Consider the following 48,200-nt stretch of genomic DNA (forward strand, 5'->3'; position numbering starts at 1 on the left):
GGGCCTTCGTGATGCCCGGGAGCGCGACGGCCGGGACCCTGCTCCTCGGTCCTCGGTCCTCGGTCCTCGGTCTCGGTGCGCGGTGCGCGGTGTTCGCTGCTCGGCGGTCGCGCCGCCGTCTCCGGGCCTGCGACTCAGGCCCGGAGACGGCGCCGGCCTCGCGCGCGTCCGCCGCGGCCGCGACGCGACGCAGATCCTCGAGCACCCGGTCCGGCTCGGCGCCGAGCGGCAGCGTGTCCGGGTCGAGGGCTCCGTCCACCCCCCCCCGGGGACGTCGGCGCGGAGCCCTGCGAAGAGCGAGTCCAGCTGCGACTGCTCCGGGCCGCGCTCGGCGACCACCTCGAGGGTCAGCCCGGTCGCGTCGGCCGTGGTGTGCGCCGCGAGCAGCACCCGGGCGAGCTGCTCGCGGGAGATCGCCCCGTCGGCCGGGGAGCCGCCGCGCCGACCATCGCCCTGGCGGGCGACCAGCCGGTGCTCGTCCTGCGCCTCGTCGTCGAACCAGCCCGGGCGCACGATCGTGCACGGCAGACCGCTGACGCGCAGCAGGCGCTCCGCGCGATGCTTCCACGTGGCCAGGCCCGTGACGCGGTCGTGCTGCGTACCGTGCACCGTCACTCCGAGCGCCGACATGCGGATTAACCGCACCGGGTGCCCGGAGGCGAGGAGGCACTCGACGAGCACGCGGACGATCCCGTAGTCCACGGCCTCCGCCTCGCCCGGCGCGCCGTGCGAGCCGTGGGCGAGGATCACTCCGTCGGCTCCCTCGAGGGCGCGCGCCATGTCCACGGGCATCGTCGCCTCGCCGGCGAGGAGCTCCGTCGCCGCGGGGAGCAGCCGGGCGGCCCGCTCCGTGCTGCGCACGAGGGCCCGCGGGTGCAGTCCTGCCTCGACCGCGCACCTCACCACGTGGCGACCGAGCCCTCCGGTCGCCCCGATCACCAGGATCGTGCCGCTGGCCATCGCACCCCTTCCCCCGACGGATCCGCGCCGCGCAGCATCCGCGCGCGGAGATCGGAACATATCCAGCGCGGTGCGAGAGAGGGAGGAACCGCCAGTGCCTGGACGCGCCGCACCCCCGTCCCGACGGCGCGGGAGCGGGGGTGCGGCGAGGCCGGGCTCAGCGGCTGTCGGGGGACCGGACGTCAGCGGCAGTCGACCTCAGCGGTAGTTCACGAACTGGAGGGCGACCTCGAGGTCCTTGCCCTTCAGCAGCGCGATCACGGACTGCAGGTCGTCGCGGCTCTTGGAGGAGACGCGCAGCTCGTCGCCCTCGATCCGTGCCTTGATGCTCTTGGGGCCCTCGTCCCGGATGATCTTCGAGATCTTCTTCGCGTCCTCGGTGGAGATGCCCTCCTTGAGCGAGGCCGCCAGGCGCACCTCTTTGCCGGACTGCTTGGGCTCGCCCACGTCGAGCGCCTTGAGCGAGATGCCGCGGCGGATCAGCTTGGACTGCAGCACGTCCAGCACCGCGAGCACGCGCTCCTCGGCGTTGGCGGTCATCACGATCTCGTCGCCGCCGAGGGTGATCGAGGCGCCGGTGTTCCGGAAGTCGTAGCGCTGGCCGACCTCCTTCACGGCCTGGTTCACAGCGTTGTCGACCTCCTGGCGGTCGAGCTTGCTGACGATGTCGAACGATGAATCGGCCATCGTGTCCTCCTCCGGGCGGCCCGCGCGGGCCGCCACCACGTCGAACGGGCGGGTCTGTCCAGTGATCGTCCCATGCCGGGTCCTGGGGCGCTCCCCGGTCTCCGAGGGGCCGCTGCAGAGGGGCTGCGACCAGCGGCGGGACCGCTGTGACGCCTCTCATGCTCCGAGAGCCCCTTCTGGGTTCGCGCCGCGGCCGGGACCCCGCTATGCTGTTCCGAGTCCGCTTCCGGCGGCCGCGGGACGAGAGTCTGGCGGGTGGCGGGAGAGGGTCGCGGCAGATTACCCGAGCGGCCAAAGGGAGCTGACTGTAAATCAGCTGGCATTGCCTACGGGGGTTCGAATCCCTCATCTGCCACGCGGAGGATCCCTGTGATCCGAAGCACGGGGACCGCCCCTCGAATTGCCTCCGGGTAATGAGGCGGGTAAGGTTTACCGGGTTGCCCTGATAGCTCAGTCGGCAGAGCGTCTCCATGGTAAGGAGAAGGTCAAGGGTTCGATTCCCTTTCAGGGCTCTGATGGATGCGGCGGCCCGGTCTCATTCGAGATCGGGCCGTTTCATCGGTCACGCCGGGGTAGCTCAGACGGTTAGAGCGCACGACTCATAATCGTGAGGTCGCGGGTTCGATCCCCGCCCTCGGTACCACACCGGTCCCCACCGGAGTGCAGATTCCACATCCCCCGAGCACGGGGACCCACGAGGCGCACCGCCGGGTGCGTCACCCGGACGAAAGAGGCGAACCGTGGCGAGCAAGAGCTCTGACGTGCGTCCCAAGATCACCATGGCGTGTGTCGACTGCAAGGCGCGCAACTACATCACCAAGAAGAACCGTCGCAACACCCCGGATCGGCTGGAGCTCTCGAAGTTCTGCCCGACCTGCGGCAAGCAGACGGCGCACCGCGAGACCCGCTGAGCGGTCCCGCCGCAGCATCCACGAAGGCCACCCGGCACTGCCGGGTGGCCTTCGTCATGTCCGGCCCCCGTGCCTCGCGCGGGCCGCACCGCAGGGGCGCGGGGGCGGTGAGATGATCGGGGGGACCGCATTCGTCGGCCCCCGCGCCGACCCGACCTCGGGAGACACAGTGACCACCAGCCCCGATCCCGCCTTCGCCGGCCGCACCTACCCGGCGGGCCCCGTGCACACCGTCTCGGCCGCGAAGATCATCGAGTTCGCCCGTGCCACCGGCGCCCCCTCCCCGCTGCACACCGATCCCGAGGCCGCCCGCGCCGCCGGGCACGCCGACGTCGTGGCGCCGCCCACGTTCCTCGTCTCCCTCGCCCAGGCCACCGAGGCGCAGTACGTCGAGGACCCCGCCGCCGGCATCGACTTCTCCCGCGTGGTCCACGGCGAGGAGTCCTTCACCCTGCACCGTCCCGTCGTCGCCGGCGACCGCCTCGTGCCGACCCTCACCGTCGAGTCGGTCCGCGCCGCCGGAGGGCACGCCATGGTCACCACCCGCGTCGACCTCGCCGACGAGGACGGCGCCGAGGTCGCCGCCGTGCGCAGCATGCTCGTCGTGCGCGGGGACTGAGCCCGCAGCCTCGCCCCGCGGCGCCCCGGCGCCGTCTCCCTCGCCCCTCGCGGCCCCGCCGCAGATGCCACACCAGGAGCACCGATGACCACCAGCCCCACCCCCGACGCCCGCCCGCTCGACCTCGCCGCCCTGTCCGTCGGCGACGAGCTCTCCCGCACCGTCCACACCCTCGACCGCGACGCGCTGGTCCGCTACGCCGGAGCCTCCGGAGACTTCAACCCGATCCACTACAACGACGCCGTCGCCGAGCAGGCCGGGCTGCCCGGCGTCATCGCCCACGGCATGCTCACCATGGGCGCGGCCATCACCGGCCTGCTCGAGGCCGTCGGCGACCCGACCCTGGTCACCGCCTACTCCACCCGCTTCACCGGCATGGTGCCCGTGCCCGCCACCGGCGAGGTCGCGCTCGAGGTCGTCGCGACCGTCGGCGCGATCGACGAGTCCGCGGGCACCGCACGCGTCGACCTCGCCGCCGTCGTCGACGGGGAGAAGGTGCTGGGGCGGGCCCGCGCGACCCTCGCGCTGCCGCGCCGCACGCAGGACGCCGAGGCCGACGCGGCAGGAGCGGCATGAGGCTCGCCGACCTGACCACCCTCCGAATCGGCGGGGAGATCCGGAACCTCGTCGAGGCCCGCACGGCCGACGAGGTGATCGCCGCGGTCTCCGCCGCGGACGAGGCGGGGGAACCGCTGCTCGTCCTCGGCGGCGGCTCGAACCTCGTCGCCTCCGACGAGCCCTTCGAGGGCACCGTCGTGCTGCTCCGCGACCCCGAGGATCCGCCGCTGCTGGACGCGACCTGCGAGGTCGGCGCCTCCGGCGAGCCCGACGGGATCCCCGTGGACCCGGCCGAGCTCACTCCGCTGGATCCCACCTGCGGCGGGGCGATCGTCGAGTACTTCGCGGGCGTGAACTGGGACCGGGCCGTGCGCTACGCGATCGCCCGCGAGATGGTCGGCATCGAGGCGCTCTCCGGCATCCCCGGCACCGTCGGCGCGACCCCGATCCAGAACGTCGGCGCCTACGGCCAGGAGGTCGCCTCGACGATCTCCCGCGTGCGCACCTGGGACCGCGAGAAGGGGGCGGTGCGCACCTTCTTCGCCGCCGACTGCGGCTTCGCCTATCGCGACAGCGTCTTCAAGCGCACCCGGTACAGCGGACCGGTCCCCTCGGCGACCGGCCGCTACGTGGTGCTGTCGGTGACCTTCCAGCACATCATCGGCTCCCTCTCCGCCCCGATCCGCTACGCGCAGCTCGCCGCGGAGCTCGGCGTCGAGGTGGGGGACCGGGTGCCGATGAGCCAGGTGCGCGAGGCGGTGCTGCGCGTGCGCGGCAGCAAGGGCATGGTCCTGGACGCCGCCGATCACGACACCTGGAGCGCCGGCTCCTTCTTCACCAACCCGATCCTCCCCGTCGAGGACGCCGCGGCTCTGCCCGAGCAGGCGCCGCGCTACGACGCGGGCGAGGGCAGGGTCAAGACCAGCGCCGCCTGGCTCATCAGCCACTCCGGGATCGAGCGCGGCCATGCGGTGGGGGAGCGGGCCTCGGTCTCCACCAAGCACTCCCTCGCGCTGACCAACCGGGGCGGCGCCTCCAGCGAGGACCTCGTCGCCCTCGCCCACGACGTCCAGTCGCGGGTCGAGGAGCGCTACGGGATCCACCTGGAGCCCGAGCCGGTGCGCCTCGGCCTCGACCTCTGAGCTGGGGGAGGACGGCTCGGCGTCCGTCCCGCTCGGGACGGGCGCCGATCCCTGGATGCGGGCGTCCCCGCCGCAGCTCCCGGCCTAGGATGGCGTGACGGCTGCTCGCCGCCCCCTCACACCGCCACAGGAGGCCACGTGAACGTCCTCGACAAGTCTGTCGCCGACATCGATCCCGAGATCGCCCAGGTGCTCGACCGCGAGCTGGCCCGACAGCAGGGCACGCTCGAGATGATCGCCTCGGAGAACTTCGTCCCCCGCTCGGTCCTGCAGGTGCAGGGCTCGGTCCTGACCAACAAGTACGCCGAGGGCTACCCCGGCAAGCGCTACTACGGAGGCTGCGAGGAGGTCGACGTCGCGGAGCAGATCGCGATCGACCGCGCGAAGGCCCTGTTCGGCGCCGAGCACGCGAACGTCCAGCCGCACTCGGGCGCGACCGCGAACGCCGCGGTGATGCACGCCCTCGCCCGCCCGGGCGACAAGCTCATGGGCCTCTCCCTCGCCCACGGCGGCCACCTCACCCACGGCATGAAGATCAACTTCTCCGGCCGTCTCTACGACATCGTCGCGTACGAGACCGAGCCGGGCACGGGCCTGATCGACATGGACAAGGTGCGTGAGCTCGCGATCGCCGAGCAGCCCAAGGTCATCGTTGCCGGCTGGTCCGCCTACACCCGCCAGCTCGACTTCCCCCGCTTCCGCGAGATCGCCGACGAGGTCGGCGCCGCGCTGTGGGTCGACATGGCGCACTTCGCGGGCCTCGTCGCCGCGGGCCTGCACCCCAGCCCCGTCCCCTACGCGGACGTCGTCTCCACCACCATCCACAAGACCATCGGCGGCCCCCGCTCCGGCATGATCCTGTGCAAGGAGAAGTGGGCGAAGAAGATCGACTCGGCCGTGTTCCCCGGCCAGCAGGGCGGCCCGCTCATGCACGTCGTCGCCGCGAAGGCCGTGGCGCTGAAGATCGCCGCGTCGGAGGACTTCAAGGACCGCCAGGCCCGCACCCTCGAGGGCGCGCAGATCCTCGCCGACCGCCTCCAGCAGGAGGACACGAAGGCCGCCGGCGTCAAGGTCATCTCCGGCGGCACCGACGTGCACCTGGTGCTCGTGGACCTCGTCGACTCCGAACTGGACGGCCAGCAGGCGGAGGACCGCCTGCACGAGGCCGGCATCACAGTGAACCGCAACGCGGTCCCCAACGACCCGCGCCCGCCGCGGGTCACCTCGGGCCTGCGCATCGGCACCCCGGCGCTCGCCACCCGCGGCTTCGGCGCGGCGGAGTTCACCGAGGTCGCCGACGTGATCGCGCTGGCGCTGACCGGCGGGGCCGATGTCGAGTCGCTCAGGGCCCGCACCGCGAAGCTCGCCGAGTCCAAGCCGCTCTACCCCGAGCTGCAGCAGTACTGATCTGCGCGGGCGGGGTCCGGAGGCCGCGATGTCCGGACCCCGCCCGTCCCGCATCGGCCCGCCGGCGCCCGGGGCGGGACCGCGCTCGACCGGGGCACCGGTCCCTCGGCCGGACCTCCCGGGCCCACCCCGCCGACCACCTCACCGAGACCCCTCATCGAAGGAGAGCGTCATGACCGCCCAGATCCTCGACGGCAAGGCCACCGCGAAGGCGATCAAGCAGGAGCTCGCCGAGCGCGTCACCCGCCTGGTCGACGCCGGTCACCCGCGTCCCGGGCTCGCGACCGTGCTGGTCGGCGACGACCCGGGCAGCGCCGCCTATGTGCGCGGCAAGCACCGCGACAGCGAGCAGATCGGCCTGAACTCGATCCAGAAGCACCTCCCGGCCGACGCCACCCAGGAGGAGGTCGAGGCGGTCGTCGACGAGCTCAACGCCGACCCCGCCTGCACCGGCTACATCGTCCAGCTGCCGCTGCCGAAGCACATCGACACCGACGCGATCCTCGAGCGGATCGACCCCGCCAAGGACGCCGACGGCCTCCACCCCACGAACCTCGGCCGCCTGGTCCTGAACGCCTACTCGCCGATCCATACCCCGCTGCCCTGCACGCCCCGGGCCGTGATCGAGCTGCTCATGCGGCACGACCTCGACCTCAAGGGCAAGGACGTGGTCGTGATCGGCCGCGGCGTCACCGTCGGCCGCTCGATCGGCGCGCTGATGACCCGCCGCGCCATCAACGCGACCGTCACCCTCACCCACACCGGCACGACGGACCTCCCCGCGCACCTGCGCCGCGCCGACGTGATCGTCGCCGCCGCGGGCGTCGCCCACCTGGTCCGGCCCGAGGACGTCAAGCCCGGCGCGATCGTGCTCGACGTCGGCGTCTCCCGCCAGGAGGACCCCGAGGGCGGGAAGGCGAAGCTCGTGGGCGACGTGGATCCGGCCGTCGCCGAGGTCGCCTCGTGGATCAGCCCCAACCCCGGAGGCGTCGGCCCCATGACCCGCGCGCTGCTGGTCAACAACGTCGTCGAGGCGGCCGAGCACGCCGCCGGCATCGAGGCCTGAGACCTCGGAGTCCTGACACCCCGGCGGGGCGGGCAGAGCCGCCCGCCCCGCGGCACGCGTCGCGGCCGTCGGGCCCCGCTGACATACTGGTGGGCATGACTTTCACCCTCGCCACCGTCAACGTCAACGGCCTGCGGGCCGCGGCCCGCAAGGGCATGGCCGACTGGCTCGCGACCACCGCGGCCGACGTCATCACCCTGCAGGAGGTGCGGGCGCCCGAGGAGCTTCTCGCCGATCTGGTGGGGGAGGGCTGGACCATCGTCGGCGAGGCCTCCGAGCTGAGGGGCCGCAACGGCGTCGCGATCGCCGCCCGCACCTCGCTGGAGAGCATCGACCTCGAGGGCGTCCGCCGCGGCCTGCCGGGCCTGACCGAGCCCACCCACACCGGCCGCTGGCTCGAGGCCGACTTCGAGGACCCGCTGGCCGACGGGGCCGGCCTCACCGTCATCTCCTGCTACATGCACTCCGGCAACACCGAGAAGCCGCAGACCATGATCGACAAGTACGCCTTCCTCGACGTGGCCATGGAGCGCCTGGACGCGCTGCGCGCCGACGGCCGCCACGTGGCCCTCACCGGCGACCTCAACATCGCCCACGCCAACAACGACATCAAGAACTGGAAGGGCAACCTGAAGTCCGCCGGCTTCCTGCCCGAGGAGCGCGCCTATCTCGACCGCCTGCTGGTCGAGGGCGACTGGGTGGACGTCCAGCGCCGTCTCGCCGGCGACGTGCCCGGCCCCTACACCTGGTGGTCCCAGCGCGGCAAGGCCTTCGACAACGACTCCGGCTGGCGCATCGACTACCAGCTGACCACCCCGGCGCTCGGCGAGAAGGCGACCGCCGCGCAGGTGGATCGCGCTCCCAGCTACGACACCCGCTGGTCCGACCACGCACCGCTGGTGGTCACCTACTCCTGAGCCGGCACGGGTGCCGTCGGCGCGGCCTCTCCCGGCCGACGGCGCCCGGGCCGCCCCGCGTTCGAGACCGTGCGCAGGTGCGGGCGGCACCGCTGACCGCGGGCCGGACCTGTCGCCGATCGCCCTTCTCCTCGTCGGGGCACGGTCCTACGCTGTGCCCATGGAGACCCGCACCCTGTCCCTGCCCGACGCCGAGATCGTCCACGACGTGCACGGCCCGCTGCCCCCGGCCGACGGGGGAGAGGTGCTGCTGGTCATCGGCCAGCCCATGACCGCCGACGGCTTCTCCGACCTGATCGCCGAGCTCCCGGACCGCACCGTCGTCGCGTACGACCCGCGCGGACTCGGCCGGAGCACCCGCAGCGACGGCAGCGCCCTGAACGACCCGTCCCTGCAGGCGGAGGACCTGCACGTCCTGATCACCGATCTCGGCGCGCCGGTGCAGATGTTCGCCAGCAGCGGCGGCGCCGTCGCCGCGCTCGCCCTGCTCGCGGCGCATCCCGAGGACGTCAGCCGGGTCGTCGCCCATGAGCCGCCCGTCATGGGCGTGCTGCCCGACGCGGAGCTCGCCGAGCGCGCGAACGACGCCGTCGGCTGCGCCTATCAGGAGCGCGGCTGGGGCGCGGGCCTCGCCGCCTTCCTCGCCATGAGCATGTGGCAGGGCGAGTTCACCGAGGAGTTCCTCGCCCAGCCCCTGCCTGATCCCGCCCAGTTCGGCCTGCCGGATCAGGACGACGGCACCCGGGAGGACCCGCTGCTGTCCGGGACGAGCGCCCCCGTGACCTCCTACCAGCCGGACCTCGAGGCGCTGCGCGCCGCGGGGGACCGTCTGGTCCTCGCCGTGGGGGAGCAGACGGGGGAGGCGATCACCGCCCGCACCACGCGCACCCTCGCCGAGGCGCTCGGCACCGAGCCGCTCGTCTTCCCGGGTGACCACGGCGGCTTCGCCGTCGGCGACCCGTCCCATCCGGGCGACCCCGCCGCCTTCGCGACGCGCCTGCGCGAGGTGCTCGCCGCCCGCGGCTGACCGCCCCGATGACGACAGGGGCTCCTCCGCCGCGGCGGAGGAGCCCCTGTCGTCGTGCTGAGCGCGGGATCAGACGCGGCCGCGGATCACGGCCTGCTTCACCTCGGCGATCGCCTTGGTCACCTGTATGCCGCGCGGGCACGCCTCGGTGCAGTTGAAGGTGGTGCGGCAGCGCCACACGCCCTCCTTGGAGTTCAGGATCTCCAGACGCTGCTCGCCCGCGTCGTCACGCGAGTCGAAGATGAAGCGGTGCGCGTTCACGATCGCGGCCGGGCCGAAGTACTGCCCGTCGGTCCAGAACACGGGGCAGGACGAGGTGCACGCGGCGCAGAGGATGCACTTGGTGGTGTCGTCGAAGCGCTCGCGCTGCTCCGCGGACTGCAGCCGCTCGCGGCTGGGCTCCTGACCGCCCGCGACCAGGAACGGCATGACCTCCTTGTAGGAGTCGAAGAACGGCTCCATGTCCACGATGAGATCCTTCTCCACCGGCAGGCCCTTGATCGGCTCGACCGTGATGGGCTTGGAGATGTCGAGGTCCTTGAGCAGGGTCTTGCAGGCCAGACGGTTGCGGCCGTTGATCCGCATCGCGTCCGAGCCGCAGATGCCGTGGGCGCAGGAGCGGCGGAAGGTCAGCGAGCCGTCCACGTGCCACTTGATCTCGTGCAGGGCGTCGAGCACGCGGTCGGTGCCGTGCATCGTGACGGTGAAGTCCTCCCAGTGGACTCCCTTGTCGTCCTCGGGGGTGAAGCGTGCGATGCGCAGCGTGACCTCGAACGAGGGGATCTCCCCGGCATCGGCCTGGGGCTTCTCGGCGACGGCAGTCATCAGAACGTGCGCTCCTTCGGCTCGTAGCGGGTGATCACGACGGGCTTGGTGCCCAGACGGATCGGGGTGCCCTCGACGCCCTCCTCACCCGGCAGGGTGCGGTAGGCCATGGTGTGCTCGAGGTAGTTGACGTCGTCGCGCTTCTCGTAGTCCTCGCGGAAGTGGCCGCCGCGGGACTCCTTGCGGTGCAGCGCGCCGAGCGCCACGATCTCGGCCAGGTCGAGCAGGAAGCCGAGCTCCACGGCCTCCATCAGGTCGAGGTTGTAGCGGCGGCCCTTGTCCTGGATCGCGACCGTCTCGTAGCGCTTCTTGAGGTCCTTGATGCCGGCAAGCGCCGTGCGGCAGGTCTCCTCGGTGCGGAACACCTGGACGTTGGCGTCCATGAGCTCCTGCAGATCGGTGCGGATGTTCGCGATGCGGTCCTCGGTCGCGGGCCGGTCTCGCAGGCGCTCGAGCAGCTCGACGGTCGGGGTCTCCACTCCCTCGGGCAGCTCGGGCAGGTCGACCTCCGCGGCGTGCTCCGCGGCGGCGGTGCCGGCGCGGCGCCCGAAGACGTTGATGTCCAGCAGCGAGTTGGTGCCCAGGCGGTTGCCGCCGTGCACGGACACGCAGGCGGTCTCGCCGGCCGCGTACAGGCCGGGGATCACGTCGGTCGCGTTGGCGAGGACCTCGCCGCGGATGTTCGTGGGGATGCCGCCCATGCCGTAGTGCGCGGTCGGGAAGACCGGCACCGGCTCGGTGTACGGCTCCACGCCCAAGTAGGTGCGCGCGAACTCGGTGATGTCCGGGAGCTTCGCGTCGATGTGCGCGGGCTCGAGGTGGGTGAGGTCGAGGTAGACGTAGTCCTTGTTCGGGCCGGCGCCGCGGCCCTCGCGCACCTCGTTGGCCATCGCGCGGGCGACCACGTCACGGGGGGCGAGGTCCTTCAGCGTCGGGGCGTAGCGCTCCATGAAGCGCTCCATCTCGCTGTTGCGCAGGATGCCGCCCTCGCCGCGCGCCGCCTCCGACAGCAGGATGCCGAGACCCGCCAGGCCCGTCGGGTGGAACTGGAAGAACTCCATGTCCTCCAGCGGGATGCCGCGGCGGAACGCCATCGCGGGGCCGTCGCCGGTGAGGGTGTGGGCGTTCGAGGTGGTCTTGAAGATCTTGCCGAAGCCGCCGGAGGCGAACACGACCGACTTCGCGCGGAAGACGTGGATCTCGCCGGTGGCGAGCTCGTAGGTGACCACGCCGGAGGCGCGCACGCCCTCGTCGGAGCGCGGGTCGCCGGTCATCAGCACGTCGAGCACGTAGTACTCGTTGAAGAACTCCACCTGCTGCTTCACGCAGTTCTGGTAGAGGGTCTGCAGGATCATATGGCCGGTGCGGTCCGCGGCGTAGCAGGCGCGGCGCACGGGCGCCTCGCCGTGCTCACGGGTGTGCCCGCCGAAGCGGCGCTGGTCGATGCGGCCCTCCGGGGTGCGGTTGAAGGGCAGGCCCATCTTCTCCAGGTCGAGCACCGCGTCGATGGCCTCCTTGGCCATGACCTCGGCGGCGTCCTGGTCCACCAGGTAGTCGCCGCCCTTGACGGTGTCGTAGGTGTGCCACTCCCAGTTGTCCTCCTCGACGTTGGCGAGGGCCGCGCACATGCCGCCCTGCGCCGCGCCGGTGTGGGAGCGCGTGGGATAGAGCTTGGTGACGACCGCGGTGCGGGCGCGCTTGGAGGACTCCAGCGCCGCGCGCATCCCGGCGCCGCCGGCGCCGACGATCACCACGTCGTAGTTATGGGTCTGCATGTCGGGTGACTGCTCCGTTCCGGGAAGACCGTGAAGTGCGTGAGGAAGGGGAGGGGCGGCCGGGGGTCCGGCCGCCCCGGGGGCGTCAGCCCTCGCAGAAGGAGGGCAGCAGGCTCGGGTCGGCGCCGACGGGGCAGGGATCGAAGGTGAAGATCACCAGGGTGCCCAGCACGATCGTGACGACGACCGCGAAGTACAGCAGGGCCTTGAGGACCATGCGGGTGCGGTCGCCACGGGCGTAGTCGTTGATGATCGTGCGCACGCCGTTGCCGCCGTGGATGAGGCCCAGCCACAGCATCAGCAGGTCCCAGACCTGCCAGAAGGGGGAGGACCACTTGCCGCCGACGAAGGCGAAGTCGATGCCCTTGACGCCGTCGCCGAGCCACAGGTTCACGAAGAGGTGGCCGAAGACGAGGATGACCAGCAGCGCGCCGGAGCCGCGCATGAACATCCACGAGAGCATCTCGGCGTTCAGGCCGCGCTGCCCGGTGCGGCGGTAGCGGGTGGAGGGATCCGGGATCGAGGTGGTGGAGGTCGACATGGGGATCACGCTCCGAACATGTGCATGAGGTGGCGGGGGAGGAAGCCGGCCATCAGGACGGCCCACACGATCATGACGCCCCAGAAGAGCTTGCGCTGGTGCACGGTCCCTTTGGACCAGAAGTCCACGAGGATGATGCGCAGGCCGTTGAGCGCGTGGAAGAGCACGGCGCCGACCAGGCCGACCTCGCCGAGGCCGAAGACGACGGTCTTGTAGTGGCCGATGACCTCGTTGTACGCCTCGGGCGAGACGCGCACGAGCGCGGTGTCCAGGACGTGCACGAGCAGGAACAGGAAGATCGCCATTCCTGAGATGCGGTGGGCGACCCAGGACCACATGCCCTCGCGTCCGCGATAGAGCGTCCCGTATTGGGCGGAAGCCACGGAGTTCCTCCAGAAGCGTCGGTATGTCGCCGGGAGCTCGACGGTGCTCCGCGGCGCGCGGCGCGGGACCCCGGGGACCGAGGTCCCCGCGGCCGTTGCAGCGCTCGGCGCCCTCGGGCGGCCGTTTCGCGACACGGCGACATCATCATCGCCCCCGACAGGGGCAGGTTCAGCGTAGCACCAGGCAGGAGGCGGGCGGGCCCGCCCCGGCCGTGTCGGCGGACGGTACCCAGGGGCCCGTAGAAGGCTGGATACGCTGGCTTCATGCCTGATGCCCCCTTCGTCCCCGTGGTGCCCGCCGGAGGCTCCGGCACCAGACTGTGGCCGCTCTCACGTCGCGCCCGACCCAAGTTCCTGCTGGACCTCACCGGGCAGGGCCGCTCCCTGCTCCAGCTCACCCTCGACCGCCTCGCGCCCCTCGCGGACCGGCCCCCGATCGTCGTCACGGGCCGCGCCCACGTCGCAGCGGTGCGCGAGCAGCTCGACGAGGACGTGCGCATCCTCGCGGAGCCCTCGGCCCGCAACTCCATGCCCGCGATCGCGCTCGCGGGCGCGCACGTGGAGCGCGAGTCGCCGGACGCCGTGATCGGCTCCTTCGCCGCCGACCACCTCATCGAGGACGAGGCCGCCTTCGCCCGCGCCGTCACCGCCGCCCGGGACGCCGCCGAGCTCGGCCTCCTCGTCACCCTCGGCATCGCCCCCACCTCGCCGTCGACCGGCTTCGGCTACATCGAGTCCGCGGACGACGGGGGAGCCGACCCCGCGCTCTCCGCACGCCTGCGCGCCGTCGGTGCCGAGCCCGTCGTGCGCTTCGTCGAGAAGCCCGACCGCGAGCGGGCCGAGGCCTTCGTCGACGCGGGCCTGCGCTGGAACGCCGGCATGTTCGTGGTGCGCGCCTCGGTGCTGCTCGACGAGCTCGCCGTCCAGATCCCCGCCCTCGCCGCCGGGGCGCGCGAGATCGCGGCCGCGCACGGCGGGGCCGAGGAGCAGGAGGTGCTCGAGCGCGTCTGGCCCACGATGACCGCGATCGCGATCGACCACGCCCTCGCCGAGCCGCTCGCCGCGCAGGGGAGGGTCGCGGTGGTCCCGGCGGAGTTCGACTGGGACGACGTCGGCGACTTCGCGGCGCTCGCCCGCCAGCTCCGCGAGCGCGAGGGCGAGGTGCGCCGCGGCGAGGACGGCACCGAGGTCCATGTGGTGGGAAGCGCGAGCGTCGATGCGCTCTCCTCCCGTGCCACGGTGTACGGTTCCACGGATCGCCACATCGCCCTGGTCGGGCTCGAGGGCGTCAGCATCGTCGACACCGAGGACGCGCTGCTGGTGCTCGCCGACGAGAAGGCGCAGGCCCTCCAGCAGCTCGTCGGCCGGCTCGACGAGCAGGGGCTGGGCCGGCTGCGCTGACCCGCACCGCCGGACCCGCATCGCCGCAGGAGGCGAACGGCGGTCAGGGCGGTCGATGACAGGACAGGAGCGGACGCGTGGAGCAGTCGCAGCAGACGCTGGTCGGGACCTCGCAGCAGCGGGCGATGCTCGGACCGGAGGGCCTGATCGCCCGCACCGTCGCCGAGCACGGCGACGCCCTGCGCGAGGTGCGCCGCCACCTCCACCGTCACCCCGAGCTCTCCCACCAGGAGCACGCCACCACCGACTTCATCGCCGAGCAGCTCACCGCCCTCGGGCTCGCGCCGAAGCGCATGGCCGCCACCGGCCTGATCTGCGACATCCCCGGCGCAGACCCGTCGCTCCCGCTGATGGGGCTGCGGGCGGACATGGACGCGCTCGGGATCCCCGAGCTCAGCACCGTCCCCTACCGCTCCGTCGTCGAGGGCGTCTCCCACGCCTGCGGCCACGACGTGCACATGAGCGCCGTGCTCGGCGCGGCGACCGCGCTGGTGCGGGTGGCCGAGGAGGGCGCGCTGCGCCGCGGCGTGCGCCTGGTGTTCCAGCCCGCCGAGGAGATGCATCCCTGCGGCGCGCTCGAGCTGATCGGGCAGGACGTCCTGGACGGCGTCGACTCGATCCTCGCCCTGCACTGCGACCCGGGCGTGGACGTGGGCCACGTGGGCCTGAAGTCCGGCCCGATCACCTCGGCCACCGATCCGGTGCGGATCCAGGTGCGCGGCGCGGGCGGCCACACCTCCCGCCCCCATCTCACCCAGGATCTCGTCTACGCGCTCGGCTCGATCGCGACGCAGCTGCCGGCCGCGCTGACCCGGCGCATGGACCCGCGCTCCGGCGTGAACCTCACCTGGGGCTCGATCCACGCCGGCTCCGCGTTCAACGCGATCCCCAGCGCCGGCACGCTCGAGGGGACCCTGCGCTGCCTGGACCACGAGGCCTGGGACCGGGCCGAGGAGCTGCTCGAGGACGTCCTGGCCGATCTCGTGCGCCCCTGGGGCGTCGAGGCGCGCGTCTCCCACGACCGCGGGGTGCCGCCGGTCTCGAACAGCCCCGCGAGCGTCGAGGTGCTCGCCGCCGCGGTGCGCGGGGTGCTGGGACGGGAGAACCTCGACCCCACCGCCCAGTCCCTCGGCGGCGAGGACTTCGCCTGGTACCTCGAGAAGGTGCCCGGGGCGCTCGCCCGCCTCGGCACCCGCACCCCCGGCGGGCGCACCTACGACCTCCACATGGGCGACCTCATGATCGACGAGCGCGCGATCGGGATCGGGGCGAGCGTGCTCGCCGCCGCGTGCGTGCAGCGGGACCTGCAGACCGCCTGACCCCGGAGGCCGCCGGAGTTCACCCCGGCGCCACCTCCGCGTCGATTTCATAACGGTTCGGGGCTGAACGCTCAACCCGTGCTCACCATGCGTCCGGCAGGGCTATCGTCCAATCGCACCGCGACAGCGACGTCGCCCGGACCCTCGGGGCGCTCCCGGCCCCTCGCACTCCCACCGGAGGAACCACCCATGAAGAGCATCACGCGTGCCCTCGCCCTCGCCGGCGCCGGGGCTCTCACCCTCGCCGCCTGCGGCAGCGCCCCGGAGGAGACGTCCGGCGGCGGCAGCGACGCCGGCGGCGGCGCCGCGAGCGACTACAAGGCCTGCATGGTCTCCGACGCGGGCGGTTGGGACGACAAGTCCTTCAACGAGTCCAGCTACAACGGCCTGCTGAACGCCGAGAAGAACCTCGGCATCCAGAAGCAGACCGCCGAGTCGACCACCGTCTCGGACTTCGAGCCCAACATCAACAACATGGTCACCGAGGGCTGCGACCTGATCATCACGGTCGGCTACCTGCTCGCCCCCGCGACCGGCAAGGCCGCTCAGGCCAATCCCGACACGGACTTCGCGATCGTCGACTCGACCGCGCAGGACGCCGATGGGAACCCGATCGAGCTCGAGAACGTCAAGCCCCTCGAGTTCGACACCGCCCAGGCCGCCTTCCTCGCCGGCTACCTCGCCGCAGGCACGACCGAGACCGGCAAGGTCGCCACCTACGGCGGGGTCAACATCCCCACCGTCACCATCTTCATGGACGGCTTCGTGGACGGCGTCGCCCACTACAACGAGACCCACGGCACCGAGGTCGAGGCCCTCGGCTGGAACAAGGAGAGCCAGGAGGGCTCCTTCACGGGCGACTTCGAGGACCAGACCAAGGGCAAGGCCGTCTCCGACGAGTTCTACAGCGCGGGCGCCGACATCGTCATGCCGGTCGCCGGCCCCGTGGGCGCCGGCACCCTCGCCTCCGCCAAGGAGGGCGAGGACCGCAAGGTGATCTGGGTCGACGCCGACGGCTACGAGACCAACGCCTCCGACCCCGAGGCGCAGGCCACGATCCTCACCTCCGTCATGAAGGAGATGACCACCGGCGTCGAGGACGTGATCGGCGCCGCCGCGGAGGGCGAGTACGACGCGACCCCGTACGTCGGCACCCTCGAGAACGGCGGCGTCGGGCTGGCGCCCTTCCACGACTTCGAGGACGAGGTCCCCGCCGAGCTGAGCGGCGAGATCGAGACCCTCACGCAGGAGATCATCGACGGCACGGTCGTCGTCGAGTCCGAGGCCTCGCCCGCGGGCGCCTGAGCCCCGTCATGAGCGCGGTCCCCGCCCCGAGGGCGGGGACCGCGTCCCATGTCCCACACCGCACGGCCGAGCAGCTCGGCCGGCACCGACGGAAGCGAGTGCTGTGAAGCTCGAACTGCGCGGCATCACGAAGACCTTCGGGTCCTTCGTGGCCAACGATGCGATCGACCTGGTCGTCGAACCGGGGGAGATCCACTCCCTGCTGGGGGAGAACGGCGCGGGCAAGTCCACCCTGATGAACGTGCTGTACGGGCTGTACCGCCCTGACGGGGGCCAGATCCTCCTGGATGATCGCCCCGTCAGCTTCTCCGACCCGGGCGACGCGATGGCGGCCGGCATCGGCATGGTCCACCAGCACTTCATGCTCGTGCCCGTCTTCACGGTCGCCGAGAACATGGTGCTGGGCAACGAGCCCACCCGCGGCGGTCTCCTGGACCTCGCCGCCGCCCGCAAGCTGGTGCGCGAGATCTCCGCACGCTTCGGCTTCGACCTCGACCCCGACGCGCTGGTCGAGGACCTCCCCGTCGGCGCCCAGCAGCGCGTCGAGATCATCAAGGCCCTCAGCCGTCGCGCCGAGGTGCTCGTGCTGGACGAACCCACCGCCGTGCTCACCCCGTACGAGACCGACGAGCTGATGGCGATCATGCGCCAGCTGCGCGACGAGGGGACCTCGATCGTCTTCATCACCCACAAGCTCCGCGAGGTCAAGGCCGTCTCCGACCGGATCACCGTGATCCGCCGCGGCAAGGTGGTCGGCGAGGCCGATCCATCGGCCGACCAGGCCGAGCTCGCCTCCCTGATGGTCGGCCGCCAGGTCTCCCTCGCCCAGGAGAAGGCGCCCGCCGCGCCCGGCGAGATCGCCCTCGAGGTGGAGGACCTCCGCGTCACCGACCAGGCCGGCACCCGCACCCTCGACGGCGTCTCCTTCGAGGTGCGCCACGGGGAGGTGCTCGGCATCGCCGGGGTTCAGGGCAACGGCCAGACCGAGCTCACCGAGGCGCTGCTGGGCCTGCAGGACACTGTCGCCGGCTCCGCCCGCCTCGAGGGGAGCGAGCTGGTGGGCCGCTCCACCAAGCAGATCCTCGACGCCGGCGTCGGCTTCGTCCCCGAGGACCGCACCCACGACGCGTTGGTCGCGGACTTCTCCGTCGCCGAGAACCTCGTGCTGGACCAGCACGACCGCGCCCCCTTCGGCACGGCGGTGTCGATGTCGCTGAAGGCCATCGCCGAGAACGCGAAGAAGCTGATCCCGGAGTTCGACATCCGCACCGGATCGGCGGCATCGGCCGCGTCCACGCTGTCCGGCGGCAACCAGCAGAAGATCGTCATGGCCCGTGCGCTGAACCGCGAGCTGGCGCTCCTGATCGCCTCCCAGCCCACCCGCGGCGTGGACGTCGGCTCGATCGAGTTCCTCCACCGCCGCATCCTCGACGAGCGCGACAAGGGCACCCCCGTCGTGATCGTCTCGACCGAGCTCGACGAGGTCACCCAGCTCGCCGACCGCATCGCCGTGATGTACCGCGGCCGCATCCTCGGCATCGTCCCCGGCGACGAGGACCGCGACGTGCTGGGCCTGATGATGGCCGGCTACACCGCCGAGGCCGCCCGTGAGGCCGTCGCCGCCGGCGCCCGCACCACCGACAGCCAGCTCGCCGACGAAGGAGACATCGCGTGATGAGCACCCTCTCCGAGACCGGCGCCGCCGGCTCCGCGCCCGGCGTCGGCGCGGGCGCCGCCGACGCCCCGCCGCCCGAGGAGCGCGCCGAGACGGCGCTGGCCCGCACCCTCCAGTCGATCGCGCGCAGCGACCTGCTGGTGGTCGTGATGAGCTTCGTGTTCGCCTTCCTCATCGGCTCGGTGCTGATCGTCATCGCCGACGAGGAGGTCCGCACCACCCTCGGCTACTTCTTCGCCCGCCCCTCCGACGCGCTCACCGCGATCTGGCAGTCCGTCACCCACGCCTACGGCGCGATGTTCCGCGGCGCCGTCTTCGACGGGCCGGGCTTCTCCCGCGTCGCGGAAGACGTGCGCGAGGCCGGCGGCTCCGGCACCTACGTGCTCTTCCCCGCGCTCGCCGCCGGGCTGCGCCCCCTGACCGAGACCCTCACCGTCGCGACCCCGCTGATCATCGCCGCGGCCGGCATGGCCGTCAGCTTCCGCGCGGGCCTGTTCAACATCGGCGGCACCGGCCAGCTGATCGTCGGCGCGATGGCCGCCGGCTACGTCGGCTTCGCGGTCCAGCTCCCCGTCGTGCTGCACCTGCTGGTCGCGCTGCTCGCGGGCGTGCTCGCCGGCGGCGTGTGGGGCGGGATCGCCGGCTTCCTCAAGGCCCGCTTCGGCGCCAACGAGGTCATCAGCACGATCATGCTGAACTGGATCGCGACCTACCTGCTGTTCTTCGCGCTGAAGACCACCGCGTTCACCGGCGCGAACCAGTCCCAGCCCACCTCCCCGTCGGTGGGGGAGAACGCGACCCTGCCGCTGCTGCTCGGCGGCGGGTTCCGCCTCCACGCCGGCCTCTTCCTCGCCGCGGGCGCCGCCGTGCTGCTGTGGTGGCTGATGAGCCGCTCCACCCTCGGCTTCCACTTCCGGGCCGTCGGCTCGAACCCGCGCGCCGCCCGCGTCGCCGGCATCTCCCCGGCCCGCACCGCCTTCCTGGTCCTCGCCGTCGCGGGCGCCCTGGTGGGCCTCGCCGGGGCCGTGCACGTGCTGGGCACCGAGCGCCGCCTCACCGAGGGCGTCGCCGGCAACATCGGCTTCGACGCGATCACGGTCGCGCTGCTGGGCCGCTCCGGCCCCGTCGGCATCGTGCTGGCAGGCCTGCTCTTCGCGGCCCTGTCCACGGGCGGGCGCTTCATGGAGACCAACCAGGGCGTGCCGCTGGACCTCGTGCAGGTCATCCAGGTGCTCGTGGTGCTCTTCATCGCCGCGCCGCCGCTGGTGCGCACCCTGATCGGCCTGCGCCGCATCGACCACCCCGGCGCCGGGGCGCGCCGCGCCCGCCGCACCCGCGCCGTCGAGGTCCCCGCGACGGTCGGCGCCGCGGCCGGTGCCTCGACCACCTCCGCCACCCCGGGCACGACGGCCGACGGGCCCGCCGCGGGCAGGTCCGACGGCAGCTCCTCCGGCGGCGCCCACCGCGCCGACGTGCCCGTCGACGGGGGAGCGCCGCCCGGCGACGCGCCGCCCGCCGGATCCTCCGGGACCGGCACGCACGCCCGACAGGATTCGTCCGACGGGACCGCCCCCGCGCCCGAGCGCGGCGAGGACACCACCGATGCGCAGGAGGACCACCGATGAGCACCGCCCCCGTGGTCGTCGCCGACGACTCCGTCGTCGAGAAGCGTCTGGACGACTCCCGCCCCGCCGGCTGGTGGCACCTGCCCGCCACCACCACCGTGCTCGGTCTGATCGCGCTGGTGTTCTTCGGGCTGCGCGGCCTGCCCGGCGCCGAGTCGGTGTTCGCGCTCGCCCGCGAGACCGACCTGAACCCCCTCGGCATCGTCCCCGAGCGCGTCACCCTGCCCTCGCAGGGCGGGGCGATCGCCCTGTCGGTCCTCGCGCTCGCCGCCTCGGCCGGGCTCTGGGTCCTCCATGCGCGCCGGGCCCGCCCTTCCCGCGGCGTGCGCATCGCCCTCATCGCCGTGTTCGCCGCCGCTTGGGTCCTCGCCTTCATGACCTGGGTGATCTCCCAGCGCTCCCTCGACGTGACCACGCTGCTGCAGGGCACGATCGTGCTGGCCGTGCCGCTCGCCTTCGGGGCGCTGTCGGGAGTGCTCTCCGAGCGCGCGGGCGTCATCAATATCGCGATCGAGGGTCAGCTGCTGTTCGGCGCCTTCGGCGCGACGCTGGTGGGCTCCCTCACCGGGAACGTGTGGCTGGGCCTGCTCGCTGCCCCGCTGGTCGCCCTGATCATGGGCGCGCTGCTGGCGCTCTTCGCCGTCGGCTACCAGGTCCAGCAGATCATCGTCGGCGTCGTCCTGAACGTGCTCGCCATCGGCGTGACCTCGTTCTTCTTCGGCACCGTGATGCGGGACAACCCCGGGCTGTTCAACGCGCCGCTGCGCCTGCCCACCCTGGGGATCCCGGTCCTGGCCGACATCCCCGTGATCGGGAGGGTCCTGTTCGAGCAGAACATCCTCGTCTATCTCATGTGGATCATCGTCGCGGGGCTGACCATCGCGCTCTTCCGCACCCGCTGGGGGCTGCGCGTGCGCGCCGTCGGCGAGCACCCCAAGGCCGCGGACACCGTCGGCATCGCCGTGAACCTCACCCGCTGGAAGAACGTGCTGCTCGGCGCCGCCGTGGCGGGCCTGGGCGGTGCGACCCTCACCATCGGCACCGGCGTCGCCTTCGGCGAGGAGATGAGCGCGGGCAAGGGCTACATCGCGCTGGCCGCGATGATCCTGGGCCGCTACCACCCCGTCGGCGCGCTGCTGGCGGCGCTGACCTTCGCCTTCGCGGACTCGCTCCAGCTGCGCCTGGGCACTATGTCCGCCGCCGAGGGCGGGGTCTCCATCCCCGGCGACTTCCTGCTCATGCTCCCGTACGTGGTCGCGCTGTTCGCGGTCGCGGGCGTGGTGGGCAGGGTGCGGGTCCCCGCGGCCGACGGGCAGCCCTACGTCAAGCAGTGACCTCCCGCCGCCCCGCCGGGCGGCACCGCGCCGCCGCGTCCCGTCGTCCCCGGGTCGCGGCGTCGCGCATCGCGACCCGTCGTCCCGGGGAGCGGCGCCGCATGTCGCGATCCGCCCTCCCGGGGCGGCGCGTTCCTCCCCTCCCGAGCCCCCGCAGTGAGAGCATCGAGCACATGACCGCGAACGACCCTGCGTCCCCGGCGCCGACCGCCCCTGCCGAGTTCGAGACCCTCCTGGCCGAGGCCCGTGCGATCGCCGAGCGCGCCTTTACCCCGTACTCCCGCTTCCGGGTGGGCGCCGCCGCGCTCGCCGAGGACGGCCGCCTGCTGCGCGGCTGCAACGTGGAGAACGCCGGCTACGGCGTGACGCTGTGCGCAGAGTGCGGGCTGATCAGCGACCTCATCGCCGGCGGCGGCGGGAAGCTGCACCGCTTCGTGTGCGTCGGCGGCGACGAGTCCCTCGCCCGCGACGAGCGCGCGGTGGTCATGCCCTGCGGGCGCTGCCGCCAGCTGCTGTCCGAGCACGCCGGCACCGACCTCGTGATCCTCACCCCCGAGGGACCGCGCACGATGGCCGAGGTGCTGCCGCAGGCCTTCGGCCCCTCCGACCTCGCCCTCTGACCCCGCCCTGTGCACCCGGCCGCGCCGATCCCGGCCGCTCGCCCCGCCCGCTGATCTCCGCCGCCCTCCACCACCCCAGGAGCACGCCATGACCGACCAGACCTCCCGCCCCGCCGTCGAGCCCTTCGACGCCGTCGACGTCATCCGCACCAAGCGCGACAGGCAGCGGCTCAGCCCCGAGCAGATCGACTGGGTCATCGACGCGTACACCCGCGGCGTCGTCGCCGAGGAGCAGATGGCCGCCCTTGCCATGGCCGTGTTCCTCAACGGCATGGAGCGTGAGGAGATCGCCCGCTGGACCGCCGCCATGATCGCCAGCGGCGAGCGGATGGACTTCTCCTCCCTCGCCAAGGCCACCACCGACAAGCACTCCACCGGCGGCGTCGGCGACAAGATCACCCTGCCGCTCGCCCCGCTGGTCGCCTCTTTCGGCGTCGCCGTGCCGCAGCTGTCCGGGCGCGGGCTCGGACACACCGGCGGCACCCTGGACAAGCTCGAGGCGATCCCCGGCTGGCGCGCCTCGCTCAGCAACGACGAGATGATGCGTCAGCTCGCGGACGTCGGCGCCGTGATCTGCGCGGCCGGCTCCGGCCTCGCCCCGGCGGACAAGAAGCTCTACGCCCTGCGCGACATCACCTCCACCGTCGAGGCGATCCCGCTGATCGCCTCCTCGATCATGTCCAAGAAGATCGCCGAGGGCACTGCCGCGCTCACCCTGGACGTGAAGACTGGTGCCGGCGCCTTCATGAAGGACGAGGCCGATGCCCGCGAGCTCGCCCGCACCATGGTCGACCTCGGCACCGATGCGGGGGTGCGCACCGTCGCCCTGCTCACCGACATGTCCGCGCCGCTGGGCCGCACCGCCGGCAACGGCCTCGAGGTGCGCGAGTCGCTCGAGGTGCTCGCCGGCGGTGGACCGGCCGACGTGGTCGAGCTGACCGTCGCGCTGGCCCGCGAGATGCTCGAGGCCGCCGGGGTGCGCGATGCCGACGTCGACGCCGCGCTGACGGACGGCCGCGCCATGGACACCTGGCGCGCGATGATCATGGCCCAGGGCGGCGACGCGGACGCGCCGCTGCCGGTCGCGGCGCACGTCGAGGAGCTGCGCGCCACCGAGGACGGCGTGGTCACGGGCCTGGACGCGATGGGCGTGGGCGTGGCGGCGTGGCGACTGGGCGCGGGCCGCTCCCGCCCGGGCGAGGCGGTGCAGGCCGCCGCCGGCCTCGAGATCGAGAAGCACCTGGGCGAGGAGGTCCGGGCCGGGGACGTGCTCGCCCGCCTCCACACCGACACCCCGGAGCGGATGGGCCGCGCCCTCGAGTCGCTCGAGGGCTCCTGGACCCTCGCCGCGCCCGGCACCGACGTCCCCGAGCACCGGATCGTGCTGGACCGGATCGCCTGACCCGGGCCCGGCCCGGCCGGGTGAGCCTCGTGCGGCCAGGCCCGGTCACCGTGCGCCTCGTGCGGCCAGGCCCGGTCACCGTGCGCCGACACGCCGTGGGGCGTGCGTTGAGAACACCGTTCTCCGGCAGGAACCCCTGAGATCAGTGTTCTCGGCGTGCCTGTGCGGCGTGTCGGGGAGTGGCGGGGTGCTCGGCGTGCCTGTGGGGCGTGTCAGGGGAGCGGCGAACCGTTCCGGGCGTGCAGCGCCGGGAGGATGTGCTCGGTCATGAGCGGGGCGAGGCGCACGCTCGCCGTCCGTCCCGTCAGGGGGAACCAGCGGTGGTCGGCGAGCTCGGCCCGCACCGTCAGCGGCTCGGGGAGCTCGTGGCGGCAGACGAAGACCGTCGAACGGACCCGGGTGCCCGGCTCGTTCGCGGCGACCGCCTCGAAGTCGCCGAGCAGGTCGAGACCGGCCGGGTCCAGCCGCACGCCAAGCTCCTCCTCCACCTCGCGCACCGCCGCCTCGAGCGCGGACTCGCCCGGCTCGAGCTTGCCGCCCACCTGCATGTAGGAGCCGGTGCCGCGCTTGCGCACCGCGAGCAGCTCCTCCCCGTCCGGGCCCTCGCGCAGGAAGGCGACCGCGGTGATCTCGAGGACCGTCCCGGCGCCGTCCGCGGTCGGTCGCTGGTGCCGCTCGGCCGCGGCGAAGGAGGTGAGACGCCGCATCAGTCGCGTGCCCTCGCGCAGGCCCACCGGGCGCATCCCCGCCTCCTTCCAGCGCTCGAGGTCCCCGTGCTGGTCACGGGCCAGCCCCCAGCCGCGCCGCAGCAGGGTCAGCGGCGGCTTGCGGCCCTCGCGCAGGTCCCGGACCAGGCGCAGCGTGAACACCACCGGGGTGGGGCGCTGCAGCACGATCGCGTCGGCCAGCAGCCCCATCTCCCGCAGCGGCGCGATCAGCTGCGCGGCGAAGATCCCCTCGGCGATCAGCAGCTCCGCCTCCTCGGCATGCAGGGTCGCGGTGCCGGTGCGGCGGGAGAGGGGGATCGAGTAGACGGGCACCTCGGCGACCCCGTCGTGGGCGAGGGCGACGAGCGCCTCGAGCGCGGCGCCCGCGTTCCAGGAGGCCGGATCGTCCCAGTCCACGATCCCGAAGCGGCGGGGGAGGGAGGGATCGTCGTGGTCGCGGTAGAACTCGTCCAGCGGCACCGTGGGCAGTCCCGCACGGCGCGACATCACGCCCTTCCCGCTGCCCGAGGGCCCGGCGACGATGACGATGCGGCGCGGCGGACGGGGGAGCGCGGAAGGGCCGGTCATGGACGACGATCCTACTGCGCCGCGACCTTCCCGCCGCGTCGACGGGCACGGCCGCGCCGTGGGAGGATTCCGTGCATGTCCTCCATCGAGAACGCACAGCTCGCCCAGCTCATCGACCACACCCTGCTCAAGCCCGAGGCGGTCCGCGCCGACGTCGACGCCCTCGCCCGCGAGGCCGAGGGCCTCGGCACCTACTCGATCTGCGTCTCGCCCTCGATGCTCCCCGTCGAGACGAGCGTCAAGGTCGCGACCGTCTGCGGCTTCCCCTCCGGGCAGCACAGCGCCGAGGTGAAGGCCTTCGAGGCGCGCGAGTCCGTCGCCAAGGGCGCCGACGAGATCGACATGGTGATCAACGTGGGCCTCGCCCGCGCCGGGGAGTACGAGCAGGTCGAGCACGAGATCCGTGCCGTCCGCGATGTCGCGAAGGCCCCGGTGCTGCTCAAGGTCATCATCGAGTCCGCCGCCCTGGACGACGAGCAGATCGTCGCCGTGTGCCAGGCCGCAGAGCGCGCCGGCGCCGACTTCGTGAAGACCTCCACCGGCTTCCACCCCGCGGGCGGCGCCTCCGAGCACGCCGTCGCGCTCATGCGCGAGATCGTCGGCGACCGCCTGGGCGTGAAGGCCTCGGGCGGGATCCGCACCCGCGAGGCGGCCGAGGCTATGGTCGCCGCGGGCGCGAGCCGGCTGGGCCTGTCCTCCTCCAAGGCCATCCTCGAGGGCGGCACCGGCTCCGGCTACTGAGCAGTCGTCGTCCCCGCGCGGGGACACCTCACCCCTCATCGCACGAGGCCCGACAGGGAGGGCCCCCTGCCGGGCCTCGTGCCGTCCGACGACGGGACGCGCCGCTCAGGCGCCGGGGAGAGCAGTGATCAGGCGCCGGTGAGCGCGGTGCGCATCTCCTCGGTGATCTGCTCGAGGTGCGCCGAGGCCGCACGGCGCACCTCGCCCAGCGCCGCCTCGTCGGCCCCGGCGGGGACCTCCTCGCGCACCTCGATGTAGCACTTGAGCTTGGGCTCCGTGCCGGAGGGGCGGACGATCACGCGCGCGTCGTCGGCGGTGGCGAGCAGCACTCCGTCGGTCGCGGGGAGGCCGGTGGTCTCTGCCGAGCCCTCGGCGAGGTCCTGCACGTCGCTCACCTCGCTGCCCGCGAGCGCGGCGGGCGGCTCGGCGCGCAGCCGCGCCATCATCACGTCCCGCTCGGCGAGCTCCGTGACCCGCAGCGAGAGCTGCGAGGTCGCGAAGAGTCCGTGCTCGCGGGCGAGCTCGTCCAGTCGTCCGACCAGGGTGGTTCCCTCGGCGCGCGCGAGCGCCGCCATCTCGGCGACCATCAGCGCGGCGGAGAGGCCGTCCTTGTCGCGCACCACCTCGGGCAGCACGCAGTAGCCGATCGCCTCCTCGTAGCCGAAGACGATCCCGGGCGCACGGGCGATCCACTTGAAGCCCGTCAGCGTCGTCGCGGCCTCGAGCCCCGCCGCCTGCGCGATCCGTCCCAGCCAGCGGCTGGAGACGACCGAGTTCGCGACCGTCCCCGCATAGCCGTGGCGGCGGATCAGGTGGTCGCCCAGCAGCACGCCGAGCTCGTCGCCCGTGAGCATCCGCCAGTCGCCCAGGTGCGGGTCGAGCACCGCGGCGGCGCAGCGATCCGCATCGGGGTCGTTCGCGATGACCACGTCGGCCTCGAGGGTGCGGGCGAGCTCGAGGGCGAGGTCGATCGCGCCGGGCTCCTCCGGGTTAGGGAAGGTGACGGTGGGGAAGTCGGGGTCCGGATCGGCCTGCTTCGCGACCGGGTGCACCTCGGCGAAGCCGGTGCGGTGCAGGGCCGCGAGCGCCGTCTCGGTGCCCACCCCGTGCATCGCGGTGTGCACGATCCGCACCTGGCGCGGCCCCTCCGGGTCCGGCAGCGCGCAGATCGCGGCGAGATAGTCCTCGCGCAGCTGCTCGCCGAGCACCTCCCAGCCCGCGGCGCGGGGGATCTCCCGCACGGGGCCGACGGCGGCGATGCGGGCGGCGATCTGCGCGTCCGAGGGCGGCACGATCTGCACGCCCTGCCCGTCGGGCGCGGAGGCGCGGCCGCCGAGGTAGACCTTGTAGCCGTTGTCCGCGGGCGGGTTGTGGGAGGCGGTGACCACGATCCCCGCGTCGGCGCCGAGGTGCCGGACGGCGAAGGCGATCAGCGGGGTCGGGCCGTGCCGCTCCAGCAGATGCACGCGGCAGCCGGCCGCCGTCATGATCGCGGCGGAGGCGCGGGCGAAGTCCTCGGAGCGGTGGCGGGCGTCGAAGCCGATCACGACCAGCGGCTGCTCGAGGCCGAGGTCGCCGGTGAGATGGTCGGCCAGGCCGCGCGCGGCGCGGGAGACCACGGCGAGGTTCATCCGGCGCGGTCCCGGGGCCATGCGGCCGCGCAGCCCGGCCGTGCCGAACTCCAGATCGCCGGAGAAGGCGTCGCGGATCTCCTCGGCGGCCGCGGCGTCGCCGGCATCCGCCTGCTCCAGGAGGTTCTCGAGCGCCGCCCGGGTGACGGGATCGGGGTCGTCGGCGATCCAGGCGGCGACCCGGGCACGCAGCTCGGCGTCCGGGCCGGGGGCGTCGCCGGCCGGACCGGCGGCGCCTGCCTCGCCGGCGATCGTCCCGTCGTCGGCGGGACCGGGAGCGGCAGCGGGCTCGGGGCTCATGCCGCGCCCCCGTCGGCTCCGGCCGGGGCGCCCTCGCCGTCGGCCGATGCCGTGGTGATCCGCCGCACCGTCTCGGCGAGCAGGCGCGAGATGCGCGGACCGGCCTCCCGGCCCGCCTCGAGCACCTCCTCGTGGCTGAGCGCCTCCCCGGAGATGCCCGCGGCGAGGTTCGTCACCAGCGAGATGCCCAGCACGTCCAGGCCGGCCTCGCGGGCGGCGATCGCCTCGAGCGCGGTGGACATCCCGACCAGGTGCGCGCCGATGGTCCTCGCCATCTGCACCTCGGCCGGGGTCTCGTAGGTGGGGCCGGAGAACTGCATGTACACGCCCTCGTCGAGGGAGGGGTCGACCTCCTTCGCGATCGCGCGCAGCGCCGGGGTGTACAGATCGGTGAGGTCCACGAAGTTCGCGCCCACCAGCGGGGTCGCGCCGGTGAAGTTGATCTGGTCGCTGATCAGCACCGGCGTGCCCGGACGCCAGGACGGGTCGATGCCGCCGCAGCCGTTGGTCAGCACCATCGTGCGCGCGCCCGTCGCGGCGGCGGTGCGCACGCCGTGCACGACCGCGTCCACGCCCGCGCCCTCGTAGAAGTGGGTGCGGGCCCCGAGCACGAGGGCCCGCGCGCCGGTGCCCTCCACGCGGATCGAGCGCAGCGTGCCGACGTGCCCGGCGACGGCCGGCGGGCGGAAGCCGGGGATGGAGGTCGCGTCGGCCTGCCAGACGGTCTGGCCGAGGAGGTCCGCGGCCCCGGCCCAGCCCGAGCCGAGCACCAGCGCGAGGTCGTGGGCGGGGACGGAGCTGGCCTCGGCGATCGCGGCGGCGGCGTCGTGGGCGAGCTGGTACGGATCGGTGCTCGATGCAGTCATGGACCGAAGGTAGCGCAGGGTGGGGGCGGTGCGAAGCCCGCTCGGGCGGCCTCCCGGAAACCGCCCCCGACGTCACAGGTCCTTGGGATGATGGCGGCGTGGACGATCCCAGCACCGCCATCCCCGCCGACCCCCGCCGTGTGCCCCGCTGCGGCGACGACGTGCAGGTGGTGATCATCGGCGGAGGGCCCGGCGGCTACGAGGCCGCGCTCACGGCGGCCCGCCAGGGCGCCCGCACCACCCTGGTCGCGGACCGCGGCGTGGGCGGTGCGGCGGTGCTCACCGACGTGGTGCCGTCCAAGACCCTCATCGCGACCGCCGAGGTGCTCGACCTCGTCGCCGGCTCCCGGGAGCTCGGGATCCGGGACGCCGACGACGGCGCCGCCCCCACCGCCGAGACCCTCGACGTCGACCTCGACGCGGTCAACACGCGCGTGCGCCGACTCGCCGACGCCCAGTCCGCCGACATCCGCCAGAGCCTAGCCGCGGCCGGGGTCGAGGTGCTCGACGGGCGCGGCCGCCTCGACGGCCCCGACCGGGTCGAGGTGAGCGGCACGGACGGGGAGACCCGTGTGCTCGAGGCCGACGTGATCCTCCTGGCCGTCGGCGCCCGCCCCCGGGAGCTCGAGACCGCGCCCTTCGACGGCGCGCGGATCCTGAACTGGACCCAGCTGTACTCGCTGCAGGAGCTGCCCGAGCACCTGATCGTGGTCGGCTCGGGCGTGACCGGCGCCGAGTTCGCCAGCGCCTACCGTGCCCTCGGCAGCGAGGTCACCCTCGTCTCCTCGCGCGAGAAGGTGCTGCCGGGCACCGACGCCGACGCCGCCGACGTGCTCGAGGACGCCTTCGCGCGCCGCGGCGTCACCGTCCGCTCCCGCTCCCGGGCCGCCGGGGCGCGGCGCACGGCCGACGGGGTCGTCGTCACCCTCACCTCGGGCGAGGAGATCGAGGGCAGCCACGCGCTGATGGCCCTGGGCGGGGTCCCCTGGACCTCGGATCTGGGACTGTTCACCGCGGGGGTACGGGTGCGCGAGAGCGGCCACATCGAGACCGACCGGGTCTCGCGCACCTCCGTGCGGGGCATCTACGCCGCGGGGGACTGCACCGGCGTGTACCCGCTCGCCTCGGTCGCGGCGATGCAGGGACGGATCGCGATGCACCACGCCCTCGGGGAGGCGGTCTCCCCGCTGATCGCCGCGCAGGTCTCCTCCGCGATCTTCACCAGCCCTGAGATCGCGGTGGTCGGGGTGAGCGAGCAGGAGGTCGCCTCCGGCCAGGTGCGGGCCGACGTGCTGATGCTGGGCCTGGACACGAACCCGCGCGCGAAGATGCAGGGCATCGACGAGGGCTTCGTGAAGCTGCTGGTGCGCCCCGACTCCCACACGGTGCTCGGCGCCGTGGTGGTCGCGCCGCGGGCGAGCGAGCTGATCCTGCCCTACACGCTCGCCGTCGCGCACCGCCTGACCGCGGAGCAGCTCGCGGGCACCTCCACCGTCTATCCCTCGCTGACCGGCTCCCTCGCCGAGGTGGCGCGGCAGAAGGTGCTCGCCGGCGGCAGCGCCTGAGCCCGCCGGGGCAGGGCGCAGCGCACCCCGATGCGCCCTGAGCCCACCGGGGCAGGGCGCAGCGCACACAAAAGCGCTCCGGGCGTGACCTCAACGCCTCTACGGTGCTGAGGTCACGCCCGGAGCGCAGAATTGTGCGGGGGCGGGCCGGTGGCGCCCGAGCCGGTTCAGTCCTCGATCGAGCAGAGCACCGCGCCGGCGGAGACGGTCGCGCCGATCTCGGCGTTCAGGCCCTTGACCACGCCGGAGCGGGAGGCGGTGATGGGCTGCTCCATCTTCATCGCCTCGAGCACCACCAGCACATCGCCGTCCGCGACGGTCTGGCCCTCCTCGACGGCGACCTTCACGATCGTGCCCTGCATCGGCGCGGTCACGCCGTTGCCGCCCGCGGCGCCCTCGCCGGCACCGCGGTGCTGGCGCTTGCGGCGCTGGCGCACCGCGGCCTGCGGGGCGCGCAGGGAGGCGGGCAGGCTGATCTCGACGCGGCGCCCGTCGACCTCGACGACCACGGCTTCGCGGTCCTCGGGCTCCTCCGGCTGCGCCGGCAGCGGCGCGGCGGGCAGGTCGCCGGTGAACTCGGTCTCGATCCAGGTGGTGTGCACCGAGAAGGGCTCCTCGGCGTCCTCCGGGGTGAAGGCCGGGTCCTCCATCACCGCGCGGTGGAAGGGCAGCACGGTGGGGATGCCGTCGATGCGGAACTCGGCCAGGGCGCGGCGGGAGCGCTCGATCGCCTCCTGCCGGGTCGCGCCGGTGACGACGAGCTTGGCGAGCATCGAGTCGAAGGCGCCGGAGACCTCGTCGCCGGCGCGCACGCCCGACTCGATCCGCACGCCCGGGCCCGAGGGCACGTCGTAGCGCTGGATGCGGCCTGGGGCGGGCATGAAGCCGCGGCCGGGGTCCTCGCCGTTGATGCGGAACTCGAAGGAGTGGCCGCGCGTGACGGGGTCCTCCTCGCTGACCCGCTCCCCGGCGGCGATGCGCAGCTGCTCGCGCACGAGGTCCACGCCCGCGACCTCCTCGGTCACGGGGTGCTCGACCTGGAGGCGGGTGTTGACCTCGAGGAAGGAGATGGTGCCGTCCTTGCCGACGAGGAACTCGCAGGTGCCGGCGCCGACGTACCCGGCCTCGCGCAGGATCGCCTTGGAGGAGGAGACCAGCTGGGCGCGCTGCTGGGAGGTGAGGAAGGGCGCGGGCGCCTCCTCGACGAGCTTCTGGTGGCGGCGCTGCAGGGAGCAGTCACGGGTGGAGACGACCTGCACGTTGCCGTGCATGTCGGCCAGGCACTGGGTCTCGACGTGGCGGGGCGAGTCGAGGAACTGCTCCACGAAGCACTCGCCGCGGCCGAAGGCGGCGACGGCCTCGCGCACCGCGGAGTCGAACAGCTCGCGCACCTCGGACTCCTCGCGGGCGACCTTCAGACCGCGCCCGCCGCCGCCGAAGGCGGCCTTGATCGCGATCGGCAGGCCGTGCTCGCGGGCGAAGTCGACGACCTCGTCGGAGTTCTTGACCGGGTCCTTGGTGCCGGCGACCAGCGGGGCTCCGGCCTTCTGGGCGATGTGGCGGGCGGAGACCTTGTCGCCCAGCTTCTCGATCGCCTCGGGCGGCGGGCCGATCCAGGTCAGGCCCGCGTCGATCACGGCCTGGGCGAAGTCGGCGCGCTCGGAGAGGAAGCCGTAGCCGGGGTGGATCGCATCGGCGCCGGAGCGCTTGGCGATGTCCAGGATCTTGTCGACGACGAGGTATGAGCTCGCCGCAGTGCTGCCGCCGAGCGCGTACGCCTCGTCGGCGATCACGGTGTGCAGCGCATCGCGGTCCGGGTCGGCGTACACGGCGATCGACCGGAGACCGGCGTCCTTGCAGGCCCGGGCGACGCGCACCGCGATCTCCCCACGGTTGGCGATGAGCACCGTGGACAGGGGGCGGGGCTTGGCGGGTCGAGGGGCCATGAGGCGGAGGTTCCTTCCGGGGAGTGCAGCAGAGGTCGAGTGTAGTACCGCGGCCCCTCAGGGAGCGGCAGGCCGTGACCGGTCGGGCACGTCGGGGACGGGCGCGGGATCGTCCTCCGGCGCGGACCCCTCCGCGGCGCCGTCGTCGACCGGTGCCCACAGCTCGTGGATCCCCAGGCCGATGTCGGCGAGCAGACGGCGCAGCAGCGGCAGCGAGAGCCCCACCACCGCGTGCGGGTCGCCCTCGACGGACTCGACGAAGGGGCCACCGCGGCCGTCGATCGTGAAGCCGCCGGCGACGCCGAGCGGCTCGCCGGTGGCGACATAGGCATCGATCTCCTCGTCGGAGAGGTCCGCGAAGGTCAGGGCGCAGGACGCGGTCGCGCCGAAGGTCGCCCCTGTGCCGCCGTCCTCCGGATCGCGGTCGTCCACGATCCAGTGGCCCGAGTGCAGCACCCCGGTCCGTCCCCGCATCGCGCGCCAGCGCGCCGCGGCCCGTGCCGGCTCGTGGGGCTTGCCGACGACCTCGCCGTCGATCTCCAGCATCGAGTCGCCGCCGAGCACCACGAAGCCGCCCTCGCTGCGCGCGGTCGCCGCGAGCGCCTTCTCACGGGCCAGCAGCAGCACCTCCTCGGCAGGGGCGAGCGGGGCGTCGCCGGCGGCCTCGCGGGCCGCGGCGAGGATCCCGTCCTCGTCGAGGTCGACCGGCAGGGCCTGGTGCTCGATGCCGGCCGCGGCGAGGGTCGCGCGGCGTCCGGCGGAGGCGGAGGCGAGCAGGAGCAGCGGCTCGTGCTCCTCCGCACTGGCCGACGGGTCGAGCATCGGGTCGGCGCTCGGAGCGCTCGCCGCTCCGGCCGACGGGTCGTGCGCGGCGGCGCTCACAGCGCACCCTCCAGCACCGACAGGGGCAGGCTGCCCAGCTCGAGCGCGCGGCGGTGGAAGTCCCGCACCGCTGCGGGGGAGGAGTCGGCCGCGGTGGCGCGCTCGCGCAGCTGCTCCCAGGTGCGCTGGCCGAGCTTGTAGGAGGGGGCCTGGCCGGGCCAGCCCAGATAGCGGTTCAGCTCGAAGCGGCGCTCGGCCTCCTCCACGCCCCAGTTCTCGGTCATGAACTCCCAGGCGGTGCGCTCGTCCCAGGCGCCGCCGTCGGCGCCCGGCAGGCCCGTCGGCATCGCAAGGCCCAGATGCAGGCCGATGTCGAGCACCACGCGCCCGGCGCGCAGGCGCTGGGCGTCCAGCATGCCCATCCGGTCGCCGTCGTCCTCGAGATAGCCCAGCTGCTCCATCAGCCGCTCGGCGTACAGCGCCCAGCCCTCGCCGTGCCCGGAGACCCAGCACAGCATCGCGCGCCAGCGGTTCAGGGTGCCGGCCTGGAGGGTCTGGATGCCCACCTGCAGGTGATGGCCGGGCACGCCCTCGTGGTAGACGGTCGTGGTCTGCTCCCAGGTGCGGAACTCCTCGGTCCCGGCCGGGACGTCCCACCACATGCGGCCGGGCCGGGTGAGGTCCTCGCTGGGGCCGGTGTAGTAGATGCCTCCGGAGCCGGTGCGGGCGATGCGGCACTCGAGGCGGTGCAGCGGCTCGGGGATGTCGAAGTGGTCGCCGGCGAGGTCGCGGATCGCGGAGTCGGAGAGCTGCTGCATCCACGCCTGCAGCGCGTCGGTGCCGTGCAGGAGCCGGGCCGGGTCGGCGCTGAGCGCCTGCCTCGCGGCGGCGACGGAGGTGCCGCCGCCGGTGGCGTAGCGCTCGTTCAGCCGCGCGGCGACCTGCTCCTGCTCGGCGATGATCGCGCGCAGCTCCTCCACGCCCCAGGCATAGGTCTCCTCGAGGTCGATCTCGGTGCCGAGGAAGGTGCGGGAGTGGAGCTGGTAGGCGTCCCGGCCCACCGCGTCGGCCTCCGGTGCCTGCGGCACGAGCGACTCGAGCACGCCCGCGATCTCGCGATAGGCGGTGCGGGCCTGCTCGGCCGACGCGCGCACCTGCGCCTTCTGCGCCTCGGTGCCGATGGCCTCGCCCGCGAAGGCGTCGAAGAAGCCGCCGTCGGCCGCGTAGCCGCGCGCCTGCTCCGCACCGAGCAGCAGCTGGCGGCGCGCCGAGACGGTGCCGGCGGCCGCGGCCTCGCGCAGGGACTCGGCCCAGCTGCCGAGCGCACGGGGGAAGCCGGCCATCCGCTCGGCGAGCACCTCCCAGTCGTCGGCGGTGTCGGTGGGCATCTGGTCGAGCACGTCGCGGGACTGCAGCACCGAGGCGAGGTTGTTGACGGCGGCGATGTCCAGGCGCTGCTCGGCGCGCTCGAGGTCGAGGCCGAGCCGCTCGGAGAGGGCGGCGCGGGTGACGGCGTCGACCTCATCGGCGTCGGGCACCTCGGCGATCGCGGCGAGCAGATCGCGGGCGAGGTCCTCCCGTGCGGCGACCGCGGCGGGGGAGTAGTCGGTCACCTCGCCGTCGTGCCCGGCGATGCCGAGCTCGGTGGCGAGGAAGGGGTCCGACGCCGCGAGACGGTCGACGTAGCCGTCCGCGAGAGCGTCCAGGGCGGAGGGGGTGCGGGCCGGGGTCGGGGAGGACATGTGCCGCAGTCTAGGTCGTGCGCCGGGCCTCCCGGGCCGGGGCCGGCAGGGCGGCGCTCCGGGCCGACCGGCGGGGTCGCCGGGTCAGCGGTCGGTGAAGGTCCAGCAGGTGCTGGAGGGGCGCAGCCGCTCGGTGTGGCCGCCGACGTGGGTGTGCACCGGGGAGCTCCACGCGCTCGCCCCGCCGACGCCGTCGGCCAGGGAGCGCTCCTCCGCCTCGAGCCGGCTGGTGACGCTCATCGCGGAGACGACCACGGCGATCGCGGCGAGCTCGTCGGGCGCGAGCCGGCCCGCGACCAGGCGCACGTCGGACGGTGCGACGGCGGCGCCGCCGGACGCCCCGGCGGCCTGCGCGGCCTCGGCCGCGCTCGCGGCGGTCCTCGTCCCGGCGCTCACAGCGGGATGTTCCCGTGCTTCTTGGTGGGCAGCGAGTCGCGCTTGGTGCGCAGCGCGCGCAGCGCCCGGGTGATCTCGACGCGGGTCTCGGCCGGGCGGATGACCCCGTCGATCCAGCCGCGCTCGGCCGCAGTGTACGGGGTCGCGAACTGCTCCTCGTACTCGGCCTCGTAGCGCCGACGCTCGGCGACGACGTCCCCGCCCTCCTCGGCGACCCGCTTCAGGTCGCCGCGGTGGAGGATGTTCACCGCGCCCTGGGAGCCCATCACCGCGATCTGCGCGGTGGGCCAGGCGAGGTTGATGTCCGCGCCGAGCTCCTTGGAGCCCATCACGATGTAGGCGCCGCCGTAGGCCTTGCGGGTGATCACGGTGATCAGCGGCACCGTCGCCTCGGCGTAGGCGTACAGCAGCTTCGCGCCGCGACGGATGATGCCGCCGTACTCCTGGTCGGTGCCGGGCAGGAAGCCGGGCACGTCCACGAAGGTCAGCACCGGGATGTTGTTCGCGTCGCACAGGCGCACGAAGCGGGCCGCCTTCTCGGAGGCGTCGATGTCGAGGGTGCCGGCCAGGTGCGAGGGCTGGTTGGCGATGATGCCGACGCTGTGCCCCTCGACGCGGCCGAAGCCCACCACCACGTTGCGCGCGAACAGCGGCTGGACCTCGAGGAACTCCTCGTCGTCGAGCACCGTGCGCAGCACCGTGAGCATGTCGTAGGGCTGGTTGGGGGAGTCCGGCACGAGGGAGTCGAGCGCTGCGTCCGCGGCGTTCGGGCTCTCCTCGACCTGCACAGGGAAGGCCGGGGCGGGGGTGAGGGTGTTGGCCGGCAGGTAGCTGAGCAGGTCCTTGACGTACTCGATCGCCTCGGCCTCGTCGGGCGCCATGTAATGGGCCACGCCGGATCGGCTGGAGTGGGTGCGCGCCCCGCCGAGCTCCTCGAAGCCGACGTCCTCGCCCGTGACCGTGCGGATCACGTCGGGGCCGGTGATGAACATGTGGGAGGTCTTCTCGACCATCACGATGATGTCGGTCAGCGCGGGGGAGTACACGGCACCGCCTGCGGCCGGGCCCATGATCAGGGAGATCTGCGGGATGACGCCCGAGGCGCGGGTGTTGCGCTTGAAGATCCCGGCGAACATCGCCAGCGACGCGACGCCCTCCTGGATGCGGGCGCCGCCTCCGTCGAGGATCCCGATGATCGGCACGCCCGTGCGCAGGGCGAGGTCCTGGATCTTCTGGATCTTGCGGCCGTGGGCCTCGCCGAGCGAGCCGCCGAAGACGGTGAAGTCCTGCGAGTACACGCACACCTGGCGGCCGTCGACGGTGCCGTAGCCGGTGACGATGCCGTCGCCGTCGGGGCGCTTGGCGTCGATGCCGAAGCTGCTGGCCTGATGGCGCACGAAGCGGTCGGTCTCCACGAACGAGCCGTCGTCCAGGAGGTCCGCGATCCGCTCGCGGGCGGTCTTCTTGCCCCGCGCATGCTGCTTCTGGACGGCGAGATCGTCCGCGGCGGAGACCGCCGCGGCATCGCGCTCGCGCAGGTCCTCGAGTCGCTGTGCGGTGGTGAGCGGCCGCGGGGCGTCGGTCACGGGACCTCCTGCGACGGCCCTGCGGCCGCCTGAAGCTGTGGGGGATTCGAACACCGGGATACTACGCTACGCAGGTTCGACGGCGGCCGACCCCGACCGGGGCGGCACGCCCGGCGCGGAGCATCCGTCCACGCCGCTCCCAGGAACGATGCAGTGGGCGGCGCGAGGATGGAGCGATCCGTCACGCAGGTCTCGCAGCAGGAGGAGCGCATGGACGTCCCGGCACTGCCCGACACCTCCTCGGAGGGGACGGGCGCCGCCTCGCCGCGGATCCACCGCCTCGGCGCGGTCCGCTCGACCCAGGACGAGGCCTCCGCGCTCCTGCGCGCCGGGCACGCGCCGCCCTTCGCCGTCACCGCGACGCGGCAGACCTCCGGCCGGGGCCGCCTCGGCCGCGCCTTCGCGAGTCCGGACGGGACGAGCCTCGCCCTCACCTTCGCCCACCGCACCTCCCTCGGCCCCGCCCGGCGCGGCTGGTTCCCGCTGGCCGCGGGGCTCGCCGTCGTCGCCGCCCTCGAGCGAGCGGTCCCCGCCGCGGCCGCCGAGCAGCGGATCGGCCTGAAATGGCCCAATGACCTCCACACCGCCGACGGCCGCAAGCTCGGCGGGATCCTCGTCGAGGCGCGCGGCGACGAGGACCTGCTGCTCGGCATCGGACTGAACCTGCGCGGCCCGGTCCTGGACGAGGACGGCGAGCCGGTGCCCGGCGCCGCCTGGCTGCGCGGGGAGGCCGGCCTCCGCCCCGATGCCGGCCCGGCGGAGGACCGGGGGCTGCGGGAGGCGCTCGAGGAGGCGCTGGTCGCCGCGCTCGGCGAGGAGCTCGCTGCGCTCGAGTCCGCCCAGGGGGACGGTGACGCGGCCGGCACCCGGGACCGCTACACTATGACCTGCCTCACACTGGGGCGGACAGTGAGGGTCGCCCCCCTGGGGGAGGCCGCAGCGGGAGCGGACGTCGACCTCGCCCTGCGCGGCACCGTCCTGGACGTCGACGAGCACGGGCGACTCGTGCTCGACCGCGCGGACGGGGAGGGGCGGATCGCCGTCGACGTCGGCGACGTGCGGCACCTGCGGCCCGCGGCGCCCTGACCCCGCGGCCCGGGCACGTCCCCACCACACCGACCACGAGCACACGAGCAGGAGCAGGCATGGAGAAGCCGGGCATTCGGAAGCGAGGGACCGCGCTGTGACCGACGGGATGGACGAGCGAGGGGAGCGCGAGGCGCTCGAGGGTGCGGACGGCGCCCGCGAGACCCGCATCCCCGCCGGGACCGTCGACGTGGTGTCCACGCAGACGCAGGAGCTCCCGGACCTCTCCGCGGAGGACGCGGAGCTCACCGCCCTCGACGAGCAGGAGATCCTCGACCTCAACCGCCGCTTCTCCTCCGTGCGTCGCAGCGTCGGCGCGCTCGAGAAGGTGCTCCTGCAGGGGCCGCGCAAGTACTCGCGCCGGGACCTCGCCGAGCAGCACGGGATCGCCGAGCGCCTCACCTCCGTGTACTGGCGCTCCCTCGGCTTCACGCCCGTGGACGAGGACACCGTGGTGTTCACCGACGAGGACGCCCAGGCGATCGGCGACCTCGCCGCGATCGTCGAGGACGGGGTGCTCTCCGAGCGCGCCTTCGCGAGCATCTCCCGCGGCATGGGCTTCCACATGGGACGCCTCGCGATGTGGATCACCGAGGCGCTGGTCGACGAGGCCAAGCACGCCGACGGGCTCGACGACGCCCGGGCCCGCCAGCAGATGCTCGACGAGATCCCCGAGCTGCTGGAGACCTTCGAGTCCCAGGTCATGTTCACCTTCCGGCGCCAGCTCGCCGCCTATGCCGCCCGCGCCGGCAGCGAGGTGCTCCACCGCGACACCGACGAGCTGTTCCCCCTGCACCGGGCCGTCGGCTTCGCGGACCTCGTCCAGTTCACGCGCCTGGCCCAGGACATGCCCGGCACGCAGCTCGCCGACATGGTCGGCCGCTTCGAGTCGCTCAGCCGCGACATCATCTCCGTCGGCGGCGGGCGCGTGGTCAAGACTGTCGGCGACGAGATCATGTTCCTGGCCGACACGCCGGAGGACGGCGCCCAGATCGCGGTCAGCCTCTCCGAGACCATCGGCGCCGATCCCGACCTCCCGCCCGTGCGGGTCGGCCTCTCCTGGGGCTCGATGTTCTCCCGCTACGGGGACGTGTTCGGACCCACCGTCAACCTCGCCGCCCGGATGGAGTCCGTCGCCCGGCCGGGGGCGGTGCTCGTGGACTCCGACACCGCCTCCGCGATCGCGAAGGCGCTGCCCGGCGGCTTCGTCCTCGGGGAGGGCGAGGAGGTCGACCTCCACGGCATCGGCACGGTCCGGGTGCACGAGATGAGCCGCGACGGCTCCGCCCCCCTGGATCTCGGGCTCTGAGGCGGGACGTACTATGGCTGACGTGACACGACTGCTTCTCGTCGAGGACGACTCGGCCATCGCTGAACCGCTCTCCCGGGCCCTGGACCGGGAGGGATACACCGTCACGCGCGCCTCCCGAGGGATGGACGCGCTCGGGATCGCCGCCGGACCGGACCCGATCGACCTGGTCATCCTGGATCTGGGCCTGCCCGATCTCGACGGCCTCGAGGTCGCGCGGCGCCTGCGCAAGGGCGGGCTCGAGTCGCCGATCCTGATCCTCACCGCCCGCGCCGACGAGGTCGACGCGGTGGTGGGTCTGGACGCGGGAGCCGACGACTACGTCACCAAGCCCTTCCGCCTCGGCGAGCTGCAGGCGCGGATCCGCGCCCTCATGCGGCGCTCGCAGGCGACCGAGGAGTCCGGCGACAACTACGACGTCAACGGCGTCACCCTCGACGTCTCCGCCCGTCGCGCCTATGCCGACGGGGAGGAGCTCAGCCTCTCCGCGAAGGAGTACGACCTGCTCACCGTGCTCGTGCGCGAGTCCGGCAGCGTCGTCACCCGCGACGACCTCATGCGCGAGGTCTGGGGTGCGGAGTGGTGGGGCTCCACCAAGACCCTCGACATGCACATCTCGTGGCTGCGCCGCAAGCTGGGTGACGACGCCACGGACCCCCGGCGGATCACCACGGTGAGGGGAGTCGGCTTCCGCTTCGAGACCGGCACGGAGAGCTGACCCGTGCGGCAGCGCGTGCTGCAGGCCACCATCATCACGGTGGTCCTCGTCGTGCTGATGCTCGGCATCCCGCTGGGCATCTCGTGGCTGCAGCTGGCGAACCAGAACATCGCCAACCAGGCGAACCTGATCCTGGACCGGGTGCGCATCGACACCGAGACCCGCCTCCAGGAGGAGGGGACGATCGACGAGGCGCTCCTGCAGCGACGGGTCGACGAGCAGACCGATCTCAACATCGCCGTCACCGTCGTCTTCGAGGGGGAGACCACCACGGCCGGTGATCCTCCCGGCGACGACCCGGTCAAGCGGAGCACCACCGGTGCCTCGGGGCAGCTGATCACCGTGTTCATCCCGCAGTCCGACGTGCGGGCCCACACCGCGAGCGCCTGGGTGCTGATCACGGTCGCCGGCCTGTCGGCCCTCTCGATCGGCGTCTCGGTCGCGCTGTGGCAGGCGCAGCGCATCTCCCTGCCGCTGGCGAGGCTGTCGAGGCGCGCCGAGGAGATGGGCTCCGGCCGCGCCCGCGGACCCTGGCAGCCCTCCGGCATCGCGGAGATCGACGAGGTCGCGATCGAGCTCGCCCGCTCCGGCGCGATGCTCAACGAGCGCCTCGAGGCCGAGTCCCGCCTCGCCTCCGACGCTTCCCACCAGCTGCGCACCCCGCTGACCGCGCTCTCGATGCGTCTTGACGAGATCCTCGCGACCAGCACCGAGGAGTGGGTGCGCGACGAGGCCCGGATCTCGCTCGAGCAGATCGACCGCCTCACCGAGGTGGTCCACGACCTCATCAACGCTCCCCGCTCCTCCCAGCGACGCACCCCCGGCGTGGTCGAGCTCGGCACCGTGCTCACCCAGCAGAGCGAGGAGTGGTCCCCGGCCTACCGCCGCGCCGGCCGCGAGCTGCACATCCAGGTGCCGCGCAGCGCCGCCGTGTGGGGCTCGACCGGGCCGCTCACCCAGGTCATCGCCACCCTCATCGAGAACGCGCTCACCCACGGCGGCGGGCGCACCTCCCTCAAGGTGCGGCGCAACGACCACTCCACCGTCGTGGAGGTCACCGACGAGGGCGGCGGCATCGACCCCGAGCTCGGCGCACGGATCTTCGAGCGCTCGGTCTCCGGCCGCTCCTCGGGCGGCACCGGGGTCGGGCTCGCTCTCGCCCGCACCCTCGTCGAGGACGACGGCGGCCGCCTCGAGCTGCTCACCGAGAACCCCGCCACCTTCGGCGTCTTCCTCATCTCCGCCCCCGGCGAGGAGCCGGGGGACGATCACGGGGCGCAGTCCGGCGGGGAGTCGGGCCGCCGCGAGAAGGGCGGGCGACGTCCCCGCGGCCAGCGCGCGGACATGACCCCCAGCGGCGTCTCCGGCGGCCGCCATGCCGCCGGCGGCGACGACCTCGACTTCCTCCCGCAGGGGTCCGTGGTGCGGCGCCGCCCCCGGCCCCGCGCCTGACCTCAGTACACTGGCGGCCGTGTCTGCGACCCCGCCCCGCCCCGCTCAGCCCGCCGCTTTCGAGGAAGCTCCCGCCCGTCGGATCGGGGTGGTCGGAGCAGGTCAGCTGGCCCGCATGATGCTCGGCCCCGCGATCGAGCTGGGCCTCGACCTCGAGGTGCTCGCGACCGCTCCGGACGAGAGCGCCGCCGCCGTCGCCGCGACCGTGCGGCTGGGCCGCCACGACGACGAGCAGGCGGTGCGCGGCCTCGCCGACGGCGTCGACGCGCTCACCTTCGACCACGAGCACGTGCCCACCGCGATCCTCGAAGGGATCGCGGGGGAGGGGCTCGCCGCCGTGCGCCCCGGACCCGGCGCCCTCGTCCACGCCCAGGACAAGCTCGTCATGCGCGAGCGGCTCACCGCGCTCGGACACCCCTGCCCCCGCTGGTGGCGGATCGGGAGCCTCGCCGCGCTCGAGCAGGCGCTCGCCGAGGCCGGCGGCCGGCTCGTGGTGAAGACGCCGCGCGGCGGCTACGACGCCCACGGGGTGCGGATCGTCGAGGCCGCCGAGGAGGCCGAGGACTGGCTCGGGACCCACGGCGAGCTGCTCGCCGAGGAGCTCGTCCCCTTCACCCGCGAGCTCTCCGCCCAGGTCGCGCGCCGGCCCGGGGGAGAGGCGAGTGCCTATCCCGTGGTGCAGTCGCTCCAGAAGGACGGGGTCTGCTACGAGGTCGTCGCCCCCGCGCCGGGCCTCGACGACGCCGCCCAGGAGCGCATCCAGGCCCTCGCCCTCGCGATCGCCGAGGACCTCGACGTCACCGGGATGCTCGCCGTGGAGCTCTTCGAGACGGCGGACGGCCGGGTGCTCGTCAACGAGCTCGCCATGCGCCCCCACAACACCGGCCACTGGTCCATGGACGGCGCCGTCACCGGCCAGTTCGAGCAGCACCTCCGCGCCGTCGCCGACCTGCCGCTCGGCGCGACCGCGCCGCTCGCCCCCGTGGCCGTGATGGTCAACCTCCTCGGCGGCAGCGCCGAGGACCTCGCCCCCGGCACCGCCGCGGCCCTCGCCGAGGAGCCGCAACTGAAGGTCCACCTGTACGGCAAGTCGGTGCGCCCCGGCCGCAAGATCGGCCACGTCACCCTGCTCGGGGACGATGCCGAGGACCTCCTCGCCCGCGCCCACCGCGCCGAACGACTCATCATCGACGGCCCGGGCGCGGCCGCCGAGCCCACCGCCCCCACCCGAGAGGGAGACCCCCGATGACCGCCGACGCCGCACCCCGCCCCCTGGTCGGGATCGTGATGGGCTCCGACTCCGACCACCCCGTGATGCGCGCCGCGGAGGAGGCGCTCGCCGAGTTCGGGATCGAGGTGGAGGTCGACGTGGTCTCCGCCCACCGCATGCCCGAGGACATGGTCGCCTACGGACGCGGCGCCGCCGAGCGCGGGCTGCGCGTGCTGATCGCCGGCGCCGGCGGCGCCGCCCACCTCCCCGGCATGCTCGCCTCCCTCACCCCGCTGCCCGTGATCGGCGTGCCGGTGCCGCTGAAGCACCTCGACGGCATGGACTCCCTGCTCTCCATCGTGCAGATGCCGGCCGGGGTGCCGGTCGCGACCGTGTCCATCGGCGGGGCCCGCAACGCCGGGCTGCTCGCCGCGCGGATCCTCGCCGCGGGCGGGGACGAGCACGCGGCGCAGCTGCGCGAGCGGATGGGCGCCTTCCAGGAGGAGCTGCGCGGCCTGGCGATGGCCAAGGGCGAGGCGCTGCGGGCGTCGCGGTGAACTCCGCGGGCCGCTGACCGGCGGCCCCACGACGAACGGCGGGCCGGGCGAGAGATCGCCCGGCCCGCCGTTCGCAGGTGATGCCCCGTGGGGGCTGTGCCCGTCGGCCCTACTTCAGCTTCGCGCCGGAGGAGGCGTCGGTGCGGCCCTCGACGTAGGCGTGGTACAGGTCCGCGACCTCGTCGACGTCGCCGTCGGCCACCAGCACGCCCTTGTCGATCCAGAGCGCGCGCGTGCACATCGCCCGCACGGAGGCGAGCGAGTGCGACACGAAGAACACGGTGCCGGCCTGTCCGCGGATCTCCTCGATCCGGGCGGTGCTCTTCTTGCGGAACGAGGCGTCGCCGGTGGCGAGGGCCTCGTCGATCATGAGGATCTCGGGGGTGCGGATCGTCGAGATCGCGAACCGCAGGCGCGAGGCCATGCCGGAGGAGTAGGACGTCATCGGCAGGTACAGGAAGTCGCCGAGCTCGGCGAAGTCCGCCACGCCCGGGATGTTCTCCTTGACCTCCTTGGTGCTCAGCCCGAGGGCGAGACCGCCGATCATGATGTTGCGCTCGCCCGTGAGCCGGGGGAGCATCGCCGCGTTCACGCCCAGCAGCTCCGGCTCGGCGGAGGTGAACACACGGCCCGAGGACGGCGGCAGCAGCCCCGCCACGGCCCGCAGCAGGGTCGACTTGCCCGAGCCGTTGGTGCCCAGGATGCCGATGGACTCGCCATGATGGGCCACGAAGGACACGCCGCGCACGGCGGGCACCTCGGTGATCGGGCCGGTGTCGGGGCGGCCGATGCTGACCATCTTGTCCCACAGCGAGGCGCGCTGCTTGGTGGTCCCGCTGCGGCGGGCGCCGAACACGCGGTACGTGATGTGCAGGTCGTCGACCACCACCGACGGGGCGCCCAGCGGCTTGTCGCGGTCCACGCGCTCCGGGAGGTTCTCGGGGTCGATCTCGAAATCGATGTCCTCAGTCACGACCGTAGGTCTCCTCTGCGCGCCAGAAGTACAGGAATCCGATGGCGAAGACGCCCACCGCCCAGGCGGTGGCCTCGAGCCAGAGGCCCGCTGTCATCGGGATCAGCGGCTCGTTGCCGAACGCCGCACGGAACAGCTCCAGGTAGATCGCCACGGGCTGATGGATCAGGAGCGGCTTGAGCCAGAGCCCGTCCGGGACCATCGCCGGGATCAGGAACATGGCGCCGGAGGCGTAGCGTCCCAGCGTCAGGATGAAGGGCATCGCATTGGCGATGTCCGGAGCGCGCGCGCCGAGACGCGCGAAGAACATGGCCACGCCCGCGGAGAACACTGCGAGCAGGACCGCCGCGAAGGGCAGCGTCAGCCACGACCAGGTCGGGATGACCGCACCCATGCCCGGCAGCACGCCGGTCACCAGCACCACCACGATCATCGCCACCAGGATCGGGGCGAAGAGCACGGTCTCGGTCATCACCGTCGCGAGCGGCACGACCGCGCGCGGGAACTTGTGGGACCGGATCAGCTGCAGGTTCGTGGGGATGGAGTTCAGGCCCGACATCACCGAGGTCTGGAACAGCGTGTACGTGAACGTCCCGATGGTGATGAATGCCGCGCGGTTGTCGATCCCCGGGGCGCTCGCGTGGAACAGGAACCCGAAGATGATCACGTACACGGCCGCGTCGAGCACGGGGCGCAGGATCGCCCAGGCCTGACCCAGGTACGAGCCCTGGTTGCGGGAGTACGCGCGGGACGCGGAGAGGTTCCAGATGAACGACCGCCGCTCCCAGACCTGCTTGATATAGCGACCCAGCGGGGGCCGGACCCCCATCTCGTCCAGTCCCGCCCGCGCGGCGAGCGCTTCTGACTCCGCGGATGTCAGGCGCGGAGCGAGCGGTACCTCCGCCTTCTGATCTGCCAAGTTCGTTCTCCTCTAGCCGGACGGGCGCGGCGGGCTGGGCCGTCCTCGGGCGTCGGTATGATCGTGCGTCGTGACTACCGCAAAGGATCCGCTTCCGCTGGTGACGGTCGTGATGCCGGTGTTCAACGGTGCGCGGACCCTGCGCCAATCGGTGACAAGCGTACTCGATCAGACCTTCCGCTCCCTCGAGCTGGTGGTGGTCGACGACGCCTCCACGGACGACACCGTGCGCATCGCCGAGGAGCTCGCGGAGGGAGATGCGCGGGTGCGGATCATCCGCCGGGAGCGCAGCGGCGGCCCGGCCGCGGCCCGAAACTCGGGCATCGCCAGCGGCACCGGGCGTTTCCTCGCCTTCTGCGATGCGGACGACCTGTGGCTCCCCGAGAAGCTGCAGCGGCAGCTCGATCTCGCCCGGACGAGCGGTGCGTCACTTCTGTACTGCGGCTACCACCGTGTGTCGGCCGACTTCGCCGGCACCGGCGCGGATTTCGAGTCCGAGGGCCGCATCGTGCACGTCCCGACGGAGCTCACCCGCGAGGGTCTCCTGCGCCGCAACGTGATCGGCAACCTCACCGCTGTGGTCGACCTCGAGCGCACGGGACCGGTGACGATGCCGGACGTCCCCGGGGCCGAGGACTATGCGCTGTGGCTGAGCATCCTGCGCGAGGGAGGCACCGCCGCCGGGATCGACGAGCCGCTGGCGCTCTACCGCGCCGCGCAGGAGGACTCGCACTCCTCCGACCGCACCCGTGCGGTCCGCGCCGTGTGGCAGGTGCTGCGGGGCCAGGAGCGGCTGTCCGTCCCGAGCGCAGCGGTGCACTTGATCACCGGGGCACTCGCGGCGCTCCGCAAGAACCGGATCTGAGCGGGGCCCGTGGATAGACTGCGCGGACCATGATCCTGATCTGCGTCAACGAGCTGTCCGGCCCCACCGGCTACCACAAGTCCGTGGTGGAGACCGCGAACGCCCTGCATCGTGGGGGATACCCGCTGGCGGTCCTGAGCTTCCTGGGAGCGGGGGACGGTGCCGAGCTCGCCATGCCGCGCTGGCCGCTGGATCCAGGGGTCCCCGCCTACGTGCTCCAGACGCTGCCCGCCGAGGGCGGCCGGCTGCTCGCCGAGAACGTCCACCCCGTCCTCACCGGGCGCGTCTACGCGACGCCGTACGCCTTCACCGCCGACCAGCTCGCCGCCCTGCGCCAGCTCAACGAGGAGCTCACCGCCGAGGACACCGTGATCTTCACGACCCCGGTCCAGGCCCTCGCCTTCCAGCGCGCCCTCGCCGGCCAGGAGCGGCGCCCCCGCACCCTTCTGCAGGTGCACGGCGACTACCGCCACCACGACGAGCTCTGGGCGCTGGTGGACGAGGCCCGGGAGGTGATCGACCGGGTCCAGACCGTCGCCGAGGGGCTGAACGAGCAGTTCGCCTCGCGCTTCGACGCCGCGGACGTGGTGTGCATCCCCAACATCCACCATCCCGCGCAGGTGGTGCGCAAGCCCCGGACCGGCGTCGAGATCGTGCTGCCGGCCTCGTTCCAGCACCGCAAGAACCAGCTCGAGGCGATCAGGGCCCTGTCGCGGCTCGAGGACGACTCGGTGCACCTGACCCTGTGGGGCAACATCAGCCCGCTGAACCCCTACTTCATCGCGGTGAACGAGCTGATCGATTCGCTCGGGCTGCGGGACCGGGTCTCGATCCCCGGCTTCGGCACCGAGCAGGACGTCTACTCCAGCGCCGACATCGTGCTGATGACCTCGCTGTCCGAGGGGTTCGGGTACCCGCTCCTCGAGGCCGCCTACCACCGCCTGCCCACCGTCACCTACGACTACGAGTTCGGGCCGCGGGACGCGGTCGAGGACGGCGCCAGCGGGTTCATCGTCCCCGTCGGCGACGTGGACGCCCTCGTCGCCCGGCTGGACGAGCTGGTCGCGGACGCGCAGCTGCGCGAGCGCTTCGGCCGCCGCGCCCGCGAGATCTTCGACGAGCGCTTCTCCGCCGAGGCGGTCGTGGCGAAGTACGGCGCCGTGCTCGGCCCGCCCCCGGGCCGCTCCCTCGACCTCTCGGCCGTGTTCTCGACCGAGGGCGAGGAGCCCGTGCCCGCGAGCGCGATCAGCCACCGCGTCACGCGCTCCGGCCTGCGCCGGACGCACCAGGTCACCGTGCGCTCCGCCGCGGACCTGCACGACGTCCAGGTGGACGACGGCGATCGCATCCTCCGCCCCGCGGTGCGCCGCGAGGGCGGGACCACCGTGATCGAGTTCCCCGTCGGGAGCCGCGGCGTCGTCTCGTACACCACGACCCCCGGCGGCACCGACCGCCACTACCTCGCCGGCCCCGCGCACGGCGGGACGCTCCCCGTCCTGCCCCGGCTGCGCCGGGACGCCGACTACGGCGGCGGCACGCCGCCGGTCGTCGACACGCTCCTCGCCTCGCGCGGCGGGGCGAAGCACGTCTCCTGGCGCACCACCCCGTCGGACCTGGCCGAGTTCGGTGCCCAGGGCGTCGACGCCGTGACCTGGAAGCTGCGCCAGCTCATGCCCGCCCTGCCCGCGCTCCGGGCCGCGAAGCCCTCGGGCGACGCGACGCCGCCTGCCGACGGGGCGCCCGAGCGCACCGAGCAGGAGACGGCGGAGTCGACATCCGCTCCCGACCCGTCGGCCGAGGCGCAGCCCGGGTCCGACGCCGGGATCCCGTCGACCGAGGCGCCGGCGGCCGCCGCCCAGGCACCGGTCGCCCCGTCGGCCCCCGACGCATCGGCGGACGCGCCGGCCGGCACGTCGGCCCCCGCCAGCTCGAGCGGCGGCTCCGCGGGGGCCCTCGGTGGCCTCGGAAAGGCCGTCGGGCTCCCCACCCAGGCGATGGGCTCCGTCGGCCAGGTCGCGAGGACCTACGCCTCCACCGCCGCCTCGATGCTCGTCAAGGCGGTCGCGGTCACCGAGCCCGCGCCGACCCACCGCGAGATCCCCCGCCACCCCTGGTTCCCCGTCACCGGCGGCGTCGACTCCTTCGGCGCCCCGATCAACTCCGGCGGCGGCGTCCAGGTGACCAACGCCGGCACCGAGAAGCGGCCCACGGTCCGCATCCAGGGCGAGTACGACTGGCTCGAGCTGCGCGACGGCGCCTCCCGCCGACGGATCACCCCGCCCTGGTCCTACGGCGAGATGTTCGAGCGATTCTGCGCCGCCGAGCGCGAGCACGGGCTGTTCGACATCACCACGGCCGACGGCGTGCACCTGTGGGAGCTCGGCCGCTCGGCGCTCGTGATCCAGCTGGCCGAGGCCGCCGGCCTGTGGGGACCCCTCGCCGCCGCGCAGGGCACCGTCCAGGACGTCTACACCGGCAGCAAGCGGCTCACCACCGCGCCGTCCGCGGACACCGTCGTCTTCGACTACGTGCGACGCGGCCAGAGCGGCTACCGCACCGCCCCCTTCGTCGACGACAGGACGCTGTTCGTCGTCCAGCCCGGCGCCGACGGCTATCCGGACGTGGACGAGACGAACATGGTCTACCCCTTCGCGGAGTTCACGCAGTGGAAGAAGGACTGGCGACAGCGCTGGGCGCACATGCGCGTGCCCGCCGTGGATGC

42 protein-coding genes and 3 tRNA genes are annotated in these 48,200 nt (G+C 73.2%); 29 read left to right on the forward strand and 16 right to left on the reverse strand.

The window, feature by feature from the left end; translation table 11 throughout:
* Positions 1-960 (reverse strand): SDR family oxidoreductase (locus Y09_RS12145; RefSeq protein ID WP_200716809.1); only part of this gene is annotated, 960 nt, incomplete at its 3' end.
* A 198-nt stretch (positions 961-1,158) separates the two neighbouring features.
* On the reverse strand, positions 1,159-1,647 hold the full coding sequence (locus Y09_RS12150) for a YajQ family cyclic di-GMP-binding protein (protein ID WP_010549872.1): 489 nt from the start codon (positions 1,645-1,647) through the stop codon (positions 1,159-1,161).
* 273 nt (positions 1,648-1,920) lie between these two features.
* Here Y09_RS12150 and Y09_RS12155 point away from each other — a divergent pair.
* From Y09_RS12155 to Y09_RS12205, 11 genes are all read left to right on the forward strand, one after another.
* Positions 1,921-2,002: transfer RNA gene (locus tag Y09_RS12155), tRNA-Tyr, on the forward strand.
* A gap of 84 nt (positions 2,003-2,086) precedes the next feature.
* Positions 2,087-2,159: transfer RNA gene (locus Y09_RS12160), tRNA-Thr, on the forward strand.
* Positions 2,160-2,213: 54 nt separating this feature from the next.
* A tRNA-Met gene (locus tag Y09_RS12165) sits at positions 2,214-2,290 on the forward strand.
* A gap of 97 nt (positions 2,291-2,387) precedes the next feature.
* Entirely contained in the window at positions 2,388-2,558 is a 171-nt protein-coding gene (gene rpmG, locus Y09_RS12170; RefSeq protein WP_029360274.1) for a 50S ribosomal protein L33, read from the forward strand.
* A gap of 169 nt (positions 2,559-2,727) precedes the next feature.
* The gene (locus Y09_RS12175; RefSeq protein WP_053917989.1) at positions 2,728-3,177 is read left to right on the forward strand and encodes a MaoC family dehydratase N-terminal domain-containing protein; all 450 of its coding nucleotides are present in this window, start codon (positions 2,728-2,730) and stop codon (positions 3,175-3,177) included.
* Positions 3,178-3,261: 84 nt separating this feature from the next.
* On the forward strand, positions 3,262-3,753 hold the full coding sequence (locus Y09_RS12180; RefSeq protein ID WP_053917961.1) for a MaoC/PaaZ C-terminal domain-containing protein: 492 nt from the start codon (positions 3,262-3,264) through the stop codon (positions 3,751-3,753).
* The gene (locus Y09_RS12185) at positions 3,750-4,877 is read left to right on the forward strand and encodes a UDP-N-acetylmuramate dehydrogenase (RefSeq protein WP_053917962.1); all 1,128 of its coding nucleotides are present in this window, start codon (positions 3,750-3,752) and stop codon (positions 4,875-4,877) included. The genes Y09_RS12180 and Y09_RS12185 overlap by 4 nt, the downstream gene beginning before the upstream one ends.
* 138 nt (positions 4,878-5,015) lie before the next feature.
* Positions 5,016-6,284: a serine hydroxymethyltransferase gene (glyA, locus tag Y09_RS12190; protein WP_010549867.1), complete on the forward strand. Its 1,269-nt coding sequence runs from the start codon at positions 5,016-5,018 to the stop codon at positions 6,282-6,284.
* A gap of 172 nt (positions 6,285-6,456) precedes the next feature.
* On the forward strand, positions 6,457-7,350 hold the full coding sequence (locus Y09_RS12195) for a bifunctional methylenetetrahydrofolate dehydrogenase/methenyltetrahydrofolate cyclohydrolase (protein ID WP_010549866.1): 894 nt from the start codon (positions 6,457-6,459) through the stop codon (positions 7,348-7,350).
* 95 nt (positions 7,351-7,445) lie between these two features.
* Positions 7,446-8,267, forward strand: a complete 822-nt coding sequence (locus Y09_RS12200; RefSeq protein ID WP_053917963.1) for an exodeoxyribonuclease III — start codon at positions 7,446-7,448, stop codon at positions 8,265-8,267.
* A 160-nt stretch (positions 8,268-8,427) separates the two neighbouring features.
* Positions 8,428-9,294: an alpha/beta fold hydrolase gene (locus tag Y09_RS12205; protein WP_053917964.1), complete on the forward strand. Its 867-nt coding sequence runs from the start codon at positions 8,428-8,430 to the stop codon at positions 9,292-9,294.
* Positions 9,295-9,363: 69 nt separating this feature from the next.
* Here Y09_RS12205 and Y09_RS12210 read toward each other — a convergent pair whose 3' ends face one another.
* The 4 genes from Y09_RS12210 to sdhC all read right to left on the reverse strand — a co-directional run bounded on the left by Y09_RS12210 (position 9,364) and on the right by sdhC (position 12,818).
* A complete protein-coding gene (locus tag Y09_RS12210; protein WP_053917965.1) occupies positions 9,364-10,119 on the reverse strand; it encodes a succinate dehydrogenase iron-sulfur subunit in 756 nt (251 codons plus the stop codon).
* Entirely contained in the window at positions 10,119-11,894 is a 1,776-nt protein-coding gene (gene sdhA / locus Y09_RS12215) for a succinate dehydrogenase flavoprotein subunit (RefSeq protein WP_053917966.1), read from the reverse strand. Before sdhA ends, Y09_RS12210 begins: the two co-directional genes overlap by 1 nt.
* A gap of 85 nt (positions 11,895-11,979) precedes the next feature.
* Positions 11,980-12,435 (reverse strand): succinate dehydrogenase hydrophobic membrane anchor subunit, encoded by a 456-nt coding sequence (locus Y09_RS12220; RefSeq protein WP_053917967.1) that lies wholly within the window; start codon positions 12,433-12,435, stop codon positions 11,980-11,982.
* A 5-nt stretch (positions 12,436-12,440) separates the two neighbouring features.
* Entirely contained in the window at positions 12,441-12,818 is a 378-nt protein-coding gene (gene sdhC / locus Y09_RS12225) for a succinate dehydrogenase, cytochrome b556 subunit (protein WP_082358817.1), read from the reverse strand.
* A 264-nt stretch (positions 12,819-13,082) separates the two neighbouring features.
* Between sdhC and Y09_RS12230 the strand changes: the two genes are divergently transcribed.
* From Y09_RS12230 to Y09_RS12265, 8 genes are all read left to right on the forward strand, one after another.
* Entirely contained in the window at positions 13,083-14,219 is a 1,137-nt protein-coding gene (locus tag Y09_RS12230) for a mannose-1-phosphate guanylyltransferase (protein ID WP_053917969.1), read from the forward strand.
* Between the two features lie 77 nt (positions 14,220-14,296).
* On the forward strand, positions 14,297-15,538 hold the full coding sequence (locus tag Y09_RS12235) for a M20 family metallopeptidase (RefSeq protein ID WP_053917970.1): 1,242 nt from the start codon (positions 14,297-14,299) through the stop codon (positions 15,536-15,538).
* Positions 15,539-15,727: 189 nt separating this feature from the next.
* Positions 15,728-16,843: a BMP family protein gene (locus tag Y09_RS12240; protein ID WP_053917971.1), complete on the forward strand. Its 1,116-nt coding sequence runs from the start codon at positions 15,728-15,730 to the stop codon at positions 16,841-16,843.
* Between the two features lie 103 nt (positions 16,844-16,946).
* Positions 16,947-18,518, forward strand: coding sequence for an ABC transporter ATP-binding protein (locus tag Y09_RS12245; protein WP_053917972.1), 1,572 nt, complete (start codon positions 16,947-16,949; stop codon positions 18,516-18,518).
* Positions 18,518-20,143: an ABC transporter permease gene (locus tag Y09_RS12250; RefSeq protein WP_053917973.1), complete on the forward strand. Its 1,626-nt coding sequence runs from the start codon at positions 18,518-18,520 to the stop codon at positions 20,141-20,143. Before Y09_RS12245 ends, Y09_RS12250 begins: the two co-directional genes overlap by 1 nt.
* On the forward strand, positions 20,140-21,477 hold the full coding sequence (locus Y09_RS12255; RefSeq protein ID WP_053917974.1) for an ABC transporter permease: 1,338 nt from the start codon (positions 20,140-20,142) through the stop codon (positions 21,475-21,477). The genes Y09_RS12250 and Y09_RS12255 overlap by 4 nt, the downstream gene beginning before the upstream one ends.
* Before the next feature lie 173 nt (positions 21,478-21,650).
* Positions 21,651-22,097 (forward strand): cytidine deaminase, encoded by a 447-nt coding sequence (locus tag Y09_RS12260; protein ID WP_053917975.1) that lies wholly within the window; start codon positions 21,651-21,653, stop codon positions 22,095-22,097.
* 88 nt (positions 22,098-22,185) lie between these two features.
* On the forward strand, positions 22,186-23,499 hold the full coding sequence (locus Y09_RS12265; protein ID WP_053917976.1) for a thymidine phosphorylase: 1,314 nt from the start codon (positions 22,186-22,188) through the stop codon (positions 23,497-23,499).
* A gap of 212 nt (positions 23,500-23,711) precedes the next feature.
* Here Y09_RS12265 and Y09_RS12270 read toward each other — a convergent pair whose 3' ends face one another.
* The gene (locus Y09_RS12270) at positions 23,712-24,794 is read right to left on the reverse strand and encodes an NUDIX domain-containing protein (protein WP_053917977.1); all 1,083 of its coding nucleotides are present in this window, start codon (positions 24,792-24,794) and stop codon (positions 23,712-23,714) included.
* Positions 24,795-24,869: 75 nt separating this feature from the next.
* On the opposite strand from Y09_RS12270, the gene deoC reads away from it, so the two are divergent.
* The gene (deoC, locus tag Y09_RS12275; RefSeq protein WP_053917978.1) at positions 24,870-25,535 is read left to right on the forward strand and encodes a deoxyribose-phosphate aldolase; all 666 of its coding nucleotides are present in this window, start codon (positions 24,870-24,872) and stop codon (positions 25,533-25,535) included.
* A gap of 128 nt (positions 25,536-25,663) precedes the next feature.
* Here the strand turns inward: deoC and Y09_RS12280 are convergent, their stop codons facing one another.
* Together Y09_RS12280 and Y09_RS12285 are read right to left on the reverse strand one after the other, a co-directional pair.
* Positions 25,664-27,466 carry a phospho-sugar mutase gene (locus Y09_RS12280; RefSeq protein ID WP_234695719.1) on the reverse strand — a complete coding sequence of 601 codons (1,803 nt, stop codon included), beginning with the start codon at positions 27,464-27,466 and terminating at the stop codon, positions 25,664-25,666.
* A complete protein-coding gene (locus Y09_RS12285; protein WP_053917979.1) occupies positions 27,463-28,332 on the reverse strand; it encodes a purine-nucleoside phosphorylase in 870 nt (289 codons plus the stop codon). Before Y09_RS12285 ends, Y09_RS12280 begins: the two co-directional genes overlap by 4 nt.
* Before the next feature lie 98 nt (positions 28,333-28,430).
* Between Y09_RS12285 and Y09_RS12290 the strand changes: the two genes are divergently transcribed.
* Positions 28,431-29,897 (forward strand): NAD(P)H-quinone dehydrogenase, encoded by a 1,467-nt coding sequence (locus Y09_RS12290; RefSeq protein WP_082358818.1) that lies wholly within the window; start codon positions 28,431-28,433, stop codon positions 29,895-29,897.
* Between the two features lie 167 nt (positions 29,898-30,064).
* Here the strand turns inward: Y09_RS12290 and Y09_RS12295 are convergent, their stop codons facing one another.
* The 5 genes from Y09_RS12295 to Y09_RS12315 all read right to left on the reverse strand — a co-directional run bounded on the left by Y09_RS12295 (position 30,065) and on the right by Y09_RS12315 (position 36,389).
* Positions 30,065-31,843, reverse strand: coding sequence for a biotin carboxylase N-terminal domain-containing protein (locus tag Y09_RS12295; protein WP_053917980.1), 1,779 nt, complete (start codon positions 31,841-31,843; stop codon positions 30,065-30,067).
* 57 nt (positions 31,844-31,900) lie between these two features.
* Positions 31,901-32,665 (reverse strand): nucleoside triphosphate pyrophosphatase, encoded by a 765-nt coding sequence (locus Y09_RS12300; protein WP_053917992.1) that lies wholly within the window; start codon positions 32,663-32,665, stop codon positions 31,901-31,903.
* Positions 32,666-32,721: 56 nt separating this feature from the next.
* The gene (locus Y09_RS12305; RefSeq protein ID WP_053917981.1) at positions 32,722-34,407 is read right to left on the reverse strand and encodes a DUF885 domain-containing protein; all 1,686 of its coding nucleotides are present in this window, start codon (positions 34,405-34,407) and stop codon (positions 32,722-32,724) included.
* An 84-nt stretch (positions 34,408-34,491) separates the two neighbouring features.
* Entirely contained in the window at positions 34,492-34,803 is a 312-nt protein-coding gene (locus Y09_RS12310) for a hypothetical protein (RefSeq protein ID WP_053917982.1), read from the reverse strand.
* Positions 34,800-36,389 carry an acyl-CoA carboxylase subunit beta gene (locus Y09_RS12315; RefSeq protein WP_053917983.1) on the reverse strand — a complete coding sequence of 530 codons (1,590 nt, stop codon included), beginning with the start codon at positions 36,387-36,389 and terminating at the stop codon, positions 34,800-34,802. The genes Y09_RS12310 and Y09_RS12315 overlap by 4 nt, the downstream gene beginning before the upstream one ends.
* A gap of 210 nt (positions 36,390-36,599) precedes the next feature.
* Between Y09_RS12315 and Y09_RS12320 the strand changes: the two genes are divergently transcribed.
* From Y09_RS12320 to purE, 6 genes are all read left to right on the forward strand, one after another.
* Positions 36,600-37,475: a biotin--[acetyl-CoA-carboxylase] ligase gene (locus Y09_RS12320; RefSeq protein ID WP_234695720.1), complete on the forward strand. Its 876-nt coding sequence runs from the start codon at positions 36,600-36,602 to the stop codon at positions 37,473-37,475.
* 97 nt (positions 37,476-37,572) lie between these two features.
* Complete coding sequence (locus tag Y09_RS12325) at positions 37,573-38,784, forward strand: adenylate/guanylate cyclase domain-containing protein (RefSeq protein ID WP_234695721.1); 1,212 nt, start codon at positions 37,573-37,575, stop codon at positions 38,782-38,784.
* 22 nt (positions 38,785-38,806) lie between these two features.
* Positions 38,807-39,502: a response regulator transcription factor gene (locus Y09_RS12330; protein WP_029360261.1), complete on the forward strand. Its 696-nt coding sequence runs from the start codon at positions 38,807-38,809 to the stop codon at positions 39,500-39,502.
* A 3-nt stretch (positions 39,503-39,505) separates the two neighbouring features.
* Positions 39,506-40,954 (forward strand): ATP-binding protein, encoded by a 1,449-nt coding sequence (locus tag Y09_RS12335; protein ID WP_053917984.1) that lies wholly within the window; start codon positions 39,506-39,508, stop codon positions 40,952-40,954.
* 115 nt (positions 40,955-41,069) lie between these two features.
* Positions 41,070-42,203: a 5-(carboxyamino)imidazole ribonucleotide synthase gene (locus Y09_RS12340; protein WP_053917995.1), complete on the forward strand. Its 1,134-nt coding sequence runs from the start codon at positions 41,070-41,072 to the stop codon at positions 42,201-42,203.
* Positions 42,200-42,721, forward strand: coding sequence for a 5-(carboxyamino)imidazole ribonucleotide mutase (gene purE / locus Y09_RS12345; protein ID WP_053917985.1), 522 nt, complete (start codon positions 42,200-42,202; stop codon positions 42,719-42,721). Before Y09_RS12340 ends, purE begins: the two co-directional genes overlap by 4 nt.
* Before the next feature lie 109 nt (positions 42,722-42,830).
* Here the strand turns inward: purE and Y09_RS12350 are convergent, their stop codons facing one another.
* The gene (locus Y09_RS12350) at positions 42,831-43,694 is read right to left on the reverse strand and encodes an ABC transporter ATP-binding protein (RefSeq protein ID WP_053917986.1); all 864 of its coding nucleotides are present in this window, start codon (positions 43,692-43,694) and stop codon (positions 42,831-42,833) included.
* A complete protein-coding gene (locus Y09_RS12355; protein ID WP_234695722.1) occupies positions 43,687-44,613 on the reverse strand; it encodes an ABC transporter permease in 927 nt (308 codons plus the stop codon). The genes Y09_RS12350 and Y09_RS12355 overlap by 8 nt, the downstream gene beginning before the upstream one ends.
* Before the next feature lie 70 nt (positions 44,614-44,683).
* On the opposite strand from Y09_RS12355, the gene Y09_RS12360 reads away from it, so the two are divergent.
* Together Y09_RS12360 and Y09_RS12365 are read left to right on the forward strand one after the other, a co-directional pair.
* Complete coding sequence (locus Y09_RS12360; protein ID WP_234695723.1) at positions 44,684-45,478, forward strand: glycosyltransferase family 2 protein; 795 nt, start codon at positions 44,684-44,686, stop codon at positions 45,476-45,478.
* A gap of 29 nt (positions 45,479-45,507) precedes the next feature.
* Positions 45,508-48,200: glycosyltransferase family 4 protein (locus tag Y09_RS12365; RefSeq protein WP_053917988.1), on the forward strand; the 2,693-nt coding region annotated here is incomplete at its 3' end.

The sequence above is a fragment of the Brachybacterium sp. SW0106-09 genome (assembly GCF_001293905.1).
Taxonomy (GTDB): Bacteria; Actinomycetota; Actinomycetes; order Actinomycetales; family Dermabacteraceae; genus Brachybacterium; species Brachybacterium conglomeratum.

What these genes read in the sequence shown, in the direction of transcription:
- Y09_RS12250 (WP_053917973.1), top strand. Translation starts at nt 18,518, where the DNA reads ATGAGCACCCTCTCCGAGACCGGCGCCGCCGGCTCCGCGCCCGGCGTC.
- sdhA (WP_053917966.1), bottom strand. Translation starts at nt 11,894, where the DNA reads ATGCAGACCCATAACTACGACGTGGTGATCGTCGGCGCCGGCGGCGCC.
- Y09_RS12150 (WP_010549872.1), bottom strand. Translation starts at nt 1,647, where the DNA reads ATGGCCGATTCATCGTTCGACATCGTCAGCAAGCTCGACCGCCAGGAG.
- Y09_RS12270 (WP_053917977.1), bottom strand. Translation starts at nt 24,794, where the DNA reads ATGACCGGCCCTTCCGCGCTCCCCCGTCCGCCGCGCCGCATCGTCATC.
- Y09_RS12300 (WP_053917992.1), bottom strand. Translation starts at nt 32,665, where the DNA reads ATGCTCGACCCGTCGGCCAGTGCGGAGGAGCACGAGCCGCTGCTCCTG.
- Y09_RS12340 (WP_053917995.1), top strand. Translation starts at nt 41,070, where the DNA reads ATGATGCTCGGCCCCGCGATCGAGCTGGGCCTCGACCTCGAGGTGCTC.
- Y09_RS12230 (WP_053917969.1), top strand. Translation starts at nt 13,083, where the DNA reads ATGCCTGATGCCCCCTTCGTCCCCGTGGTGCCCGCCGGAGGCTCCGGC.
- Y09_RS12180 (WP_053917961.1), top strand. Translation starts at nt 3,262, where the DNA reads ATGACCACCAGCCCCACCCCCGACGCCCGCCCGCTCGACCTCGCCGCC.
- Y09_RS12320 (WP_234695720.1), top strand. Translation starts at nt 36,600, where the DNA reads ATGGACGTCCCGGCACTGCCCGACACCTCCTCGGAGGGGACGGGCGCC.
- Y09_RS12185 (WP_053917962.1), top strand. Translation starts at nt 3,750, where the DNA reads ATGAGGCTCGCCGACCTGACCACCCTCCGAATCGGCGGGGAGATCCGG.
- Y09_RS12195 (WP_010549866.1), top strand. Translation starts at nt 6,457, where the DNA reads ATGACCGCCCAGATCCTCGACGGCAAGGCCACCGCGAAGGCGATCAAG.
- Y09_RS12265 (WP_053917976.1), top strand. Translation starts at nt 22,186, where the DNA reads ATGACCGACCAGACCTCCCGCCCCGCCGTCGAGCCCTTCGACGCCGTC.
- Y09_RS12220 (WP_053917967.1), bottom strand. Translation starts at nt 12,435, where the DNA reads ATGTCGACCTCCACCACCTCGATCCCGGATCCCTCCACCCGCTACCGC.
- Y09_RS12210 (WP_053917965.1), bottom strand. Translation starts at nt 10,119, where the DNA reads ATGACTGCCGTCGCCGAGAAGCCCCAGGCCGATGCCGGGGAGATCCCC.
- purE (WP_053917985.1), top strand. Translation starts at nt 42,200, where the DNA reads ATGACCGCCGACGCCGCACCCCGCCCCCTGGTCGGGATCGTGATGGGC.
- Y09_RS12200 (WP_053917963.1), top strand. Translation starts at nt 7,446, where the DNA reads ATGACTTTCACCCTCGCCACCGTCAACGTCAACGGCCTGCGGGCCGCG.
- Y09_RS12285 (WP_053917979.1), bottom strand. Translation starts at nt 28,332, where the DNA reads ATGACTGCATCGAGCACCGATCCGTACCAGCTCGCCCACGACGCCGCC.
- Y09_RS12205 (WP_053917964.1), top strand. Translation starts at nt 8,428, where the DNA reads ATGGAGACCCGCACCCTGTCCCTGCCCGACGCCGAGATCGTCCACGAC.
- Y09_RS12260 (WP_053917975.1), top strand. Translation starts at nt 21,651, where the DNA reads ATGACCGCGAACGACCCTGCGTCCCCGGCGCCGACCGCCCCTGCCGAG.
- deoC (WP_053917978.1), top strand. Translation starts at nt 24,870, where the DNA reads ATGTCCTCCATCGAGAACGCACAGCTCGCCCAGCTCATCGACCACACC.
- Y09_RS12295 (WP_053917980.1), bottom strand. Translation starts at nt 31,843, where the DNA reads ATGGCCCCTCGACCCGCCAAGCCCCGCCCCCTGTCCACGGTGCTCATC.
- Y09_RS12305 (WP_053917981.1), bottom strand. Translation starts at nt 34,407, where the DNA reads ATGTCCTCCCCGACCCCGGCCCGCACCCCCTCCGCCCTGGACGCTCTC.
- Y09_RS12280 (WP_234695719.1), bottom strand. Translation starts at nt 27,466, where the DNA reads ATGAGCCCCGAGCCCGCTGCCGCTCCCGGTCCCGCCGACGACGGGACG.
- Y09_RS12240 (WP_053917971.1), top strand. Translation starts at nt 15,728, where the DNA reads ATGAAGAGCATCACGCGTGCCCTCGCCCTCGCCGGCGCCGGGGCTCTC.
- Y09_RS12255 (WP_053917974.1), top strand. Translation starts at nt 20,140, where the DNA reads ATGAGCACCGCCCCCGTGGTCGTCGCCGACGACTCCGTCGTCGAGAAG.